This is a genomic window from Pseudomonas sp. NPDC087342 (assembly GCF_044744265.1).
Classification (GTDB): Bacteria; Pseudomonadota; Gammaproteobacteria; order Pseudomonadales; family Pseudomonadaceae; genus Aquipseudomonas; species Aquipseudomonas nunensis.
This window is the reverse complement of record NZ_JBIUXZ010000009.1, coordinates 1-57,671: the sequence shown is the minus strand read 5'-3', so window position 1 is coordinate 57,671 and position 57,671 is coordinate 1. Positions and strand designations below refer to the sequence as shown.

The 57,671-nt window shown below is 59.6% G+C and carries 47 protein-coding genes and 3 pseudogenes; 25 read left to right on the top strand and 25 right to left on the bottom strand.

The annotated features are described in order from the left end of the window. Positions 1-813: 813 nt before the first annotated feature. The 7 genes from ACIOYV_RS19240 to ACIOYV_RS19210 all read right to left on the bottom strand — a co-directional run bounded on the left by ACIOYV_RS19240 (position 814) and on the right by ACIOYV_RS19210 (position 9,367). Positions 814-1,380 carry a GNAT family N-acetyltransferase gene (locus tag ACIOYV_RS19240; protein ID WP_401326045.1) on the bottom strand — a complete coding sequence of 189 codons (567 nt, stop codon included), beginning with the start codon at positions 1,378-1,380 and terminating at the stop codon, positions 814-816. Positions 1,381-1,490: 110 nt separating this feature from the next. After that, positions 1,491-2,261 (bottom strand): electron transfer flavoprotein subunit beta, encoded by a 771-nt coding sequence (locus ACIOYV_RS19235; RefSeq protein WP_054044216.1) that lies wholly within the window; start codon positions 2,259-2,261, stop codon positions 1,491-1,493. A gap of 15 nt (positions 2,262-2,276) precedes the next feature. Continuing rightward, positions 2,277-3,497, bottom strand: coding sequence for an electron transfer flavoprotein subunit alpha/FixB family protein (locus ACIOYV_RS19230; protein ID WP_054616873.1), 1,221 nt, complete (start codon positions 3,495-3,497; stop codon positions 2,277-2,279). After that, the gene (gene dgcB / locus ACIOYV_RS19225) at positions 3,497-5,446 is read right to left on the bottom strand and encodes a dimethylglycine demethylation protein DgcB (RefSeq protein WP_401326041.1); all 1,950 of its coding nucleotides are present in this window, start codon (positions 5,444-5,446) and stop codon (positions 3,497-3,499) included. Before dgcB ends, ACIOYV_RS19230 begins: the two co-directional genes overlap by 1 nt. A 174-nt stretch (positions 5,447-5,620) precedes the next feature. After that, complete coding sequence (dgcA, locus tag ACIOYV_RS19220) at positions 5,621-7,681, bottom strand: dimethylglycine demethylation protein DgcA (RefSeq protein ID WP_265041350.1); 2,061 nt, start codon at positions 7,679-7,681, stop codon at positions 5,621-5,623. A 15-nt stretch (positions 7,682-7,696) separates the two neighbouring features. Then, positions 7,697-8,227, bottom strand: coding sequence for a DUF5943 domain-containing protein (locus ACIOYV_RS19215; RefSeq protein ID WP_093514145.1), 531 nt, complete (start codon positions 8,225-8,227; stop codon positions 7,697-7,699). Positions 8,228-8,389: 162 nt separating this feature from the next. After that, complete coding sequence (locus tag ACIOYV_RS19210) at positions 8,390-9,367, bottom strand: dipeptidase (RefSeq protein ID WP_008033250.1); 978 nt, start codon at positions 9,365-9,367, stop codon at positions 8,390-8,392. Positions 9,368-9,598: 231 nt separating this feature from the next. Here ACIOYV_RS19210 and ACIOYV_RS19205 point away from each other — a divergent pair, with 231 nt between their 5' ends. The 3 genes and pseudogenes from ACIOYV_RS19205 to ACIOYV_RS19195 all read left to right on the top strand — a co-directional run bounded on the left by ACIOYV_RS19205 (position 9,599) and on the right by ACIOYV_RS19195 (position 10,688). Continuing rightward, a complete protein-coding gene (locus tag ACIOYV_RS19205; RefSeq protein ID WP_163911114.1) occupies positions 9,599-10,000 on the top strand; it encodes a lysozyme inhibitor LprI family protein in 402 nt (133 codons plus the stop codon). A 7-nt stretch (positions 10,001-10,007) separates the two neighbouring features. Further along, positions 10,008-10,238 (top strand): annotated as a pseudogene (locus ACIOYV_RS19200) (helix-turn-helix domain-containing protein); the annotation flags it as partial. A 33-nt stretch (positions 10,239-10,271) separates the two neighbouring features. Continuing rightward, positions 10,272-10,688 (top strand): DUF3010 family protein, encoded by a 417-nt coding sequence (locus ACIOYV_RS19195; RefSeq protein WP_401326036.1) that lies wholly within the window; start codon positions 10,272-10,274, stop codon positions 10,686-10,688. A gap of 46 nt (positions 10,689-10,734) precedes the next feature. Here the strand turns inward: ACIOYV_RS19195 and ACIOYV_RS19190 are convergent. After that, a pseudogene (locus ACIOYV_RS19190) lies at positions 10,735-11,741 on the bottom strand (GlxA family transcriptional regulator). A gap of 210 nt (positions 11,742-11,951) precedes the next feature. Here ACIOYV_RS19190 and choX point away from each other — a divergent pair. From choX to ACIOYV_RS19160, 6 genes are all read left to right on the top strand, one after another. Beyond that, a complete protein-coding gene (choX, locus tag ACIOYV_RS19185) occupies positions 11,952-12,896 on the top strand; it encodes a choline ABC transporter substrate-binding protein (protein ID WP_054616876.1) in 945 nt (314 codons plus the stop codon). Positions 12,897-12,971: 75 nt separating this feature from the next. Continuing rightward, positions 12,972-13,859, top strand: a complete 888-nt coding sequence (locus ACIOYV_RS19180; RefSeq protein ID WP_054616877.1) for a 3-keto-5-aminohexanoate cleavage protein — start codon at positions 12,972-12,974, stop codon at positions 13,857-13,859. A 211-nt stretch (positions 13,860-14,070) separates the two neighbouring features. Next, the gene (locus ACIOYV_RS19175; RefSeq protein WP_133835668.1) at positions 14,071-15,036 is read left to right on the top strand and encodes an L-carnitine dehydrogenase; all 966 of its coding nucleotides are present in this window, start codon (positions 14,071-14,073) and stop codon (positions 15,034-15,036) included. 136 nt (positions 15,037-15,172) lie between these two features. After that, complete coding sequence (locus tag ACIOYV_RS19170; protein WP_401326031.1) at positions 15,173-15,649, top strand: thioesterase family protein; 477 nt, start codon at positions 15,173-15,175, stop codon at positions 15,647-15,649. Between the two features lie 13 nt (positions 15,650-15,662). After that, the gene (locus tag ACIOYV_RS19165; protein WP_401326028.1) at positions 15,663-16,826 is read left to right on the top strand and encodes a gamma-butyrobetaine dioxygenase; all 1,164 of its coding nucleotides are present in this window, start codon (positions 15,663-15,665) and stop codon (positions 16,824-16,826) included. Between the two features lie 385 nt (positions 16,827-17,211). Next, positions 17,212-17,475, top strand: a complete 264-nt coding sequence (locus ACIOYV_RS19160) for a hypothetical protein (RefSeq protein ID WP_054044229.1) — start codon at positions 17,212-17,214, stop codon at positions 17,473-17,475. Positions 17,476-17,590: 115 nt separating this feature from the next. Here ACIOYV_RS19160 and ACIOYV_RS19155 read toward each other — a convergent pair whose 3' ends face one another. Then, positions 17,591-18,694, bottom strand: coding sequence for a GlxA family transcriptional regulator (locus ACIOYV_RS19155; protein WP_017341204.1), 1,104 nt, complete (start codon positions 18,692-18,694; stop codon positions 17,591-17,593). A gap of 517 nt (positions 18,695-19,211) precedes the next feature. Next, a complete protein-coding gene (locus ACIOYV_RS19150) occupies positions 19,212-20,588 on the bottom strand; it encodes an L-serine ammonia-lyase (RefSeq protein ID WP_054616881.1) in 1,377 nt (458 codons plus the stop codon). A 435-nt stretch (positions 20,589-21,023) separates the two neighbouring features. Between ACIOYV_RS19150 and ACIOYV_RS19145 the strand changes: the two genes are divergently transcribed. The 3 genes from ACIOYV_RS19145 to choV all read left to right on the top strand — a co-directional run bounded on the left by ACIOYV_RS19145 (position 21,024) and on the right by choV (position 24,058). Continuing rightward, a complete protein-coding gene (locus ACIOYV_RS19145) occupies positions 21,024-21,971 on the top strand; it encodes a choline ABC transporter substrate-binding protein (protein ID WP_163911093.1) in 948 nt (315 codons plus the stop codon). Positions 21,972-22,037: 66 nt separating this feature from the next. Continuing rightward, a complete protein-coding gene (gene choW, locus ACIOYV_RS19140; protein ID WP_054044232.1) occupies positions 22,038-22,883 on the top strand; it encodes a choline ABC transporter permease subunit in 846 nt (281 codons plus the stop codon). Then, positions 22,880-24,058, top strand: a complete 1,179-nt coding sequence (gene choV / locus ACIOYV_RS19135) for a choline ABC transporter ATP-binding protein (protein WP_054044233.1) — start codon at positions 22,880-22,882, stop codon at positions 24,056-24,058. The genes choW and choV overlap by 4 nt, the downstream gene beginning before the upstream one ends. A gap of 195 nt (positions 24,059-24,253) precedes the next feature. Here choV and ACIOYV_RS19130 read toward each other — a convergent pair whose 3' ends face one another. After that, positions 24,254-26,203, bottom strand: a complete 1,950-nt coding sequence (locus ACIOYV_RS19130; RefSeq protein ID WP_401326303.1) for a BCCT family transporter — start codon at positions 26,201-26,203, stop codon at positions 24,254-24,256. 379 nt (positions 26,204-26,582) lie between these two features. Between ACIOYV_RS19130 and betI the strand changes: the two genes are divergently transcribed. From betI to yccS, 9 genes are all read left to right on the top strand, one after another. After that, positions 26,583-27,176, top strand: a complete 594-nt coding sequence (gene betI, locus ACIOYV_RS19125) for a transcriptional regulator BetI (RefSeq protein ID WP_010466984.1) — start codon at positions 26,583-26,585, stop codon at positions 27,174-27,176. Between the two features lie 107 nt (positions 27,177-27,283). Next, positions 27,284-28,756 carry a betaine-aldehyde dehydrogenase gene (gene betB, locus ACIOYV_RS19120; RefSeq protein ID WP_054616884.1) on the top strand — a complete coding sequence of 491 codons (1,473 nt, stop codon included), beginning with the start codon at positions 27,284-27,286 and terminating at the stop codon, positions 28,754-28,756. 216 nt (positions 28,757-28,972) lie between these two features. Further along, the gene (gene betA / locus ACIOYV_RS19115) at positions 28,973-30,676 is read left to right on the top strand and encodes a choline dehydrogenase (RefSeq protein WP_401326021.1); all 1,704 of its coding nucleotides are present in this window, start codon (positions 28,973-28,975) and stop codon (positions 30,674-30,676) included. Between the two features lie 258 nt (positions 30,677-30,934). Further along, the gene (locus ACIOYV_RS19110) at positions 30,935-32,377 is read left to right on the top strand and encodes a TldD/PmbA family protein (protein ID WP_401326018.1); all 1,443 of its coding nucleotides are present in this window, start codon (positions 30,935-30,937) and stop codon (positions 32,375-32,377) included. Then, the gene (locus ACIOYV_RS19105) at positions 32,377-33,714 is read left to right on the top strand and encodes a TldD/PmbA family protein (protein ID WP_401326015.1); all 1,338 of its coding nucleotides are present in this window, start codon (positions 32,377-32,379) and stop codon (positions 33,712-33,714) included. Before ACIOYV_RS19110 ends, ACIOYV_RS19105 begins: the two co-directional genes overlap by 1 nt. A gap of 137 nt (positions 33,715-33,851) precedes the next feature. Continuing rightward, positions 33,852-35,279, top strand: a complete 1,428-nt coding sequence (mdtD, locus tag ACIOYV_RS19100) for a multidrug transporter subunit MdtD (protein WP_401326012.1) — start codon at positions 33,852-33,854, stop codon at positions 35,277-35,279. Positions 35,280-35,511: 232 nt separating this feature from the next. After that, the gene (gene dbpA / locus ACIOYV_RS19095) at positions 35,512-36,897 is read left to right on the top strand and encodes an ATP-dependent RNA helicase DbpA (protein WP_054044240.1); all 1,386 of its coding nucleotides are present in this window, start codon (positions 35,512-35,514) and stop codon (positions 36,895-36,897) included. A 130-nt stretch (positions 36,898-37,027) separates the two neighbouring features. Continuing rightward, the gene (locus ACIOYV_RS19090; RefSeq protein ID WP_401326009.1) at positions 37,028-38,206 is read left to right on the top strand and encodes an NAD(P)/FAD-dependent oxidoreductase; all 1,179 of its coding nucleotides are present in this window, start codon (positions 37,028-37,030) and stop codon (positions 38,204-38,206) included. A 293-nt stretch (positions 38,207-38,499) separates the two neighbouring features. Next, the gene (gene yccS, locus ACIOYV_RS19085) at positions 38,500-40,683 is read left to right on the top strand and encodes a YccS family putative transporter (protein ID WP_054616890.1); all 2,184 of its coding nucleotides are present in this window, start codon (positions 38,500-38,502) and stop codon (positions 40,681-40,683) included. 144 nt (positions 40,684-40,827) lie between these two features. Here yccS and ACIOYV_RS19080 read toward each other — a convergent pair whose 3' ends face one another. Continuing rightward, positions 40,828-41,565, bottom strand: a complete 738-nt coding sequence (locus ACIOYV_RS19080) for a substrate-binding periplasmic protein (RefSeq protein ID WP_401326006.1) — start codon at positions 41,563-41,565, stop codon at positions 40,828-40,830. A 257-nt stretch (positions 41,566-41,822) separates the two neighbouring features. Between ACIOYV_RS19080 and ACIOYV_RS19075 the strand changes: the two genes are divergently transcribed. Then, positions 41,823-42,275 carry a GNAT family N-acetyltransferase gene (locus ACIOYV_RS19075; protein ID WP_401326004.1) on the top strand — a complete coding sequence of 151 codons (453 nt, stop codon included), beginning with the start codon at positions 41,823-41,825 and terminating at the stop codon, positions 42,273-42,275. Between the two features lie 124 nt (positions 42,276-42,399). On the opposite strand, the gene ACIOYV_RS19070 is transcribed toward ACIOYV_RS19075, so the two are convergent. Genes ACIOYV_RS19070 through ACIOYV_RS19060 form a run of 3 tightly spaced genes read right to left on the bottom strand, consistent with a single transcriptional unit; the run spans position 42,400 to position 45,367 of the window. After that, positions 42,400-42,696 carry a helix-turn-helix domain-containing protein gene (locus tag ACIOYV_RS19070; RefSeq protein WP_163911071.1) on the bottom strand — a complete coding sequence of 99 codons (297 nt, stop codon included), beginning with the start codon at positions 42,694-42,696 and terminating at the stop codon, positions 42,400-42,402. Positions 42,697-42,706: 10 nt separating this feature from the next. Then, entirely contained in the window at positions 42,707-43,198 is a 492-nt protein-coding gene (locus ACIOYV_RS19065) for a M48 family metallopeptidase (RefSeq protein ID WP_163914776.1), read from the bottom strand. A gap of 45 nt (positions 43,199-43,243) precedes the next feature. After that, positions 43,244-45,367, bottom strand: a complete 2,124-nt coding sequence (locus tag ACIOYV_RS19060) for a putative bifunctional diguanylate cyclase/phosphodiesterase (protein WP_401326001.1) — start codon at positions 45,365-45,367, stop codon at positions 43,244-43,246. 322 nt (positions 45,368-45,689) lie between these two features. Between ACIOYV_RS19060 and ACIOYV_RS19055 the strand changes: the two genes are divergently transcribed. Then, positions 45,690-46,358 carry a polysaccharide lyase family 7 protein gene (locus ACIOYV_RS19055; protein ID WP_163911064.1) on the top strand — a complete coding sequence of 223 codons (669 nt, stop codon included), beginning with the start codon at positions 45,690-45,692 and terminating at the stop codon, positions 46,356-46,358. Between the two features lie 94 nt (positions 46,359-46,452). On the opposite strand, the gene ACIOYV_RS19050 is transcribed toward ACIOYV_RS19055, so the two are convergent. Next, positions 46,453-46,908, bottom strand: a complete 456-nt coding sequence (locus ACIOYV_RS19050; RefSeq protein WP_401325998.1) for a hypothetical protein — start codon at positions 46,906-46,908, stop codon at positions 46,453-46,455. A 401-nt stretch (positions 46,909-47,309) separates the two neighbouring features. Between ACIOYV_RS19050 and ACIOYV_RS19045 the strand changes: the two genes are divergently transcribed. After that, entirely contained in the window at positions 47,310-47,594 is a 285-nt protein-coding gene (locus ACIOYV_RS19045; RefSeq protein ID WP_401325995.1) for a fructose-bisphosphate aldolase, read from the top strand. 222 nt (positions 47,595-47,816) lie between these two features. Here the strand turns inward: ACIOYV_RS19045 and ACIOYV_RS19040 are convergent, their stop codons facing one another. The 9 genes and pseudogenes from ACIOYV_RS19040 to tkt form a co-directional block, all read right to left on the bottom strand. Further along, positions 47,817-48,320, bottom strand: a complete 504-nt coding sequence (locus ACIOYV_RS19040) for a hypothetical protein (protein WP_401325993.1) — start codon at positions 48,318-48,320, stop codon at positions 47,817-47,819. Positions 48,321-48,508: 188 nt separating this feature from the next. Continuing rightward, a complete protein-coding gene (locus ACIOYV_RS19035) occupies positions 48,509-49,774 on the bottom strand; it encodes a type II toxin-antitoxin system HipA family toxin (RefSeq protein ID WP_401325990.1) in 1,266 nt (421 codons plus the stop codon). Beyond that, positions 49,767-50,018, bottom strand: coding sequence for a helix-turn-helix transcriptional regulator (locus ACIOYV_RS19030; RefSeq protein WP_401325987.1), 252 nt, complete (start codon positions 50,016-50,018; stop codon positions 49,767-49,769). The genes ACIOYV_RS19035 and ACIOYV_RS19030 overlap by 8 nt, the downstream gene beginning before the upstream one ends. A gap of 163 nt (positions 50,019-50,181) precedes the next feature. After that, positions 50,182-51,245 (bottom strand): annotated as a pseudogene (fba, locus tag ACIOYV_RS19025) (class II fructose-bisphosphate aldolase). Between the two features lie 251 nt (positions 51,246-51,496). Further along, positions 51,497-51,829, bottom strand: coding sequence for an MliC family protein (locus tag ACIOYV_RS19020; RefSeq protein ID WP_054616893.1), 333 nt, complete (start codon positions 51,827-51,829; stop codon positions 51,497-51,499). A 56-nt stretch (positions 51,830-51,885) separates the two neighbouring features. Further along, positions 51,886-52,110 (bottom strand): hypothetical protein, encoded by a 225-nt coding sequence (locus ACIOYV_RS19015; protein WP_054044251.1) that lies wholly within the window; start codon positions 52,108-52,110, stop codon positions 51,886-51,888. A gap of 34 nt (positions 52,111-52,144) precedes the next feature. After that, positions 52,145-53,308 (bottom strand): phosphoglycerate kinase, encoded by a 1,164-nt coding sequence (locus ACIOYV_RS19010; RefSeq protein ID WP_401325984.1) that lies wholly within the window; start codon positions 53,306-53,308, stop codon positions 52,145-52,147. Between the two features lie 17 nt (positions 53,309-53,325). Beyond that, a complete protein-coding gene (gene epd / locus ACIOYV_RS19005; protein WP_163911052.1) occupies positions 53,326-54,390 on the bottom strand; it encodes an erythrose-4-phosphate dehydrogenase in 1,065 nt (354 codons plus the stop codon). Positions 54,391-54,575: 185 nt separating this feature from the next. After that, positions 54,576-56,573 (bottom strand): transketolase, encoded by a 1,998-nt coding sequence (gene tkt / locus ACIOYV_RS19000; protein WP_054044254.1) that lies wholly within the window; start codon positions 56,571-56,573, stop codon positions 54,576-54,578. Between the two features lie 273 nt (positions 56,574-56,846). On the opposite strand from tkt, the gene ACIOYV_RS18995 reads away from it, so the two are divergent. Beyond that, on the top strand, positions 56,847-57,671 hold an 825-nt coding region (locus ACIOYV_RS18995), incomplete at its 3' end, for an ArsR/SmtB family transcription factor (protein WP_401325977.1).

Genomic DNA, 57,671 nt, shown 5'->3' with positions numbered 1-57,671 from the left:
AACAAGTTATCCACACCTCCACCCACAGCTAATGGGGACAACTATGGGTTTTTACGAAAAGTTGATGATAAATAATCAAGAAAAACCGTGACTTATCCAGAAGCAGGGTTTGCGAGGGTGATTGGGTGTTTTTTGATCAGATGCTTGTGAGGCACGGTTTGTATGGGCTGTAGAGGATGGCGAACAGTTTATCCACAGAAGCGCCAACAGACTTTGGGGGCAACTTTGGTGTAACTGTGGAAAACCGTGGGAAGGCTTGATAAGTCGGGGTTTTCGAGGGGTTTGTTGGTGTAAAACGGTGAATTGAGTGTTTTTTGATCAGCCGCTTGATAAGCCCGGTTTGTATGGCCTGTAGCGGACAGCGAACATCTTATCCACAGAAGCGCCAACAGAGATTGGGGGCAACTATTAAACTTATCCTCGGGAAAAAGCTCGAAAAAACCGTGGGTTAGGCTGGTTGTTTTTTGTACGAAGGCTTGCAGGGCTTGGTTTGTATGGGGTGTAGCGAGGGGTGAACATGTTATCCACAGAAGTGATAACAGGGATTGTGTATAAATCGTAAAAGCCTCTGTAGGAGCGAAGCTTGCTCGCGAAAGCGGTATATCAGGCAACAATGATGTTGAATGTCTGTCCGTCATCGCGAGCAAGCTCGCTCCCACAGGAGTTCTATGTCGATAACAAATGGTGTGCACACCGCCTGTCCATTGTGGGAGCGAGCTTGCTCGCGATAGCGGTAGGTCGGGCGACATCGATGTTGAACGTGACGGCCTCTTCGCGAGCAAGCTTTGCTCCTACAGGGGGTTTGGTTCGGCTTTACGGGCGATACATCAGATACGCCTCCCCCGTCACCCGAATCATCGGAAGCGGCGTGATCTGGCAGGTATCCACAACCCGGAACCCATGCCGCTCATAGAACCGCCGCGCACCGGTGTTGGCGGCGTAGTCGATCAGGCTCAGGCCATTGAGCCCCAGCTGATTGGCGCGGTCGTAGGCGTAGGCGAGGAATTGCTGGCCCAGGCCCTGATTGCGCCAGCCTTCATGCAGGGCCAGGCTCGAGATATATAGGGTGTCGGGGATTTCCATCGTGGCGTACGGCGCCAGCACCGGATCGGTCACGGGAGCCGCCTCGGGATCATGGCGCATGACGTAGCTGTGCAGCATGCCGACCACGTTGCCCTCGGCCTCAGCGATCAGGCAGTTCTGATAAGAGAAATCCACATCGTCACGGGCGTAGCGACTGGCGCCGACATCCAACAGATCCTGGCCAGGCTGGGCCAGTTGACTCCAGATGTAATCCGCCGCGCCTTCTGATGAAATCTGAAACAAGCGAGCAATCTCCCACGCATCCGAGCGCAGGGCCGAACGAAATTCCACAGCCATTGTTTTCCCCCTGTGGGAGCGAGCCTGCTCGCGAAGGCGGACTGACATTCAACATTGATGTCAGCTGACACACCGCTTTCGCGAGCAAGCCCGCTCCCACATTTTTTTGATTAGCGGACGACGCCTTCTTCAATCAGCAACTTGAGAATCGCCTCAGCCCCCGCCTGCGCCGTCACGCCTTTGAGCACTTGCCCACCGCCGCCACTGGCCTTGGCCGTCGCGGCTTTCATGCGATCGGCGCCGCTTTTGGCCTTGATCACTTTCAGGCGCTTAGGCCGAGGCTTGGCCGGTTGCAGGGTCGCGACCGCCAGCAATTCATCGTCGATGACTTCGACTTCATCCGCCTGCAACACTCCACGCCGAGCCGGGCCATAAGCACTTTGCCGAGGCTTCGGCGCTGCGTTATCCACAGTCGCCAAGAACGGCAACCGGACCTTCAAGCGACGCCGCTGACCACGAGGCAAGGCTTGCAACACCAGGGCCGAATTACCGTCGATGGATTCGACCTGAGCCAACCCCACCACCAGCGGCCAGCCGAGGCTTTCCGCCAACAGGAACGGCAACATGCCCGAGCCTTCGCCGGTTTCCGCCTGGCTACCAGTGAGCACCACTTGAGCCCCGGCGTCGCGCAAATAAGCGGTCAACGCCGGCAATGCGTCGGCGCCTTCCGGTTGTTCCAGCACATGCAGTTGTTCCAGGCCCATGCCCAGATAGGCACGCAGCGCCGGTTCCGCAACGTCGCCGGCATGCAGCACTTGCAGGTTATCCCCAGCCAGTTGCAGGCCCAGTTCCACGGCGCGCGCGTCCTGCTCGGCGCGGCGTGGCCGGCCGGAGGTCGGGTGGGCGCCGATGGACACCAGGCTGATGACGTTCGTACTCATGAGCTTTTCCTTCCCTTAAGCCGCATCGCGCTTGGCGTCGTTGCGATAAGCCGCCATCGCATCGATCAAGGCTTGAAGAATCTCGGCACTCTCGCCGATCACCGACAGGTCGGCCCGTTTGATCATGTCGCAGCCAGGATCGAGGTTGATCGCCACCACCTTGTCGCAGGCACCGATGCCTTGCAGGTGCTGGATCGCCCCGGAAATCCCCACGGCCACGTAGACCCGTGCGGTGACCCAGGTGCCAGACGCGCCGACCTGACGGTCGCGAGCCATGAAACCATCGTCCACCGCCACCCGCGATGCACCTTCGGTCGCGCCCAACGCTTCGGCGGTCCTGTGGAAAAGTCCCCAGTCCTTGACCCCGTTGCCGCCGGAGAAGATGAATTCCGCTTCGGCCATCGGAATCGCCGCCGGGTCCACCGCCACCGCGCCCAAATCCTCGATGCGCGACAGGCTGCGCACCACGGCTGTGGATAACTCCACGGGCAAGGCTTCGTGGCGGGTTTCGCTGACCGGCTCGGCACACTCGACGGCGGCCAGGATCAAACGTGCAACCGGGCGGGCAAGGTCTTGCAAGCCAGCGCCGGCACGGCCGATGCATTCCTGATCCTTGACCTGCCAGACCCGTGTGGCCGGGCGTTCGCCCAGTGCCGCGGCAAAGCGCCGACCGAGTTCACCGCCACCGCTGCGACTGTCCGGCAGCAACCAGTGACGCGGGTTGAACTGGTTATCCACAGCCCGCAGGCCCTGGACCCGTTGTTCCGGTGCATAACCGTTGAATTGATCGCCCTCCAGTACCAGCAAGCGATCGACACCGGCGGTGGCGAAGGCATTTTCCTTGTGTTCGCCGAAGACCACGGCCAACACCGCACCGTCCTTGCCGGCCAGTTGATGCGCCAGGCCGAGCAAGTCGCGGTCATGGCTGCTCAAGCGGCCGCCGACCATGTCCGGCACCACGCTGATGTAAAACGCCGGTGCGGCCACTTGATGCAGCGGCAATTGCACTTCAACAGCGGCCGAGCGTTTGGTTGCCCCGCCCTGCTGCGCGCCACTGCGGTCGATCCGCTTGATGCCATTGGGGCCGATAAATCCGATGCCATGCAGGTTTTTGCGGATGACGCCGTTCGGCCCCATCCAGCTGTGTTGCGCCGGTTGCATCGCCGCGTGCAGCGGGTGCAAGCGGTTACGGGCAATCCATTCGGCGCGGGGGTCGCGGCGGATAATGTCGCTCATCAGTGGGCCTCCGCAGGTTCACGTTTGGCCGGGGTGTTTGGCTTGCTCGGTGCAGCGTCTTCGAGCAAAGCGTCGGCCACCAGTTCGGCGATGTCCTTGATCAGCGGACGGGGTTCGATCACGCCTTCGAGCATCGCGGTGCATTGCGGGCAACCCACGGCCACCAGTTCAGCACCGGTTTCGCGAATGTCGTCCATGCGCATGTCGGGGATCCGCTGCTTGCCCGGAATGTCGGTGATCGGCGCCCCGCCACCACCGCCGCAGCAGCGCGAGCGGAAACCGGAGCGTTGCATTTCCTTCACTTCTATCCCGAGGGCCCGCAGTACCTCGCGCGGTGCCTCGTATTCACCGTTGTAGCGACCGAGGTAGCACGGATCGTGATACGTCACGCTACTGCCTTTGTGCTGGCCAAGATTCAGGGCGCCAGCGCCGATGATTTCCGCCATGTAGGTGCTGTGGTGCTGCACGAGGTAGTTGCCGTCGAAGGACCCATACTCGTTTTTCAGCACATGGAAGCTGTGCGGGTCGCAGGTAACGATGCGGTTGAAGCTGTACTTGGCCAGGGTCTGGATGTTGCGCTTGGCCAACAGCTGGAACGTTGCTTCATCGCCCAGGCGTCGGGCCACGTCACCGCTGTCGCGTTCTTCAAGACCGAGCACCGCAAAGTCGACTTTGGCCGCTTTCAGCACTTTGACGAAGGCGCGCAGGGTGCGCTGGTTGCGCATGTCGAAAGCACCGTCGCCAACCCAGAACAGCACGTCGACGGACTTCTTCTCGCTCATCAACGTGAGGTTCAGGTCCGCCGCCCAGTTCATCCGCCCGCCCGGCGCAAAGCCGCCCGGGTTGTCGGTGGCGATCAGGTTTTCCAGGACTTCGGCGCCCTTGTTCGGGGTCGCGCCTTTTTCCAAGGTCAGGTGACGGCGCATGTCGACGATGGCATCGACGTGCTCGATCATCATCGGGCATTCCTCGACGCAGGCGCGGCAAGTGGTGCAGGACCACAGGGTTTCAGCGTCGACCAGACCGTTGACGATCGGTTGATGCGGATTACCGGCGTGTTCGCCAATTGCCTTTCCTGGGTACGGACTGCCGGCGAACTTGGCGTCGGTGCCGCCAGCGAGGCCGACCACCATGTCTTGAATCAGTTTTTTCGGGTTCAGCGGCTGGCCGGCGGCGAAGGCCGGGCAGGCGGCTTCGCATTTACCGCACTGCACGCAGGCGTCGAAGCCGAGCAGTTGGTTCCAAGTGAAATCCTTGGGTTTTTCCACACCCAATGGCGCGGTTGGATCGTTGAGGTCGAGAGGTTTCAAACCGGTGGAACGACCACCGCCAAAACGTTCGGCGCGACGGTGCCAGGCCAGGTGCAAAGCACCGGCGAAGGCGTGCTTCATCGGCCCGCCCCAGGTCATGCCGAAGAACAATTCGCTAACGCCCCACAGCACACCGACGCCGAGGATCGCAGCCACTACCCAACCGCCGAAGTTTTCCGGAAGGATGCCGGCGACCGGCAGGGTCAACAGGAAGAAGCTCGCCGAGAACGCCAAAAGGCTTTTCGGCAGACGCATCCACGGCCCTTTGGAGAGGCGAGCCGGGGGATTGCGACGACGCAGGAACATGAAAATCGCACCGACGAACATCACCGCCGAAGCAATCAACAGCGCAAAGCCGAGAATTCGACTGTGCAGGCCAAAACCGTGCACCAGTATCGCCAGCACGATAGACGCCACCGCACCGCCAGCCGTGGCGACGTGGGTGTTGGCGATGTATTTGTCCCGCGCCACCACATGGTGCAAATCGACCATGTAGCGCTTGGGCATGGCGAACAGGCCGCCGATCAGGTCGACCTTCGAGGCACGGCCCCGGCGCCACATAGCCACCCGCCGCAACGCGCCGAGGACAGCGAGGCCCAGGGCAGCGAACAACAGGATTGGAAGAAGGGTGTTCAACATGGTGGAGCTCCCAAAGACCTCGGGGTCTTGCAGGCCAAACTACCTGGATGCCTTGCTCGATCCCCTGTAGGAGCGAGGCTTGCCCGCGAAGGCGATGGATCAGCCGACATCAATGTTGAATGTCAGGACGCCTTCGCGGGCAAGCCTCGCTCCTACAGGGTTATCCACAAGCTCTTAGAAATCCTTGCACAACCGCAGCGCGTCATAGATCGCCGCGTGGGTGTTGCGCTGGGCCACGCAGTCGCCGATGCGGAACAGCAAGTAGCCGTCACCCGCCTGGCTCAGCGATGGCTGCGGCTTGATCGCGAACAAGGCTTCGATGTCCATCTGGCCCTTGTTGCGCGACGCTTCCTTCAGCGCGTAATAGATTTCTTCGTCCGGACGCACGCCGTTTTCGACGACGACCTGGTCCACCACCCGCTCCTCTTTGGCGCCGGTGTATTCGTTTTCCAGCACCGCCACCAACTTGTCGCCTTCGCGGTAGACCTTCTCCAGCATCATGTCGCCGGTCATGATCACTTCTTTCGGGTACATGCTGCGGTAGTAGGTCGGGAACGACGTACCACCGATGGCTACGCCCGGCTTGATGTCGTCGGTGACGATCTCGACCTGGCTGCCCTTGTCGGCGAGGAAGTCCGCGGTGGACATCCCGGTGAATTCGCAAATGGTGTCGTAGACCAGCACGTTCTTGCCCGGCGCAACCTTGCCGTCAAGGATGTCCCAGCTGCTGACCACCAGACCTTCAGCCGCGCCCCAGTGCTCGTTCTGCTCCAGGAATGGATGACCGCCAACCGCGAGCACCACCACATCCGGACGCAGGTCGAGAATGGTCGCCGCATCGGCCGCCACGCCTAGGCGCAGGTCGACTTTCAGACGCGCCAGCTCCAGTTGGAACCAGCGGGTGATACCGGCGATCTGGTCCCGTTGCGGGGCTTTCGAGGCGGTAGTGATCTGCCCGCCGATAAATTCTTTCTTCTCGAACAGGGTCACGTCGTGGCCACGCTCGGCAGACACGCGAGCCGCTTCCATCCCCGCAGGACCGGCACCGACCACCACGACTTTGCGTTTCACACCGGTCGACTTCTCGATGATGTGCGGCACACCCATGTATTCACGAGAGGTGGCGGCGTTCTGGATGCACAGCACGTCCAGGCCTTGGTACTGACGGTCGATGCAGTAGTTAGCGCCGACGCATTGTTTGATCTGGTCAACCTGGCCCATTTTGATCTTGGCGATCAGGTGCGGGTCGGCGATATGGGCGCGGGTCATGCCGACCATGTCCACGTAGCCGCCTTCCAGGATGCGGGTCGCCTGGTTCGGGTCCTTGATGTTCTGTGCGTGCAGCACCGGAGCCTTGACCACTTCCTTGATACCGGCGGCCAAGTGCAGGAATGGCTCCGGTGGATAACTCATGTTCGGGATAACGTTGGCCAGGGTGTTGTGGGTGTCGCAACCCGAGCCGACCACGCCGATGAAGTCGATCATGCCGGTGTCGTCGTAGTACTTGGCGATCTGCTTCATGTCTTCGTGGGACAAGCCGTCCGGGTGGAACTCGTCACCGCACAGACGGATGCCAACGCAGAAATCCGGGCCGACTTCCGCCCGCACAGCCTTCAATACTTCCAGGCCGAATCGCATGCGGTTCTCGAAGCTGCCGCCCCATTCGTCGGTACGTTTGTTGACTCGCGGGCTCCAGAACTGATCGATCATGTGCTGGTGCACTGCCGACAGTTCAACGCCATCGAGGCCACCGGCCTTGGCGCGCGCAGCGGCGCTGGCGTAGTTGCCGATCACCCGCCAGATTTCTTCCGGCTCGATGGTTTTGCAGGTCGCGCGGTGCACCGGTTCACGGATGCCCGATGGCGACAGCAGGGTTGGCCAATGCTCGCCGTCCCAACGCGAGCGTCGGCCCATGTGGGTAATCTGGATCATGATCTTGGCGCCATGCTTGTGCATGGCGTCGGCCAGGTTCTGGAAGTGCGGAATGATCCGGTCATCGGCCAGGTTGACCGACTTCCACCAGCCTTGCGGGCTGTCGATGGCCACGCTGGAGGAACCGCCGCAAATCGCCAGGCCGATCCCGCCCTTGGCTTTCTCTTCGTAATACTTGACGTACCGGTCGGTGGTCATGCCGCCGTCGGTGGCATACACCTCGGCGTGCGCGGTGCTGAGCACGCGGTTGCGGATGGTCAGTTTGCCGATCTGGATCGGCTGGAACATTGCTTCGAAAGCCATGGCGGGTTCCTCGACTTACAACGGCTTGACGGTGAACAGGCCGTCGTCGTGGCCTTCTTCGGAGCCACCGTAGACTTGCTCGGCAACGGTGCGAATCTTGCTGCCGCGAGCCTCAAGAATCTGGTCCATGGCGCCGGCAAACCAACCGGTAAACATGTAGTCGACCTTGCGCCCGACCTTGCCGTACACGTAGACGAACGCCGAGTGTTCGAGCTTGACGCTGGCGGTGCCTTTATCTAGGTCGATGTCCTGGATCTTGAACAGGCCCCAGCCGCGCTGCGACAGGCGCTTCATGTAGTGTTCGAACACCGCAATGCCTTCCAGGCCGTGGCATTCAGCTTCTTTTTCACACCAGTGCCAGGCGGATTTGTAGCCGGCCTTGTAGAGGATCTCGGCGTAGGCTTCGGCGCCCAGCACTTCCTCGATGCCCATGTGGTTGTTGACGAAGAAGTGACGCGGTACATACAGCATCGGCAGGGCGTCGGAGGTCCAGACACCGGTTTCGCTGTCGACTTCGATTGGCAATTGCGGGGCGATCTTGGCCATGGAAACTTAACTCCAGAAAATTCGTTATGTTGGTGTGCCGTAGCATCCGTAGCAGCTGCCGAGCCTGCGAGGCTGCGTTGGGCTGCGAAGCGGCCCCCGAGGGCGGTCCTGCGGACCGCAACGCAGCCTCGTGCCTCGGCAGCTGCTACAAGGGATCGTTATTTATTCGCCCCAGACGTCCTTGAGGACATTGACCCAGTTCTCGCCCATGATCTTGCGCACGACTCGCTCGGAGTGGCCGCGCTTGAGCAGGGTTTCGGTCAGGTTCGGGAACTCGCCGACGGTGCGGATGCCCAGCGGGTTGATGATCTTGCCGAAGCTGGTCAGGCGGCGGGCGTAGCCCTTGTCATGGGTCAGGTATTCGAAGAAGTCCTGGCCATGGCCCTGGGTGAAGTCGGTGCCGATGCCGATGGCATCTTCGCCGACGATGTTCATGGTGTATTCGATGGCTTCGGCGTAGTCGTCGATGGTCGAATCGATGCCCTTGGCCAGGAACGGCGCGAACATGGTCACGCCAACGAAACCGCCGTGATCGGCGATGAACTTCAGTTCTTCATCGGATTTGTTGCGCGGGTGAATTTTCAGGCCCGACGGCAGGCAGTGGGAGTAGCACACTGGTTTCTTGGATTCGAGGATGACTTCCTCGGAAGTTTTCGAACCCACGTGGGACAAGTCGCACATGACGCCAACGCGGTTCATCTCGGCGACGATTTCACGACCGAAGCCCGACAGGCCGCCGTCGCGCTCATAGCAACCGGTGCCGACCAGGTTTTGGGTGTTGTAGCACATCTGCACAATACCGACGCCGAGCTGCTTGAACACCTCGACATAGCCGATCTGGTCTTCAAACGCGTGGGCATTCTGGAAGCCGAAGAGGATGCCGGTCTTGCCCTGCTCCTTCGCCTTGCGGATATCGGCGGTGGTCCGCACCGGAATCACCAGGTCGCTGTTCTCGCGGATCAGCTTCTGGCTGGCAGCAATGTTGTTGACGGTGGCCTGGAAACCCTCCCACACCGACACGGTGCAGTTGGCCGCGGTCAGACCGCCCTTGCGCATGTCTTCAAACAGCTCGCGGTTCCACTTGGCGATAATCAGCCCGTCGATAACGATGCTGTCGGCGTGCAATTCGGCTGGGCTCATCAGGCTGTCCCCTATTAGCGATTCATGCGCCGAATCGTGTGCCGGCGCTTTGGGGCCAGCATATGCCTGAGGACCGGGGCAGCCGGGTGCAAAAACGACAGGGGGTTTGCCGAAAGCGTCAATCCGCGACAAAGGGTCGTCGCCGCGACCGATCACGCACCTGTTCAAGGGCCTGCGCATGCGCCAGAATTCGGCGCATCAATGGATGCTTACTGGATTTAGGGCGACTCAATGAAATCGATCTTCCTGGCTTTGGCACTGATAGCGACCGGCGTACAGGCGGCTGAAGAGTCCGACAACAACCCCTGCGATGCCGTCGAAAACGACGTCCAGACCCTGGAATGCTCGGCCTACAGCAGAACCACCGCCGAAGATCTGCTTAAAGAAAACTACCAGGGCCTGAACGAGCGCCTGCAGTCGGTTTACGGCAAAAACAAGGCGCAATTGAGCGACATCACCGAAAAACTCAAGGTTGCCCAGCAGCAGTGGCTGAAGACCCGGGATGCGGATTGCGCGGTGGAGGCCTTCCCGGCGACGAGCGGTAGCAAGGCGTTCACCATTGCGCAGAATGATTGTGTGGCGCGGATGAGTGATGAGCGGTCGGAGTTTTTGGAGTCGATTTCGCAGGAGTGAGGCTGTAATGGAAAACAATATGATCCCCCACGAAGTAGTCATCCGTATCGTCAACGGCGCGCTCCCGGTTCAGGCCTGGCGTGAATACCTGAATCTTACTCAGGATGAAGTTGCCGAACGCATGGGCGTTTCGCAATCGGCCTTTGCCGAGCTAGAAAGCGTTTCGAAGCCCCGCAAGCAAACCCGCGAGAAGATTGCAGCAGTATTTGGCATCAACGCCGATCAGCTTGAGTTGTAAGCTCTCCGCCATCAGCTCGTTAAGGAATATCCAATGAACATCTGCGGCATCGAAATCAAAGGCAACGAAGCGATCATCGCCGTGGCCTCGCTTGACGGTCAGGCGCTTAGCCACGTCGCCCTGGCCACCAAGAAAATCGCCCTGGACGATGACGACGAGGCTGCCAACGTCAAGGTCTTCGCCGCTCAGGTTGCATCGTTTGTGCGTGAGAATTCCATTGACCGGATTGCGATCAAGAAGCGCAGCAAGAAGGGTGAGTTCGCCGGTGGGCCGACGACGTTCAAGATCGAGGGGATTTTTCAGTTGCTGGAGAATTGCGAGGTGACGCTGTTGTCGCCGCAGACGATCAATGCCCAGGCCAAAAAGCACAATTTTGAACTACCGGGGACGCTGAACAAGTATCAGCATGAGGCTTATAAAGCGGCGTGTTCTGCCCTGGTGAAGAAATAACGTCATACCACTTGTAGGAGCGAGGCTTGCCCGCGAAGACGGCGTGTCAGGCGACGGTGATGTTGAATGTGCCGGCCTCTTCGCGGGCAAGCCTCGCTCCTACGGGTGTACCTTTTGGCTTTGTCGGCGGTCTTCTCGCGGACACCGCTCAAACCGCGCCCGATAGCTGCGGGTGAAATACGACGGTGATTCAAACCCGCACGCGATGCTCACTTCCAGCACGCTCATGTCGGTCTGACGCAGCAATTGCCGCGCTTTCTCCAGGCGTAATCGCAGGTAGAAATTGCTCGGTGTATCGTTCAGGTGCAACCGAAACAAACGCTCCAACTGCCGTCGGGTGACTTTGATCGACTCCGCCAGTTCCAGCGTACTCAACGGCGGTTCGCTGTGCTGTTCCATCTCCCCAATCACGTGCACCAGCTTCTTGTTGCTGATGCCATAGCGCGTGGCGACTTCCATGCGTTGGTGGTCTTTGCGCGGGCGGATGCGGCCGAGTACGAATTGTTCGCTGACCTGGATCGCCAGTTCCGGGCCGTGGGCCTGGCCGATCAGGTCGAGCATCAGGTCGATGGAGGCGGTGCCGCCCGCCGAGGTGATGCGGCGGCGGTCGATCTCGAACAGCTCTTGGGTGACGCTGAGCTGTGGATAGGATTCCTTGAACGCGTCGATGGCTTCCCAGTGCAGGGTCAGGCGATGGCCGTCGAGCAGGCCGGCTTCGGCAAGAACGAAGCTGCCGGTGTCGATGGCTCCAAGGGTCACGCCTTCGTTGTCCAGCCGACGCAGCCAGTGTTCCAGCGCCGGGGTGGCGAATTTCAGCGGTTCGAAACCGGCGACCACCAACAGCGTCGCACCTTTCTTTAACGGTTCCAGTGCCGCGTCGGCGTTGACCGACATGCCGTTGCTGGCCAACACCGCGCCGCCATCGGCGCTCAGCACATGCCAGCGATACAGCTCGCCGCGAAAGCGATTGGCGACCCGCAGCGGCTCGATGGCCGAGATAAAACCGATGGCCGAGAAACCCGGCATCAACATGAAGTAGAAATCCTGGGACATGGAGCGCACTCGACTGGCGGGGAACGTGAGGGCGGGTAGCGTGTGGACGTTGATACGCCACTTGTCGATGGCATTCAAGGGGGCAGGTCGCTGCAGTGCAAGAGCTGGTCGCCGCAGTGCGCTTTAACGGGGGCATTGGTGCGTAACTTGGTCATCACCGGCGCACGAAGACACCGGAACCCACAATAACGACCTGCCGAGGACCCCACCATGAAACGACTGATCAGCAGCTGTGTTCTTGCACTCAGCGGTACCGCTTTGTTGAGCGCCAATGTCATGGCCGCCGACCCCGCCGCGTGCCAGAACGTGCGCATGGGTGTAGTGAACTGGACCGATGTGATCGCCACCAGCGCCATGACTCAGGTATTGCTCGACGGCCTCGGCTACAACACCAAACAAACCAGCGCGTCCCAGCAAATCATCTTCGCCGGGATCCGCGACCAGCGCCTGGACATGTTCCTCGGTTACTGGAACCCGCTGATGACCCAGACCATCACCCCGTTCGTCGATGGCAAGCAGGTCAAAGTGCTTGAAGCGCCAAGCCTGAAAGACGCCCGCGCCACCCTCGCCGTGCCGACTTACCTCGCCGACAAGGGCCTGAAAACCTTCGCCGACATCGCCAAGTTCGAGAAAGAACTGGGCGGCAAGATCTACGGCATCGAGCCTGGCTCGGGCGCCAATACCCAAATCAAGGACATGATCGCCAAGAACCAGTTTGGCCTCGGCAAATTCCAGTTGGTCGAGTCCAGTGAAGCCGGGATGCTTTCGGCCGTCACTCGCGCCACCAAGCGCAACGAAGCGATCGTGTTCTTCGGCTGGGCGCCGCACCCGATGAACGTCAACGTGAAAATGACCTACCTCACCGGCAGCGAAGACGCCCTGGGCCCGAATGAAGGCATGGCCACGGTCTGGACCGTCACCGCGCCGAACTACGCACAGCAATGCCCGAACGTCAGCCGCTTGCTCAGCAACCTGACCTACACCGCCGAAGACGAGAGCCGGATGATGCAGCCGCTGCTGGATCACAAGGACGCCTTCGAATCCGCCAAGCAATGGCTCAAGGATCACCCGCAAGACAAGCAACGCTGGCTCGAAGGTGTGACCACATTCGATGGCAAACCAGCGGCTGAAAACCTGCAATTGACCAGTAAATAAACCCGAAATAAACCACCGACTCGCAGCCCTGTATGGGCTGCGGACGGCTAAATCACGCCTGCAAGGAACCGCCAAATGAACCACGACGTCATCATCACCTGCGCACTCACCGGTGCTGGCGACACGACCGCCAGAAGCCCACATGTGCCGGTCACCCCGAAACAAATCGCAGCCGCCGCCGTGGAAGCCGCCAAGGCTGGCGCCACCGTGGTCCACTGCCACGTTCGCGATCCCGAAACCGGTAAGTTCAGCCGTGACGTCGCGCTGTACCGCGAAGTGATGGAGCGTATCCGCGAGGCGGACGTGGACATCATCGTCAACCTCACCGCTGGCATGGGCGGCGACCTGGAAATCGGCGCTGGCGAGAACCCGATGGAGTTCGGCCCGAACACCGACTTGGTCGGCCCGCTGACCCGTCTGGCCCACGTTGAAGAATTGCTGCCGGAAATCTGCACCCTGGATTGCGGCACCCTGAACTTCGGCGATGGCGACACGATTTACGTGTCCACCCCGGCCCAGCTGCGCGCTGGCGCCAAACGCATTCAAGAGCTAGGTGTGAAGGCCGAGCTGGAAATCTTCGACACCGGTCACCTGTGGTTCGCCAAGCAGATGATCAAGGAAGGCTTGCTCGATAACCCGCTTTTCCAACTGTGCCTGGGCATCCCGTGGGGCGCGCCGGCCGATACCACCACCATGAAAGCCATGGTCGACAACCTGCCAGCCGACGCGGTCTGGGCCGGGTTCGGTATCGGCCGCATGCAAATGCCGATGGCCGCGCAAGCGGTGCTGCTCGGCGGCAACGTGCGGGTCGGTCTGGAAGACAACCTGTGGCTGGACAAAGGCGTACTGGCGACCAACGGCCAACTGGTCGAACGCGCCAGCGAAATCCTCAGCCGCCTCGGTGCGCGCGTTCTGACCCCAGCCGAAGGCCGGGCAAAAATGGGCCTGACCAAGCGCGGTTAACCCACACGTAAAACTCTGTAGGAGCGAGGCTTGTGTGGCGAGGGGGCTTGCCCCCGTTCGGCTGCGAAGCAGTCGTAAATCATCGCATGCAGTGTGCCAGGCACACCGAAATTGCAGGATTTGGGGCCGCTGCGCGACCCAACGGGGGCAAGCCCCCTCGCCACAAAGGTTCGGCCCACAAGGGATCACCAAAATTATTCAGGAAGTCGCCATGAGCTTTATCACCGAAATCAAAACCTTCGCCGCGCTGGGCAGCGGTGTCATCGGCAGTGGTTGGGTCTCCCGCGCCCTCGCCCATGGCCTCGACGTGGTGGCCTGGGACCCGGCGCCCGGTGCCGAAGCGGCGCTGCGCAAGCGGGTCGCGAATGCCTGGGGCGCGCTGGAGAAACAAGGCCTGGCGCCCGGCGCTTCGCAAGATCGCCTGCGCTTTGTCGCGACCATCGAAGAATGCGTGCGCGATGCGGATTTCATCCAGGAAAGCGCCCCGGAACGCCTCGAACTGAAACTCGAACTGCACGGCAAAATCAGCGCGGCGGCCAAGCCCAATGCCCTGATCGGCTCCAGCACCTCGGGGCTGTTGCCGAGCGAGTTCTACGAAGGGTCGACCCACCCGGAACGCTGCGTGGTCGGGCACCCGTTCAACCCGGTTTACTTGCTGCCATTGGTGGAAGTGGTCGGCGGCAAGAACACCGCGCCGGAAGCCATTCAAGCGGCGATAAAAGTCTACGAATCCTTGGGCATGCGTCCGTTGCACGTGCGCAAGGAAGTGCCGGGGTTTATCGCCGACCGTTTGCTCGAAGCGCTGTGGCGTGAAGCGCTGCACCTGGTCAACGATGGTGTGGCGACCACCGGTGAAATCGACGATGCGATTCGCTTTGGCGCGGGGCTGCGTTGGTCGTTCATGGGCACTTTCCTGACCTACACCCTGGCCGGTGGCGACGCGGGTATGCGGCACTTCATGGCGCAATTCGGGCCAGCATTGCAGTTGCCTTGGACCTATTTGCCAGCGCCGGAACTGACTGACAAGTTGATCGATGATGTGGTGGATGGCACCAGTGATCAGTTGGGCACGCATAGCATCTCGGCGCTGGAGCGCTATCGTGATGATTGCCTGCTGGCGGTGCTGGAAGCGGTGAAAACCACCAAAGAGAAGCATGGGATGGCGTTTGCCGACTAAGCGCTGCTAACCCCTGTAGGAGCGAGGCTTGCCCGCGAAGAGGCCGGTACATCCGACGGATCTCTACGGCAGGAATACCGCCTTCGCGGGCAAGCCTCGCTCCTACAGGGTCTCAACCATTTTCGGATGTGACGACATGCCCACCATCACCACCTACCAAACCAAAATCATCCCCGACTGGGTCGATTACAACGGCCACCTGCGCGATGCCTTCTACCTGTTGATTTTCAGCTACGCCACTGACGCCCTGATGGATCGCCTCGGCATGGACAGCAACAACCGCGAAGCAAGCGGCAACTCGCTGTTCACCCTCGAACTGCACCTCAACTACCTGCACGAAGTGAAGCTCGACGCCGACGTCGAAGTGCATACGCAGATCATCGCCCACGACAGCAAACGCCTGCACCTCTACCACAGCCTGCACCTGGTGGGCGGTGACAAAGAGTTGGCCGGCAACGAGCAAATGCTGCTGCACGTCGACCTCGCCGGGCCGCGCTCAGCGCCGTTCAGCGAAGACACCTTGAGCAAGCTGCAAGCCATCGTCGCCGAACAAACCGACCTGCCTACCCCCGACTACGTTGGCCGAGTGATCGCACTGCCCCCAAAAAAATAATAAGGAGATCGCCATGAACACCGCCGCCGCTTTTGCCGACTTCCGCACCTATCCGTTGATCAGCGCGTTAACCGCCGTGCAAACCCTGGCGGATCAAGTTCAAGTGACGTGGGCCGATGGTCGCGTCAGCCCCTTTCATCACCAATGGCTGCGGGACAACTGCCCGTGCCCGTTGTGTGTCTACAGCGTCACCCGCGAACAAGTGCTGGAAATCGTCGATGTCGCTGAAGACCTGACACCCAGCGCCGCGCTTCTCGACGCCGACGGCTGCCTGCATATTGACTGGCAGGATGGCCACCTCAGCCGCTTCGATCCGGGCTGGTTGCGAGCGCATGCCTACGACGACGAATCCCGCGCCGAACGGCGTGCGGCCAAACCGAAATCCCTGCTTTGGAACAGTGATCTGAAGTTGCCTGTGTTCGACTATCAAGCCCTGATGAACGACAACCACGCCTTGCTGCAATGGTTGCTCGCGGTGCGGGATATCGGCCTGACCCAGGTTCGCGGCGTGCCCACCGAACCCGGCTCGTTGAAGCTGATCGCCCAGCGGATTTCCTTTATCCGCGAGAGCAATTTTGGCGTGCTGTTCAACGTGCAATCCAAGGCTGACGCCGACAGCAACGCCTACACCGCCTTCAACTTGCCGTTGCACAGCGATTTGCCGACCCGAGAGTTGCAACCGGGGCTGCAATTCCTGCATTGCCTGGTCAATGACGCTGAGGGTGGCGAGAGTATTTTCGTCGACGGGTTTGCCATTGCCGAGGCGCTGCGGGTGGAAAGTCCGGAGTCGTTCCAGGCCTTGTGCGAAATCCCCGTGGAATTCCGCAACAAGGACCGCCACAGCGACTACCGCTGCCTGGCGCCGATCATCGCCCTGGATGTGCTGGGGCAGGTGTCGGAGATCCGCATGGCGAACTTTCTGCGGGGTCCGTTTGATGCGTCGATCGAGGATATGCCCAAGCTCTATCGGGCGTATCGACGGTTTATTGCCATGACCCGCGAAGCGCGGTTTCGGTTGATGACGCGGCTTAATCCGGGGGAGTTGTGGTGCTTCGATAACCGCCGCACCTTGCATGCGCGTAATGCGTTTGATCCGGCCACTGGCGCCCGGCATTTCCAGGGGTGTTATGTAGATCGGGATGAGTTGTTGTCGCGGATTTTGGTGTTGCAACGGTAAACCGCGTCATCGTTCTTCGCGGGCAAGCCTCGCTCCTACAGAGGTATGCGAACCCCTGTAGGAGCGAGCGATGCGGCGACCCGACTTGCCCGCGAAGGCGTCAGCCCAGCCAACACATTCCTCCCTGATCCCCAGACAAAAAAAAGCCCCGATCAAGCCGTGACAGGATCGAGGCACAAGGTACTGTTGAGGAGCCGTTGCGCGAGGGTGACCAAACCATCGTGTAGCCAGCTGAATCCAGTGTGCCCACTCCCCTGCTTGGCAAGTTAGCCGAAAGCGACCTGTTCATAGGTATCGCGGCCATTGCGACAAATCGTCCTTGCCGCCATCCCGTACCCCTACGAGAATCGATCCACGACACCGTTCCCTGAAGAAGGATTGCGTCATGATGTACGCCGATTTGATTGACCAGGAAGACCTGTTGGGCCAGCTGAAATCATTGGGCTTTCCAATACCGACCGGTGCCACGGCCGAGCAGGCTTGCGAGTGTGCCGTGCGGGGTTTGAACGATGAGCGGGCGATAGTGCTGCGCACGATGGTCAAGCAGATGTACACCAGCAGCGCGACCATCCTGCCGGCGGTGCGCCAGGCGATCGACAGGCAATTGTTGCCGGCGCTGGCGGAGTATCAGCAGAGTCGTAGCGCCTAAGCGGACGCCTTCGCGGGCAAGCCTCGCTCCTACAGGGTTGGCGTCGTATCGAAGAATCGCGATCGACACAAAACCCGTAGGAGCGAGGCTTGCCCGCGAATGAAGGCCCCTCGATCTAGAGCCTTACGCTAGCAAACGTCGACTCATTACGCGCCTGACTCAACGCCGACAACGGCCCGGACAACGGCGACAGCACCAACGCTTGCGGCAACGGCATCATCGCTACCTGTTGCGTGGTGTTCGACCCTACGCGCTCGTCACGCGGCGGAATGCCGAAGTATTCGCGGTAGCACTTGGAGAAGTGCGGCGTGGACACGAAACCGCACACCGACGCCACTTCGATGATCGACATCGGCGTTTGCTTGAGCAACTGCCGGGCACGGATCAGGCGCAACTTGAGGTAGTAGCGCGACGGCGAGCAGTGCAGGTATTTCTGGAACAGCCGCTCCAGCTGACGACGCGACACAGCGACGTACACCGCCAGTTCGTCGAGGTCGATCGGCTCTTCGAGATTGGCTTCCATCAGCGCGACGATTTCCTGCAACTTCGGCTGGTTGGTGCCAAGCATGTGCTTGAGCGGCACGCGCTGGTGATCCTGCTCGTTGCGGATGCGTTCGTAGACGAACATTTCCGAGATCGCAGCCGACAGCTCACGACCATGATCGCGGCTGATCAGGTGCAGCATCATGTCCAGCGGCGCGGTGCCACCGGAGCTGGTGAAGCGGTTACGGTCGAGGGTGAACAACCGGGTGCTCATGGCCACGCGCGGAAACGCTTCCTGCATCGCGGCCAGGCATTCCCAGTGCACGCTGCAATCGAAACCGTCCAGCAGGCCGGCGCAGGCCAGGGCCCAGCTACCAGTGCAGACCGCGCCCAGACGCTTGGATTGACGCGCCTGGCTTTGCAGCCATGACACGTGTTCACGGGTCACGGTGCGCTGAATGCCGATACCGCCGCAGACAATGATGGTGTCCATGGACGGCGCTTTGTGCATGGAGGCGTCGGGGGTGATTTGCAGACCGTCACTGGCCCAGACCTGGCCACCGTCAACGGTGAGGGTGGTCCAGCGATACAGCTCGCGGCCGGACAATTGGTTGGCCATGCGCAGGGGTTCCACTGCGGAGGCCAGAGAAATTAGCGTGAAATTGTCCAGCAGCAGAAAGCCGATGGATTGAGGCGCACGGTTCTGGGGTTGAGCCCCGGAGTTGAACGTCGTCATCGCGGTATCTCCTCACACAAAGCGGGTGATGGCCTCAGGCGGAGGCTCTTGTTATTGCCATCGTTCTCGCGTGGGAGACGGGCTTTGTAATGACAGAGCAATTGCCATGCCTAAAGTTGAATGGTCATTCAATAACTCCTGAAAACGACGTCGCGGCGTGTCTATATAAGCCGTGCGCAGAGTGGGGGTTATAAGTGCCATCAGGACGAGCAAATGCTCTGTGTTGCAGGGTGTGAGCAAATCGGTAGCACTTGTGGGAACAGGGGCTGCGAGCTGCTGGAGAAGAGTGTCACCACAAGCACAGGTGACAGGCGGTAATGGCCAGACTGGATCCCGGATCTCGGGAAGTGCGCTTGTCTGATTACGACGCGCTAAAAGGTGGCGTGTTTTTGTGGCGGTGTTCACTTAGCGCGCAGTTTTGACTGGTCTGGCCTCTTCGCGGGCAAGCCTCGCTCCTACAGGTTTTGTATTGTCCTTGTAGGAGCGAGGCTTGCCCGCGAATGAAGGCGACTCGGTCTCAGCACTCCACCGCGCTAACCGCCAACCCACCCCGCGATGTCTCTTTATATTTGTCATGCATATCGGCGCCGGTATCGCGCATGGTGCGGATCACCCGATCCAGCGAGATAAAGTGCTGACCATCGCCACGCAACGCCATCTGCGCCGCGTTGATCGCTTTCACGGCGGCAATCGCGTTGCGCTCGATGCACGGCACTTGCACCAGGCCGCCCACCGGGTCGCAGGTCAGGCCCAGGTTATGTTCCAGGCCAATTTCCGCCGCGTTGCACAGCTGCTCCGGCGTCGCGCCGAGAATCTCAGCCAACCCCGCCGCCGCCATGGCGCAGGCCGAACCGACTTCACCCTGACAGCCGACTTCGGCACCGGATATCGACGCGTTCTTCTTGCACAGAATCCCCACCGCCGCAGCGCTGAGGAAATAGTCGACCACATTGGCGTCGGTCACTGCTTCGCTGAATTTCATGAAGTAATGCAGAACCGCCGGGATGATCCCCGCCGCGCCGTTGGTCGGTGCCGTGACCATGCGCCCGCCAGCGGCGTTTTCTTCGTTGACCGCCAGGGCGAACAAGTTGACCCACTCCATCGCGCTCAAAGTCGAGCCAATCACGTTGGGCTTGCCCAGCTCTTGCAGGCTGCGATGCAACTTGGCCGCACGCCGACGCACGTTGAGTCCGCCGGGCAGGATGCCTTCGTGCTTGAGGCCCTGATCGACGCAATCCTGCATGGCACGCCAGAGCTTCATCAGGCCGGCGCGGATGTCATCTTCGCTGCGCCAGACCTTTTCGTTGGCCATCATCAACTCGGCCACGCGCAGGTTGTGCTTCTGGCACAGCTCAAGCAGTTCCACCGCACTGGAGAAGTCGTAAGGCAACACGGTGCGATCCAGATCCACCACGCCGCTGGACGCTTGCGCCTCATCCACCACAAAACCGCCGCCAATCGAATAGTAGGTGTCGCGGTGCAGCTCACCGTGATCGCCTTCTACAATTAATGTCATGGCGTTCGGGTGGAATGGCAGGTTCTCGTCGATCAGGCGCATGTCGCGAGCCCAGATGAATGGCACCGATAAACGACCGTCGAGCAACAAGGTGTCGGTTTCACGCAGGGTGGCGATATGCAGGCCGATTTGCGACGGATCAATCGCGTCCGGCCACTCGCCCATCAGCCCCATGATCACGGCGTTGTCGCTGCCGTGTCCGATGCCGGTGGCCGATAACGACCCGTAGAGCTGAACTTCGACCCGTCTTACTTGTTCCAAAAGACCCTGCTCACGCAAACCTTGCACGAACAGCGCCGCGGCCCGCATAGGGCCGACCGTGTGCGAACTGGAAGGGCCAATGCCGATTTTGAACAGGTCGAAAACGCTGATAGCCATTACTGCCGAACTCCTGGATGTGCCTACTCCAGACGCAAAAGCGCCCAGTGACGGAGCTGCTACGCTCAAGCTGCAATCCGCCAGATTGGCTGCATCATCAGGCTTTTGTGGTGTCGTTCGACGTCTCACACCGACGCACTCATGTCCACCAACGCCGCGGGTCTTTGACGCTGCGTTTTCGCCGTTTTTTAGCGGATCAGAGGGACAAAAGGGGCTGAAAAAATCTGTAAACGACGTCACCGACACTGGATGCGACCATCCCTGTACTGGTTACGACGCACCCTGTAGGCGTCAGATTTTCACTGGTACATGATCGTATCGACTCGATTGCAAGGCGCCGTGGTAGAGCTGTCTCCAAAACGCCATCCAACCGCAACCTATAAGTGCGGTGGTCCAGTCGGAACACTGCCAAAAAAAACACCAAGGAGTCCATCCATGAAAGGTTCCCCGTCGTTGTTGTTGGCCGCCATGCTGAGTCTGCCGTTACTGGCTCAAGCCGCAGAACCCGCTCAGTGCAGCACCGTAAACTTCTCTGATGTCGGCTGGACCGACATCACCGCGACTACCGCGACCACCAGCGTTGTCCTCGACGCTCTCGGCTACAAAACCAAGACCACCATGATTTCCGTGCCCGTGACCTACAAGTCCCTGGCCGACGGCAAGAACATGGACGTGTTCCTCGGTAACTGGATGCCGACCATGGAAAACGACATCAAGGCCTACCGCGATGCGGGCACCGTTGACGTCGTGCGCACCAACCTCACTGGCGCCAAGTACACCCTCGCCGTGCCGCAAGCGCTGTACGACAAAGGGCTGCATGACTTCGCCGACATCGCCAAATTCAAGAAAGAACTCGACGGCAAGATCTACGGCATCGAGCCAGGCAACGACGGCAACCGCCTGATCCAGAGCATGATCGAGAAGAACGCCTTCGGCCTCAAAGACGCTGGCTTCAAAGTCGTCGAGTCCAGCGAAGCGGGGATGCTGTCCCAGGTCGACCGCGCGCAGAAACGCGATACCGCCGTGGTCTTCCTCGGCTGGGCACCGCACCCGATGAACAAGCGCTTCAAGATTCAATACCTGACCGGTGGTGATGACTTCTTTGGCCCGGACTTCGGTGCGGCCACGGTAGCCACCAACACCCGCAAAGGCTACGTCCAGGAATGCAGCAACGTCGGCACTCTGCTGAAAAACCTGGAATTCACCGTAGACATGGAAAGCGCGCTGATGGGCAACATCCTGGACGACAAGATGAAGCCTGACGCAGCAGCCAAGGCCTGGCTGAAAAAGAATCCACAGGTGCTCGATACCTGGCTCGCTGGCGTGACCACCATTGACGGTAAACCAGGCCTGGAGGCCGTGAAAGCCAAGCTCGCACAGTAATCGCTTACGCCGGACGGCTTCGGCCGTCCGGGCTGTTTATTTCCTTGCATGCGGACGTTCACTACCATGCTGATTGATCAGAAAATCCCCCTAGGCCAGTACATCGCGGGCTTCGTTGAATGGTTGACGCAACACGGCGCCAACACCTTCGACGCAATCGCCGTGACACTGGAAACGATGATCCACGGCGTGACGTTCGCGCTGACCTGGTTCAACCCGCTGGCATTGATCGGCCTCATCGCGCTACTGGCACACTTCATTCAACGAAAGTGGGGGCTGACCGTTTTCGTCATCGCCTCCTTCCTGCTGATCCTCAATCTGGGGTACTGGCAGGAAACCATGGAAACCCTTGCCCAGGTGCTGTTTGCCACCTTCGTCTGCGTGATTATCGGCGTGCCGTTGGGCATCGTCGCCGCGCACAAACCGATGTTCTACACACTGATGCGTCCGGTGCTCGATCTGATGCAGACCGTGCCGACCTTCGTGTACCTCATTCCTACCCTGACCCTCTTCGGGCTGGGTGTGGTCCCGGGCCTGATTTCGACGGTGGTGTTCGCGATTGCCGCGCCGATCCGCCTGACTTACCTGGGCATCCGTGATGTTCCCGCAGAATTGATGGACGCCGGCAAAGCCTTCGGCTGCTCGCGCCGCCAACTGCTCTCGCGTATTGAACTGCCCCACGCCATGCCAAGCATCGCGGCCGGTATCACCCAGTGCATCATGCTGTCGTTGTCGATGGTGGTGATTGCCGCACTGGTGGGCGCCGACGGCCTGGGCAAACCCGTGGTCAACGCACTGAACACCGCCGATATCGCCCTGGGCTTCGAAGCCGGGTTGGCAATCGTACTGCTGGCGATCATGCTCGACCGTATCTGCAAACAACCCGACGCTAAAGTAGGGGGTGACGCATGAGCATTATTCGCTTCGAAGACGTCGACGTGATCTTCTCCAAAGATCCACGTGAGGCGCTCAAACTCCTCGACCAGGGCATGACCCGCGACCAGATCCTGAAAAAAACCGGGCAGATCGTCGGCGTTGAAAAAGCCAGCCTGGACATCGAGAAAGGTGAAATCTGCGTATTGATGGGTCTGTCCGGTTCCGGCAAATCCAGCCTGCTGCGCTGTATCAACGGCCTCAACACCGTCAGCCGTGGCAAGTTGTTCGTCGAGCACGAAGGCAAGCAGATCGATATCGCGTCCTGCACCCCGGCAGAGCTGAAAATGATGCGCACCAAGCGCATTGCGATGGTGTTCCAGAAGTTCGCCCTGATGCCTTGGCTGACGGTGCGCGAGAACATCAGTTTCGGTCTGGAAATGCAGGGTCGCCCCGAGAAAGAACGGCGCAAACTGGTGGACGACAAGCTGGAGCTGGTGGGCCTGACCCAGTGGCGCAACAAGAAGCCTGACGAACTCTCCGGCGGTATGCAGCAACGTGTGGGCCTGGCCCGTGCGCTGGCAATGGACGCTGACATCCTGCTGATGGATGAACCGTTCTCGGCCCTCGACCCGTTGATTCGCCAAGGCCTGCAAGACGAACTGCTGGAACTGCAAAGCAAGCTGAACAAGACCATCGTTTTCGTGAGCCATGACCTTGATGAAGCGCTGAAACTCGGCAGCCGCATCGCGATCATGAAAGACGGGCGCATCGTGCAGTACAGCGTGCCGGAAGAGATCGTGCTGAACCCGGCGGACGATTACGTGCGGACCTTCGTGGCCCACACCAACCCGCTGAACGTGCTGTGCGGCCGCAGCCTGATGCGCACCCTCGACAACTGCAAACGCATCAACGGTTCGGTGTGCCTGGACCCGGGCGGCGATTCGTGGCTGGACCTGGCCGAAGGCAACACCATCAAAGGTGCACGCCAGAACGGCGCGGCCCTCGACCTGCAGAACTGGGTGCCTGGGCAAGCGGTTGAAGGTTTGGGTCGCCGGCCAACGCTGGTGGACTCCAACATCGGCATGCGCGATGCGCTGCAGATTCGTTACCAGACCGGCAACAAACTGGTGCTGCACGACAACAACAAAGTGGTCGGGATTCTCGGCGACAGCGAGCTGTATCACGCGCTGCTCGGCAAGAACCTGGGCTAAGGCAACACACACAAAAACGCCGCGAGAGGATCGCGGCGTTTTTGTTTACGCGGATATCGGGTCATGCAGTGTTGTGGCTGATGGCCCCTTCGCGGGCAAGCCTCGCTCCTACAAGGACAACGCGAAACCTGTAGGAGCGAGGCTTGCCCGCGAAGAATGCAACGCGGTGCATCTGATGCACCGCGTCCTCAACATTTAGCTATAGACACGGCCAAGGAGCTGCCGATGGCTTTCAAACTGATCGAGCACGTCACGGGTGATCTGATCCTGAGTGAAGCCCATCAAGTCATAGTCCTGGCTGCCGTTGTGCAGGTACACCTCGGCGCGGTAGTAGCGCGCACGCGGCTCATCGGCACTCTCAGCCGACACCGTCTCGCTCGCCGCTGCCAGATAACCATCCAGGCTCACTTCGTAGACAAAAGGGTTGCCCTCTTCCATCTCGATCCGTACGCCCATGCAACGCTTGGATTTGCCCAGCAACGTTTGCACGTCCAGGCCCTGAGCGCGCAATTGCACCGCTGCATCTTCCAGCGCCGGGCTGACTTGCTTGTCCATGAAGCGCTGCACGATCGACTGGTTCGGTTGCAGGTCCAGTTGGGTCAGACGCTCGCTGAAACCGCGACGACCGCGCGCTGCCAGCTCCGCTTGCTCCTGTTCGATCTGCACGTCCTGGCGCATCGCCTTGTGCAAGCCGAACATGAAGAACACCAGCACCACCGAGAACGGCAGACCGGCCAGCACCACCATGGTTTGCATGGCTTCGAAGTTACCGGCGAACAGCAGGCCGATGGTCACCAGAGTAATCACCGCCGACCAGAAGATCCGCAGCCAGTGCGGCGCGTCTTCGTCAACGTTGCCGCCCTTGCAGGAAAGGTTGGCCATCATCACCGCGCCGGAATCCGCCGGGGTCAGGAACAGCACGAAACCGACAAAGATCGACACGCCGATCACAATCTTCGACGCCGGGTAATGCTCAAGCAGTTGATAGATCGCCATGGACGGCTGTTCCAGCGCCGTCTTCCCGAGTTCCACTGCCCCATGGTTCATCACCAGGTCCAGGGCCGAGTTACCGAAGATCGACAGCCACGCCAGGGTGAAACCCAGCGGGATCAGCAGCACGCCGGCCACCAGTTCACGCACGGTACGACCACGGGAAATACGCGCGATGAACATGCCCACGAATGGGGCCCAGGAAATCCACCACGCCCAGTAGAACAGGGTCCACAGGCCCAACCAGCGGTCGGAGTTCTCACTGTCGCCTTCGTACACGTACAGGTCGAAAGTCTTCAGCACCACGCCGTTCAGGTAGTCACCGATGTTCTGCACGAAGCCGTTGAGCAGGTGCAGGGTCGGGCCGAACAGCAGCACGAAAATCAGCAGACCGCTGAACAGCACGATGTTCAGGTTGGACAGACGGCGGATACCGTTTTCCACGCCCGACACAGCGGCGATGGTCGCCACGGTGCTCATCACGATGATCACGATCAGCAGGTTGGTGTTGCTGTGCTCCATGCCAAACAGGTTTTCCAGGCCCGACGACACTTGCAGCGAACCAATCCCCAGGTTCGTCACCAGCCCCAGCAGGGTCACGAACATGCCGAAGCCGTCCACCGCATGCCCGGCCGCGCCTTTGACCCAACGCTCGCCCACCAGCGGATACAGCGCCGAACGCAGCGCCAGCGGCTGGTTATGGCGGTAAGCAAAGTACGCCACGGCCAGGCCTACCAGTGCGTAGATCGCCCAGCCATGCAGGCCCCAATGCAGGAACGTCAATTGCACAGCCTGACGCGCGGCCATGTTGCTGGCGGCCACGCCTTCCGGCGGATTGAAGTAGTGGTCCAGTGGCTCGGAAGCGCCGAAATACAGCAGCGAGATGCTGATACCCGACGAGAACAGCATCCCCGCCCAGGCGCCGTAGCTGAAGTCCGGGGTGTCGTCCTTGCTGCCCAGTTTGAGTTTGCCGTACGACGAGAACGCCAGGCCGACGACGAATACCAGATAGGCGGCGATCACCACCATGTAGTACCAGCCGAAGCTGCGGGACAACCAGGCCTGAGCGATGCCGAGCAATCTGCCCGCCTCTTGCGGGGCGATGATCAGAATGGCGGTCAACAACAGGATCAACGCGGTAGAGGTGTAGAACACCCAACCGTTGACCGTCACCTTCTCGGGTGGGGTCTTTATAAGAGAGGCAGAACTCATGGCACAGATGCTCCGGGCAGTGCGGGAGAAGAACACAAGGCAACGCGTTACCCGACCAATCGGTTAGTTGGCAGCCGACCGGCGGGTGATATAAAGACAGCCCGAAAAAAGCCCGAAGCCTTTGAGCGCCAGTGCGCGGGGGTTTCGAGCGGTTTCAGATGTCGTTTTTCCGCCGACTACACGTAGGAAAAACCTGTAGGCAGCGACGAATTGTCGCAGATCTTATTCTTTGTTGATTGAACGTTCAATCAAAACAAAATAGACTGGCCCTCAATCCGATAGACGTTTTTCGTCCGTCGGAAGGCCTAAGGAGATGTGCAAGATGCCCAAGGTCGGTATGCAACCCATCCGCCGCCAGCAATTGATCGAAGCCACATTGCAGGCTGTCGATCAGGTCGGAATGGGGGACGCCAGCATTGCGCTGATCGCCCGTTTGGCCGGTGTCTCGAATGGCATCATCAGTCACTATTTTCAGGACAAGAACGGCCTGATAGCTGCCACGGCGCAGTATCTGATGAGTGTCCTCAGCGAGAACGTCACTGCGCGCCGTCAGGCGCTGGAGGACAGCAGCCCGCGGGCGCACCTCCAAGTGATCATCGAAGGCAACTTCGACGCCAGCCAGGTCAATGGCCCGGCAATGAAAACCTGGCTGGCCTTCTGGGCCACCAGCATGCACCACCCGTCTTTGCACAGGTTGCAGCGGATCAACGATCACCGCCTGTATTCCAACCTGTGCTGCCAGTTCCGCCGTGTATTGCCGCTCGATGATGCGCGCAGTGCAGCTCGAGGCCTGGCAGCCCTCATCGACGGTTTGTGGTTGCGCGGCGCCCTGTCGGGAGATGCTTTCGACACTGAGCAGGCGCACCGCATCGCTTACGAATACATGGATTTCCAATTGGCCAAGCAGGTGAGCTAGAGCACACATAACCGCTCAGCCCCTGAACCGTCACTGATCAGCGTCGCCAATGCGACACGGCACGCCCAGTGACCAACGCCAACCACTTATGCACTTGCGAGGACACTATGGCCCGTTTCGAACTGCAAAAACTCTACATCGATGGCGGCTACTCCGACGCCAGCAGCGACGCCACCTTCGAAGCCATCAACCCGGCTAACGGTGAAGTCCTCGCAAAAGTACAGCGTGCGACGAAAGAAGACGTCGAACGCGCTGTGGTCAGCGCTGAAAAGGGCCAGAAAATCTGGGCCGCCATGACCGCCATGGAGCGTTCGCGCATCCTGCGTCGCGCCGTGGACATCCTGCGCGAGCGCAACGATGAACTGGCCGCCCTGGAAACCCTGGACACCGGCAAGTCGTTCTCCGAAACCAAATACGTCGACATCGTGACCGGTGCTGACGTACTGGAATACTACGCAGGCCTGGTGCCCGCCATCGAAGGCGAGCAAATCCCGCTGCGCACCACTTCCTTCGTCTACACCCGTCGCGAGCCGCTGGGCGTCGTGGCCGGTATCGGCGCGTGGAACTACCCGATCCAGATCGCCCTGTGGAAATCCGCACCAGCCCTTGCGGCCGGTAACGCGATGATCTTCAAGCCAAGCGAAGTCACCTCGCTGACCACCCTGAAATTGGCCGAGATCTACACCGAAGCCGGCGTTCCGGCGGGCGTGTTCAACGTGCTGACCGGCAGCGGCCGTGAAGTCGGCACCTGGCTGACCGAGCACCCACGCATCGAAAAAATCTCCTTCACCGGCGGCACCGACACCGGCAAGAAGGTCATGGCCAGCGCTTCGAGCTCTTCGCTCAAAGAAGTCACCATGGAACTGGGCGGCAAATCCCCGCTGATCATTTTCGACGACGCCGACCTCGATCGCGCCGCCGACACCGCGATGATGGCCAACTTCTACAGCTCCGGTCAGGTCTGCACCAACGGCACTCGCGTGTTCGTACCGACGCACCTGAAAGCCGCTTTCGAAGCCAAGATCGCCGAGCGCGTTGCACGCATCCGCATCGGCAACCCGGAAGACGAGAACACCAACTTCGGCCCGCTGGTCAGCTTCGCCCACATGGAAAGCGTGCTCGGCTACATCGCCAAAGGTAAGGAAGAAGGCGCTCGCGTACTGTGCGGCGGCTCCCGCCTGACCGAAGGCGACCTGGCCAAAGGCGCATTCGTGGCACCGACCGTGTTCACCGACTGCACCGACGAAATGACCATCGTTCGCGAAGAAATCTTCGGCCCGGTCATGGCGATCCTGACCTACGACACCGAAGAAGAAGTGATCCGTCGCGCCAACGACACCGAGTTCGGCCTGGCCGCCGGTATCGTCACCAAGGACCTGAACCGCGCTCACCGCGTGATTCATCAACTGGAAGCCGGTATCTGCTGGATCAACGCCTGGGGCGAGTCCGACGCGAAAATGCCGGTCGGCGGCTACAAGCAGTCGGGCGTGGGCCGTGAGAACGGCATCACTTCGCTGAACAACTTCACACGCATCAAATCGGTACAGGTCGAACTGGGCGATTACGCCTCGGTTTTCTGATCACGCGAAGCCTGGAGTGAACGCCATTGTGGCGAGGGGGCTTGCCCCCGCTGGGCTGCGAAGCGGCCCCATTCCAGACGCCGCAAGTCTTCAGATAGCACGCGGTCGCTGACTTTACGACTGCTGCGCAGCCGAACGGGGGCAAGCCCCCTCGCCACAGGCTGCGCGGCGTCCAGGCGACCCGCGACCTGACCAACTTCAAAGAGGGTGCATTTAATGTCCCAAGAATACGATTACATCATCATCGGTGCCGGCTCGGCCGGTAACACCCTGGCGACCCGTCTGACTGAAGACGAAGGCGTCACCGTCCTGCTGCTCGAAGCCGGCGGCCCGGATTACCGTCTCGACTTCCGCACGCAAATGCCGGCCGCCCTGGCGTTCCCGCTGCAAGGCCGTCGCTACAACTGGGCCTACGAAACCGATCCAGAGCCACACATGGACGGTCGCCGGATGGAATGCGGTCGCGGCAAAGGCCTCGGCGGTTCTTCGCTGATCAACGGCATGTGCTACATCCGCGGCAACGCGATGGACTACGACAACTGGTCGAAACTGCCAGGTCTGGAAAACTGGACCTACCTCGACTGCCTGCCGTATTTCCGCAAGGCTGAAACCCGCGACATCGGCCCGAACGACTACCACGGTGGCGACGGTCCGGTCAGCGTGACCACGCCAAAAGCCGGCAACAACCCGCTGTTCCACGCGATGGTTGAAGCAGGCGTACAAGCCGGTTACCCGCGCACCGAAGACCTGAACGGTTACCAGCAGGAAGGTTTCGGCCCGATGGACCGTACCGTGACGCCGAATGGCCGTCGCGCCAGCACCGCTCGCGGTTACCTGGACATCGCCAAGAAGCGCTCGACCCTGACCATCGTCACCCACGCCCTGACCGACAAGATCCTGTTCGAAGGCAAGCGTGCGGTCGGCGTGCGTTACCTGATCGGCGCCGCTGAAGAGCGCGTTGAAGCCAAGGCACGCAAAGAAGTGCTGCTGTGCTCCGGCGCCATCGCTTCGCCGCAGATCCTGCAACGCTCCGGCGTCGGCCCGGCCGAACTGCTGAAGAAACTCGATATCCCGATGGTCCACGACCTGCCAGGCGTCGGCGAAAACCTGCAGGATCACCTTGAGTTGTACCTGCAATACGCCTGCACCCAACCAGTGTCGCTGTACCCGTCGCTGCTCTGGTACAACCAACCGGCCATCGGCGCCGAGTGGCTGTTCAACGGCACCGGCATCGGCGCCAGCAACCAGTTCGAAGCCGGCGGTTTCATCCGCACCCGCGAAGAATTCGATTGGCCGAACATCCAGTACCACTTCCTGCCGGTCGCGATTAACTACAACGGCAGCAACGGCGTGAAAGAACACGGCTTCCAGGCGCACATGGGTTCCATGCGTTCGCCAAGCCGTGGTCGTATCCAGGCCAAATCGAAGGATCCGCGCGAGTACCCGAGCATCCTGTTCAACTACATGGCCACCGAGCAAGACTGGCAGGAATTCCGTGACGGCATCCGCCTGACCCGTGAAATCATGCAACAGCCTGCACTGGACGCCTTCCGTGGCCGCGAAATCAGCCCGGGCATCGACGTGCAAACCGATGAGCAGCTCGATCAGTTCATCCGCGAACACGCCGAAACTGCGTTCCACCCGTCCTGCTCCTGCAAAATGGGCACCGACGAGATGGCTGTGGTCGACGCTGAAGGTCGCGTGCATGGCATGCAGAGCCTGCGAGTGGTCGATGCCTCGATCATGCCGATCATCACCACCGGCAACCTGAACGCGCCAACGATCATGATCGCCGAGAAAATCGCCGACAAGATCCGTGGTCGTCAGCCATTGCCGCGCAGCAAGGCTGCCTACTTCGTGGCCGGTGATGCACCGGTGCGTGGCAAGCCGATGCGCGATGTGAGCCCTACTGCTCAGTAAGGCGTAATACCGAGGCGCGGCCTTCGCGGGCACGCCTCGCTCCTACAAGGAATCGCATTCCCCCTGTAGGAGCGCGGCTTGCCCGCGAAGAGGCCCTCACAAACACTGCACAACCCTCTGACACACCCCGGTAATCCCTTCCTACACCGCTTCGCCCTTGATCCTACCCCCCGCGCAGGCCTAATCTAGCGCCACGCAAACGTTTCACCCCCCTCGCCGTACCGATACGCCGCTTCTCCATTCCAAGGAGGTTTTCGAATGTTCGATTTCCACCCCCAGCTCAAGCAGCGTTTTGCTGCCTTGCGCACGGGCGCTGAATTCTTTTCGCTGCGATATGTACGCGAGTCCGGCCAATACCTGTCTGTACGCAAGAACGTCGCCGAACCGCCGAGCCTGAGCCGTGACGAGGGCGCGATGCTGACCGTTCGGGTCAACGGCGTCGAAGCCTATGCCGCGACCAATGACCTGTCGCAACAAGGCCTGCAAGCCGCACTGGAAAAAGCCGAGCAACAAGCTCGCCGCCTCAAGCCTCACGCCTTGCTCGACCTGAGCGCGCAGGGTGTTTCCAGCGACCGCGCCGACTACTTGTCACCGAACTTCGACCAGCCCTTCCCGTCCCTGAGCGACTGCTACCAACTGCTCGGCGCCGAATCCGCCGCCGTGCCCAAGGACGAGCGCCTAGTGAACTGGCAAGTAAGCATCGGCATCACCAACGTCGAACAGATCTACCTCAGCAGCGCCGGCGCGGAACTGCGCCAGGCCCAGCGTTTCGTCTACCCGAGCCTGGAAGTCACCGCCTACGACGGCAACGACAGCCAGACCCGCACCCTGGGCCGCGAGAACTTCGGCCAACAGGGCGGCTTCGATGTGATCAGCCGCTGCGGCCTGGTCGGCGCCGGCCCGAAAATCGCCGATCAGGCGCTGCAATTGCTGCTGGCACCGAACACCCCGCAAGGCCCGCGCGACCTGCTGTTGATGCCGGACCAGATGATGCTGCAGATCCACGAATCCATCGGTCACCCGCTGGAACTCGACCGCATCCTCGGTGATGAGCGCAATTACGCCGGCACCAGTTTCGTCAAGGCTGAAGACTTCGGCAGCCTGCAATACGGCTCCAAACTGCTCAACGTGACCTTCGACCCGGACATTCCCGAACAGCTCGCCAGCTACGGGCATGACGACGACGGCACCGCCGCGAGCAAGCAATTCCTGATCAAGGAAGGTGTGCTGCTGCGGCCACTCGGCGGTGCGCTGTCGCAATTTCGTGCCGGCATGGACGGCGTGGCCAACAGCCGCGCCTGCGGCTGGAACCGTCCACCGATCGATCGCATGGCCAACCTGAACATCGAGCCCGGCGATCAGCCGCTGGAACAACTGATCGGTGGAATCGAGAACGGCATCCTGATGAGCACCAACCGTTCCTGGTCCATCGACGATGCGCGCAACAAGTTCCAGTTCGGCTGCGAATGGGGCCAGTTGATTGAAAACGGCGAACTCAAAGGCGTGGTGAAAAACCCCAACTACCGGGCGATTTCCGCACACTTCTGGAAAAGCCTCAGCGCCGTCGGCGATGCCAACACCTTCAAGGTCCTGGGCACGCCAAACTGCGGCAAGGGCGAACCGAACCAGGTGATCCGCGTCGGCCATGCGTCGCCGGCCTGCGTGTTCAGTAACGTTGATGTGTTTGGGGGAGACGCCTGATGACTACGTCGAAAAATCAGGCCGACGCTTTCAAAGCTTTGGTCCAATGGCTGCGGGAAGCGATTCGCGAGCCAGAACAATTCACCCTCAGCTACGCCGCTGAATCCTCGGCCTTCGTGCGCTTCAACCACGCCAAGGTCCGTCAGGCCGGGCAGGTGCAGCAGGCAAGCGTCGGTTTCAAACTGATCGACGAAGGTCGTCACGCCGACCTGAACATCACCCTCTCCGGCGATGCTGAAACCGATACCCAGCGTCTGGCCGAAGGTCTGCAACAACTGCGCGAAACCTTGCCACTGCTGCCAGCGGACCCGTACCTGCTGCTCAATCACAATGGCTGGCAGAGCAAGAACCTGCAGGATCACCCACTGCCCGACACCGAGCAGGTCGTCGCCGAAATCACCCAGGCTGCCGAAGGGCTGGACCTGGTGGGGTTCTACGCCGCCGGGCCGATCAGTCGCGGCTTCGCCAGTTCCTCGGGCGCGTTCGGCTGGCATCAGGCCAACAGCTTCAACTTCGATTTCAGCCTGTTCCATGACAACGGCCAAGCGGTGAAAGCCAGTTACGCCGGGCACGACTGGAACAGCGAAGGTTTTGCCAAGCGCTTTGCCTTGGCGCGCGAACAACTGGCGTTTCTCGGCCGACCGTTGCGCACCTTGGCACCGGGGCAGTACCGCGCTTACCTCGCGCCGGCCGCCATGGAAGAAATCATGGACATGCTGGGCTGGGGCGGTTTTTCGGCGCAGTCGATTGCCAGCAAGAACAGTCCATTGCAGAAGCTCTACGCCGGGGATCAGTCGTTCAGCCCGTTGGTGTCTGTCGATGAAAAAGTCAGCGGCTCCCTGAGCCCGGCGTTTTCCGGCGAAGGGTATCCGCGCAGCGATCTGGGCTTGATTGTCGAAGGCAAGGCCGGCGCGCAAATGGTCAGCTCACGCAGTGCCGCCGAGTATGGCCTGACGGCCAACGGTGCCGGCGGTGGTGAAATGCCGAGCGCACTGAACATGGCGGCCGGCACGTTACCGGAAGCGGAGATTCTCAAGCAACTGGGCACGGGGCTGTACATCAGCAACCTCTGGTACCTGAACTACTCGGACCAACCGGCGGCGCGCCTGACTGGCATGACGCGGTTTGCGACGTTCTGGGTCGAGAATGGCGAGATTCAGGCGCCGGTCAGCACCATGCGCTTTGATGACAGCGCCTACAGTTTGCTCGGTTCGCAACTGGAAGCGTTGACCCAGGAGCGCGAGTTGCTGCTGTCGGCGAGTACCTATAGCCAGCGAGCGACGGCGTCGGCGTTGTTGCCGGGGGCGCTCGTCAGCCGATTGACCTTGACCCTGTAAAAGCTTCGCGGGCAAGCCTCGCTTCTACGGGATCGGGGTTTGCCGCAGGTTTGCGGACAACGCCAGACCTGTAGGAGCGAGGCTTGCCCGCGAAGAATCCACCACGGACTAACTGACTCACACTCACTAGAGGTCCCATGCCCAACCGCCCACCCCTCGACCCTGTCACCGCCCGCTGGTTGCCGTGGGTCGTCGCCATTGCCTTCTTCATGCAATCCCTCGACGGGACCATCCTCAACACCGCCCTACCGGCCATGGCCCTGGACCTGGCGGAAAACCCGCTGCGCATGCAGGGGGTGATCATTGCCTACATGCTCACCGTCGCCTTGCTGATCCCCGCCTCGGGCTGGATCGCCGACCGTTTCGGCACCAAGAAGATCTTCTTCGGCGCGATCCTGTTGTTCAGCATCGGCTCATTGCTCTGCGCGCTGTCGAGCACCCTGACCATGCTGATCGGTGCCCGGATCATTCAAGGCCTGGGCGGTGCCTTGATGTTGCCGGTCGGCAGGCTGGTGGTGCTGCGCGCCTACCCGCGTTCGGAGCTGGTGCGGATCATGGGCTTCATCACCATTCCCGGATTGCTCGGCCCGCTGCTCGGACCAACAACTGGCGGCTGGATGGTGCAATACCTGTCGTGGCACTGGATCTTTTTGATCAACCTGCCGGTCGGCGTGATCGGTTGCTACGCCGTGTGGAAATTCATCCCCGACCTGCGCGGCAGCGAACGCACGCGGTTCGATGGGCTTGGCTTTGTGCTGTTCGGCGCGGCGATGGTGCTGATCACTATCGCCATGGAAGGCCTCGGCGAATTGCACCTGCCACACCTTCGCGTGATGTTGCTGCTGTTCGGCGGCATGGCGTGCCTGGCGGCGTATTGGCTGCGGGCCGGGCACATCGACAATCCGCTGTTCGCGCCGTCGCTGTTCAAGACCCGGACGTTCGCCGTCGGTATCCTCGGCAACCTGTTCGCCCGCCTGGGCAGCGGCGCCCTGCCGTTCCTCGTGCCGTTGCTGCTGCAAGTGGCGCTGGGTTATTCGCCGTCCCAGGCCGGGATGAGCATGTTGCCGCTGGCTGCGGCCGCGATGTTCGCCAAGTCCGTGGCGCGGCCGCTGATCGAACGCCTGGGTTATCGTATCGTGCTGACCGGCAACACCCTGGCGCTGGGCATCATGCTGGCCGCCATGGGCCTGGTCAGCGAGCAAACGCCGTACTGGCTGCTGTTGGTGATGCTGGCGATTGCCGGCGCGATCAACTCCTTGCAGTTCACCGCGATGAACACCGTGACCCTGATCGACCTCGACGACGCCAGCGCCAGCAGCGGCAACAGTTTGCTGTCGGTGGTGGCGCAATTGTCCTTGAGTCTCGGTGTAGCGTGCGCCGGTGCGCTGCTCGGCGGGTTTACGGCAGAAATCGGCAACGATGGTGTGGAAACGGTGCTGGGCGCGTTCCAACTGACCTTTGTGACCGTCGGCATCATGGCGATGCTGGCCGCGACGATCTTCTCGCAGCTTTCACCCAATGATGGTCGACGGGTGGTCAGTCGCGAACACGACATAGAGCACTGATGTAGCAGCTGTCGAGGCACGAGGCTGCGTTGCGCGTCCGCAGGACCGCCCTCGGGGGCCGCTTCGCAGCCCGACGCAGCCTCGTGCCTCGGCAGCTGCTACAAATACGAGGCGGAGTTGCGCTCTTGCGGGGCCACCCTCGGCAGTTGCTACATGCTTCTCGTCCAGAATTTGCAGGTGCAACGCGCAGGACTGATACACTGCGCGACATTTTGTTTTGCAGGCCAGTCCCGTGACCACCATCGCCACCGCTTTTAATACTTTGCCGCTGTCCGCCGCCATGCTGGCTAACCTCGACTCCCTCGGTTATGCCCAGATGACGCCGATCCAGGCGCAAAGCTTGCCGGTGATCCTCAAGGGGATGGACCTGATCGCGCAAGCCAAGACCGGCAGCGGCAAGACGGCTGCCTTCGGCATCGGCCTGCTGAACCCGATCAATCCGCGCTTCTTCGGTTGCCAGGCGCTGGTCATCTGCCCGACGCGTGAGCTCGCGGATCAGGTTGCCAAGGAAATCCGTCGCCTGGCCCGTGCCGAAGACAACATCAAGGTCCTGACCCTGTGTGGCGGTGTGTCCTTCGGCCCGCAGATCGGCTCGCTGGAGCACGGCGCGCACATCATCGTCGGCACCCCGGGTCGCATCCAGCAGCATTTGCGCAAAGGTTCGCTGGTGCTGCATGGCCTGAACACGCTGATCCTCGACGAAGCCGACCGCATGCTCGACATGGGTTTCTACGATTCCATTGAAGAAATCATTGCCCAGACCCCTGAGCGCCGCCAGACCCTGCTGTTCTCCGCCACTTACCCGACGGGCATCAAGCAACTGGCCGCGAAGTTCATGCGCAACCCGCAGATCGTCAAGGCCGAAGCGTTCCACGACGACACGCAGATCGAGCAGCGCTTCTACGAAATTTCCCCGGAAGAACGCATGAGCGCCGTGACCAAGGTCCTCGGCCACTTCCGCCCGGCCTCCACCGTGGCGTTCTGCTTCACCAAGCAGCAAGTCCAGGAAACCGTTGATCACCTGACCTCCAAAGGCATTTCCGCCGTCGGCCTGCACGGCGATCTGGAACAGCGTGACCGCGACCAGGTGCTGGCGATGTTCTCCAACCGCAGTACTTCGGTACTGGTTGCCACCGACGTCGCCGCGCGCGGTCTCGATATCGATGCGCTGGACATGGTGATCAACGTCGAACTGGCCCGTGACTCGGAAATCCACATTCACCGTGTTGGCCGTACCGGTCGCGCCGGTGAGAAAGGCATCGCGATCAGCCTCGTCGCCCCGTCCGAAGCGCACCGCGCCCAGGCCATCGAGAAGCTGCAACAGTCGCCGTTGAGCTGGGATCAAATCGACAACCTCACCTCCCAGGGCGGCGCACCGCTGCTGCCGGTGATGAGCACCCTGTGCATCGGCGCTGGCCGTAAAGACAAGGTTCGCCCGGGCGACATTCTGGGTGCACTGACCGGTGATGCCGGTATTCCGGGCGCCCAGGTCGGCAAGATCGCGATCTTCGACTTCCAGGCGTATGTGGCCGTGGAACGCGGGATTGCCAAGCAGGCGCTGCAGCGTCTGAACGACGGCAAGATCAAAGGCCGTTCGTTGCGCGTGCGTATTCTGTAAGAACACCACCGCCCCCTGTAGGAGCGAGGCTTGCCCGCGAAGGGGTCCGCGAGGCCGCCAAAAGCTTCGCGGGCAAGCCTCGCTCCTACAGGATCCCGGTCAGTTTTGAGATCTGTGTGAGGACACCGTTTTGCGCTCTACCGAAGTCGTGATCATTGGCGCTGGCGCCGCAGGGTTGATGTGTGCGCTGACCGCCGCCGGGCGCGGGCGCAAGGTGATGTTGCTCGACCACGCCAATAAGGCCGGCAAGAAAATCCTGATGTCGGGCGGTGGCCGCTGCAATTTCACCAATATGTACACCGAACCGGGCAATTTCCTCTCGCAGAACGAACACTTCTGCAAATCCGCGTTGGCGCGCTACACCCAGTGGGATTTCATCGGCATGGTCGCCAAACACGGTGTGCCGTACCACGAGAAGAAACTCGGCCAGTTGTTCTGCGATAACAAATCCAGCGACATCCTCGAAATGCTGCTCAACGAGTGCGATCAGGTCGGCGTCAGCCTGCACCTGGACACTTCGATCCAGACCATCGAGAAACTCGAAAGCGGTTACCTGCTGGACACCACACTCGGTCAGTTGACCTGCCAATCGCTGGTGATCGCCACCGGCGGTTTGTCGATCCCGACCCTGGGCGCCACCGGCTTCGGTTACCAAGTGGCCAAGCAATTCGGCCACGATTTGTTGCCAACCCGCGCCGGCCTGGTGCCGTTCACCATCACCGATCAGCTAAAAGAACTCTGCACCGAGCTGTCCGGCACGTCGGTGGATTGCCTGGTGAGCTGCAACGAGCAGAGTTTCCGCGAGAACATCCTGTTCACTCACCGAGGCCTTAGCGGCCCGGCGATTTTGCAGATTTCTTCGTTCTGGGAGTCCGGCGACACGGTGGAAATCAACCTGATGCCGGACCACGACGTGCCGACCTGGCTGCAACAGCAGCAAGCCGAACGTCCGAACAGCGAATTGAAAACCTTGCTGGGGGAAATCTTCACCAAGAAGATGGCCAACCTGCTGGCAGACAACTGGTTCGTGTCCAAACCGATGAAGCAATACACCCACGCGGAAATTGCCGACATCGCCGAAAAACTCGCGAGCTGGAAAGTCGTGCCGGCCGGCACCGAAGGCTACCGCACCGCCGAAGTGACCCTGGGCGGCGTCGACACCCATGAAGTGTCGTCCAAAACCATGGAATCCCTGAAAAGCCCTGGCCTGTATTTCATCGGCGAAGTGCTCGACGTCACCGGGCATCTGGGCGGCTTCAACTTCCAGTGGGCATGGGCCTCGGGTTACGCGGCTGCGCAATACGCCTGACGAAACGCAAAACAACTGTGGGAGCGAGCCTGCTCGCGAATGCTGTCAGACAACATCAATGTTGAATGTACCGGCCTCTTCGCGGGCAAGCCTCGCTCCTACAGGTTTGTGTCATGCGCAATGTCGGGAACGATGCAAATCCGTAGGAGCGAGGCTTGCCCGCGAAAGCGTCCGAACAGACAACACAGAACCATCACGGAACAGATTTTGCTGTCAGATGTGATCGGCGCCATTGCGTCGGCGTCATTACTGGCTCAATTTAGCGTCATCGCCTCGGAAGGCCCTCGCACTTCATGTCATCGACCCCTTTTAGTCAGTCTCTGCGTCGCCTCTGGGCGCTGGATAAATTCAGCTACAGCGTGCGGGTGTTCATCGCCCTGACCGGCAGCATGGCCGTTTGTTGGTATCAGGATGAAATGGGGCTGTTGATCCCGTTGTTCCTGGGCATTATCGCCAGCGCCCTGGCCGAGACCGACGACAGTTGGCAGGGCCGCCTCAACGCGCTGGCCGTGACGCTGGTGTGTTTCAGCGTTGCCGCGTTCTCGGTCGAATTGCTCTTCCCCTACCCCATCATCTTTATCGTCGCCCTGGCGTTGGCCGCCTTCGGCCTGACCATGCTCGGCGCCCTCGGCGAACGCTATGGCGCGATTGCCTCGGCGACGCTGATCCTGTCGGTCTACACCATGATCGGCGTGGACCAGCGCGGCGGCGCAGTGACCGATTTCTGGCACGAACCGGTGCTGCTGGTGGCCGGTGCAGCCTGGTACGGATTGCTCTCGGTGCTGTGGCAAGCGATGTTTTCCAACCAGCCGGTGCAGCAGAGCCTGGCGCGGTTGTTCCGTGAACTGGGTTTGTACCTGAAGCTCAAATCGTCGCTGTTCGAACCGATCCGGCAGATGGACGTGGAAGCGCGACGCCTGGAATTGGCCCAGCAAAACGGCCGGGTGGTGGCGGCGCTGAACGTCGCCAAGGAAATCATTCTGCACCGGGTCGGCAATGGCCGGCCCGGTTCGAAAGTCAGCCGTTACCTCAAGCTGTACTTCCTCGCCCAGGACATCCACGAGCGCGCCAGTTCCTCGCACTACCCTTACAACGCCCTGGCCGACGCGTTCTTCCACAGCGACGTAATGTTCCGCTGCCAGCGCCTGCTGCGCCAGCAAGGCAAAGCCTGTCGGGCCCTGGCCGAATCGATCCAGATGCGCCAACCCTTCGTCTATGACGCCAGCTTCGCCGAAGCCCTGGGCGACCTGCACGCTTCCCTCGAACACCTGCGCATCCAGAGCAACCCGGCCTGGCGCGGACTGCTGCGTTCCTTGCGTGCACTGGCGGCCAACCTTGGCACCCTCGACCGTTTGCTCAGCGACGCGAGCAACCCCGACGCCCTCGCCGACGCCACCGACAGCAGCCTGCTCGACCGTTCGCCACGCAACCTCAAGGATGTGTGGCTGCGCTTGCGCACGCAACTGACGCCGACCTCGCTGCTGTTCCGCCACGCCCTGCGGTTGCCCCTGGCGTTGAGCATCGGCTACGGCATGGTGCATATGATCCACCCGTCCCAGGGTTACTGGATCATCCTCACCACGCTGTTTGTCTGCCAACCTAACTACGGCGCAACCCGGCGCAAACTCGGGCAGCGGATCATCGGCACCGCCATTGGCCTGACCCTGGCCTGGGCGCTGTTCGACCTGTTCCCGAACCCGTTGGTCCAGTCGGGTTTCGCCATTGCCGCCGGGGTGGTGTTCTTTATCAACCGCACCACGCGCTACACCCTGGCGACAGCGGCAATTACCTTGATGGTGTTGTTCTGCTTCAACCAGGTCGGCGACGGTTACGGGCTGTTCCTGCCACGCCTGTTCGATACCTTGCTTGGCAGCCTGATCGCCGGACTGGCGGTATTCCTCTTCCTGCCGGACTGGCAGGGCCGTCGCCTGAACAAAGTGCTGGCCAATACCCTGACCTGCAACAGCATTTACCTGCGCCAGATCATGCAGCAATACGCCGCCGGCAAAAGCGATGATTTGGCTTATCGCCTGGCCCGACGCAACGCGCACAACGCCGATGCGGCGCTGTCGACCACGCTGGCGAACATGCTGATGGAGCCGGGGCATTTCCGGAAAGAAGCGGATGTCGGTTTCCGTTTCCTGGTGTTGTCCCACACGTTGCTGAGCTACTTGTCAGGCCTCGGCGCGCACCGTGAAACGCAGTTGCCGCAGGATGTGCGCGAGCATTTGATCGACGGTGCCGGGGTGAGCCTGGCGGCGAGCATCGATGAGATCGCCCAGGGTTTGGCGAGCAAACTGCCGATTGCGATTCAGAGCGATGCGGAAGAGGCGCTGGCCAATGAGCTGGAGCAAATGCCGGATGAGATCGATGAAGGGCAGCGACTGGTGCAGACGCAATTGGCGTTGATCTGCCGACAGTTGGGGCCGTTGCGGACGTTGGCGGCGCATTTGATCAAGGATACGAGCGAGGATTGAGCCTTGTGGTGACCGGGTTGAAGCCTTCGCGGGCAAGCCTCGCTCCTACAGGGGCGATTTTCGCTACAACACAAAACCTGTAGGAGCGAGGCTTGCCCGCGAAGAGGCCATCCGCCCCACCGCTAAATCCGGATCAGCAAAACCTCACATCCCATGCTGCTTCATCAACCGCTCATAACTCCCATCCGCCTTCATCGCCGCAATCTCCCGATCAAACCCCGCCACAATCTGCTCATGCTGCGGGTTCTTCAGGCTCACCAGAATGTGCAGGCTGTTTTCACTCAGCGGCTTGGGCAGGAATTCGACTGAATTGCGCACCTTGGCCGATTCCCGGGCCAGGTAGTAACGAGCGACGTACTCATCTTCCAGGGTCAGTTGGACCCGATCAGCCGCCAGCATGCGTACGGCCATGGCGAAGTTATGCACCGGGATTTTCTGTAGCGCCGCATCCTCATCGAATTCCGGCGAGTAGGCGTAACCGCGCACCACAGCGATCGGGTAGGTGTGCAGTTGCTGCAAATTGTTGTATTCGATGGGAGCGTCTTTGCGCTTGATGAAGCGCACGCGGTTGAGCAGGTATTCGCTGGAGAATTGCCCGAGCTTGGTGCGCTCGTCGTTGTACCAGGCGTTGACCAGCACGTCGTAGCGGCCCTCGCCAACGCCGAGCAAGGCGCGCGCCCAAGGCACCTGTTCGAAATCGCTGGCATAGCCGGCCCGGGCCAGCGCGGTGCTGACAATGTCGGTGGCCAAGCCACCGTTGACCAGCGTGGCGTCGGTAAAGGGCGGCCAGGCATCGGCCACCAGACGCAGCTTTTCCGCCGCCGCGTTCTGTGTCAGCAACAGCAATCCAATCAAAGCAAACGCTCGATGCAATCGCGGCATGCTAGAAAATCCTTAGCGGGCGGGCTGCCCGGCGTGTTTTTCAGCCAAAACTCCAAGACTCGAGTACCGGCCTGCCGGTACTAAACCTTAGCTCATTGAAGCCACTGCACAGCGCTTGATTGCAGATTACACAAAGAAGACAACGCCGCGCGAAATGAATGATGGCATTTTGGCCTATGTCACAGATTTATCAGCCATCGAGACATCTTTCGCCGGGACGCTTAGTATCGGGAGGACGTTGGTCAAGGAATGTGAAGATGACAATCGATTGGGTCTGCAAGCATCACAGCGATCTGGGCAAAGAGCAGCTGTATGCCATTTTAAAACTGCGCGCCGAGGTGTTTGTCGTCGAGCAGCAATGTGTCTACCAGGATATCGATGGCCAGGATCTGGAAGGTGACACCAGCCATTTGATGGGCTGGGATGGCGAGCGTCTGGTCGCGTACCTGCGTTTGCTCGACCCGGAACTGCAGGGCGGCGACGTGGTGATCGGCCGGGTGGTGACCGCGCCTGAAGGTCGTGGCCAGGGATTGGGGCATGCAATGATGGAACAGGCGTTGAAACAGGCTGAGAAACGCTGGCCTGACATGCCGATTTACCTGTCGGCCCAGGCGCATTTGCAGGGGTATTACGGGCGATACGGGTTTGTGGTGGCGGGTGAAGAGTATGTCGAGGATGGCATTCCGCATATCGGAATGCGGCGTTCTTGAGGGCCTCTTCGCGGGCAAGCCTCGCTCCTACAATTATTCGCGGTGTCCACAAATGATGCGGACAACCCAAATCCTGTAGGAGCGAGGCTTGCCCGCGAAGGCGCCAGTACAGGCGCCACAAACTTCAAGGGTACTCAAGCACCGCTTTTATCTGCCGCAAATTGCGCTCGATCCACCCTCGGTCAATCGCGCCCCAATCCCGAATCCGATAGTGCCCGGCATGGTTACGCGCGCCGTCTTCCTGCTCGAATTCACACACGATATCCAGATCCGCCAACGCCGCGATGGTGTCTTGGGCCGTGCGCCGGGGCATTCCGGTGACGTCGGTCAGGGTCGGGACGCTGCTGGCCAGCCCGCTGTCGATCAGGTACGCCACGTACAACCGGCGGTAGAAGCTGCTTTTGGTCTTGCTGACGTCCATCAAACGCTCCTTATTGCATATCCCGCCAAGTCAGATATACCCGCAGATCAAACTCCACCTGGTGATACCCCGGCAACATGTGTTCGCACAGCTTGTAGAACGCCTTGTTGTGATCCGACTCTTTGAAGTGCGCCAACTCATGCACCACGATCATTTTCAGAAATTCCGACGGCGCTTCCTTGAACAGCGAGGCCACGCGGATTTCTTTCTTGGCCTTGAGCTTGCCGCCCTGCACCCGGGAAATCGTGGTGTGCAGGCCGAGGGCGCGATGGGTCAGGTCCAGGCGGTTGTCGAACAACACTTTGTCGATGGACGGGGCGTTGCGCAGGTATTCCTGCTTCAGGTCCAAGGCGTAGGTGTACAACGCCTTGTCGCTTTGCACGTCGTGTTTTTGCGGGTAACGCTGGCTCAGGTAATCGCCCAGCCGACCGTCGGCGATCAGCTGGCGCACCTGGTCCTGCAATGCAGCGGGATAGGCCTGGAGGTATTTCAACGCGGTCATTGGGCGGGCAACATGCAGCATGAAAAGGTCGCCAGTGTAGCGAATTCAGCGGGGTAGCGCGCTCCAGTCGAAGGGCTGCACAAAGGCGCCGGCATCCTCAGCCATCATCGGCCGAGCGACCAGGAAGCCCTGCACATACTCGCAGCCGTTGGCCTGCAGCCACTCATACTGCGCCGGCGTTTCCACCCCTTCGGCAATCACCAGCAAACCGTATTGCTTGCACAGATCGATCACCGTGCGCACCAACGCCGCGTCCCGCGACGACTCGGGCAGCCGCGCGATCAGATGCCGATCGAGTTTCAGGGTATCCAGCTCCAGATCCCGCAGATGCGCCAGCGAACACGAGCCGGAGCCGAAGTCATCCAGCGCCACCCTCACTCCCAGGTTGTGCAGCAAGCGCAGCTGCTTGCGGGTTTCCTCGGGGTTAATCATCAGCGCTTCTTCGGTGACCTCGACTTCGATCTGGCTCGGCTTCAATTCATGGCGCTCCAGCACCTGGCGTAACTCGGTGACCAGATTGGGCATGCCGAACTGGGTGCTGCTCAGACTCACTCCCAGCACCAGATCCTCTGCAAACAGGGTTTCCCAGGCTTTACGCTGCTTGGCGCTGCGATGGTAAATCCAGCTGCCCAGGCGACTGATCAACCGAGCCTCCTCCAGCAACGGTAAAAACAGCCCCGGCGGCACATCGCCGACACTCGGGTGCTGCCAGCGCAGCAACGCTTCGAAACCGCGAATCTGTCCTCCATCGATTGCGACTTGTGGTTGATAGACCAGATTGAAATCGCGGTTCTCGATGGCCGTGCGCACGCTCTCTTCGAGCATCAGCCGCGAGCGCGCCCGACCGTTCATTTCGTGATCGTAAAAGCGATATTGCTGACGCCCGGCGCGCTTGGCTTCGTACATCGCGATGTCGGACGCGCGCAGTAAACCGTCAAGGTTGGAGCCGCAATCCGGGTAAGTGGCAATGCCGATGCTGGCGCCGAGGGCAATGTCCAGGCCTTCGATCTGCTGACAGATCGACACCCGCTCAATCAGTTTCTCGGCAATCTTCGCCGCCTGCTCGGGGAATTCCAGGTCCAGCAGCGCCGTGAATTCGTCGCCGCCCATCCGCGCCAGAATGTCGAAGGGCCGCAAGCAAGCCTTCAACTGCTCGGAGACCCAGCGCAGCACCCGGTCGCCGGCATCGTGACCAAGGGAATCATTGACCCGTTTGAAGCCATCCAGATCGAGATACATCAGCACCCAGGAGCTGTCGGTACGTTCGCCGCGCAGCAGCAGGTTTTCCACGGTCTGGTGAAAACCGCGCCGGTTGAGCAGCCCGGTCAGCGGATCTGTGACTGCCTGGAACTCCAGTTGCTGATGCAGATGGCGCACCACCGACATGTCCAGCACCGTCACCACCATCGCGTGCTGCTCGGACGGCAATGGCGCACAGGACAACGCCACCGGCACTTGCTGGCCCGGCGCTGTGCGCAACAGCGCATCGTGCAGACGCGAGGTCTCGCCGCGCTTGTAGCCGTTATACAGATCGGAATCGGCCCAGACCGGAATGTGTGGTTTTTGCAGGAAATCCAGAAACTCCTTGCCCTGCAAATCCTTGACTGTGGCATTGAGCAGCCGCGACATCGCCGGGTTGGCGAAACGGATCAGGCCGTCCTCCCCCACCACCAGGATGCCTTCGGCAGCGTTGTCGAGTACCGAGGCATTGAAAGCCCTGGCAACCTCCAGATCGTGGCTCAGGCGCTGCAAGGCCCGACGATTGCGTTGATGCTCAAGCAACGCCTGGACTTTGGGCTTGAGAATCTGCGGATCGAAGGGTTTGAACAGGTAATCCACCGCGCCACTGGCGTAGCCCTTGATCACGGCGTCCTGGGACTGTTCGTTGGCGGTGAGGAATATGATTGGGGTCAGGCGGGTGCGTTGACTGCCGCGCATCAACCGCGCGACTTCGAAGCCGTCCATGCCGGGCATCTGCACATCCAGCAGCACCAGGTCGATTTCGTGTTCCAGGAGCAAACTGAGGGCCTCGAAGCCCGAGGCGGCGGTCATGACCTGCCAGTCCTGGCGCTGTAACAAGGCGCGCATGCTGATCAGGTTTTCAGGGTAATCATCAACGACTAAAAGGACAGAGTTGCCTTCACCTGGCGTGGGTTGCGCGCATTCCATGCTGCTTCTCTTGTTCGGGGCGACAGGCCGGTTTCTCGTGAAAACCGGACAAATTCTACGCCTTCACTCTAGACCCGGATCCGCAAAAGCAGTAGGTGTCATCACGCCATCATTTAACCAAAGCGTCCATAAGCCGACTAACGGTCGGCTCTACAGCCCCCGAAAACCGGGGAAGATGGCTTTTTGACAGGATGTTGACGTCAATCATCTGCCAGGCGGGCATTAACAAAGACGCCCGCTACGCTTATAAAGACTGCCCTCCAAGGCCCGTGTTAGAGCTTCTGGCACGGGCGTGCAGCATGAATTAGTGGAAGCTTTGTCTATGATCGATCTCGCAACATGGAACCTAAGCGTTCCTGTCGGCAATCCGCCGTACACCGTTGATACAGCCAAACTGGTGAACGGTTTCAAGGACCAATACTTCCACTCTGACACCGGCACCCTGTTCTTCTGGTCCCCGGTCACTGGCTCCAAAACCGCAAACGCCAAATACCCCCGCACCGAACTTCGCGAAACCTACAGCAACGGTACCCTGCGCAACTGGCTCTACCCGGACGCCGACAATTCCCTGCGCGCGACCCTGGCGGTCAATCAGGTGCCGAGCTCGGGCAAGATCGTCATCGGCCAGATCCACGCCTATGAAAGCCAGAAACCCCTGATCAAGCTTGAGTACCAATTCAAGACCGGCACCCAGACGGGCAACATCGTCGCCAAAGTGCGCATGCACCCCGATGACGGCGAAGGCCGGGTGATTACCATCGCGACAGGCGTGAAGCTGGATCAGGAGTTTTCCTACCTCCTTCACCTGAGCCCCGGCGGTGCATTAGGCATCAGTGCCGCGGGTTATCAGTGGGACTCGAACATCAGCGCGACGTGGCGCGACAAACCGCTGTATTTCAAGGCAGGTGTGTATGTGCAGGACCACACCGGGTACACCAGCGAAGGCGGGAAAGTGACGTTCAGCAAGCTGGATATTGATCACGATAAATAAATCGTTTGTTTGATCGTTCCCACGCTCCGCGTGGGAATGCTGATCGATTAAATCCACTCAATGACCAAATAAATCAATCCTGCTTTTTACGATTTCAGGAATCCCCGAAGATAAATATAAAGCGTCCATCTTTAACTGAATCACCTTTTTGATTGTGTTCTTGAAAAACTTCAAAACGACCGCGATAGTCTGAAGGAGTGATACTTTCAAGAAAAACAAAACCAGACTTTGCTAGCCATAAACCGCCCGTACGAAGCGCTACTACTATTCCTATTTTTGTCGTATCCGATATTTCATGCCTACCGATTGAAAGAAATTCTTTAAAATCAAAATCTATTGCCTCAACGTCGCTTTTCTCCCTGTTTTCGGAGGATACATAGAGCCGAAAAGGCTCCCCCGGCTTATGATCGTAAAGCCCGCTAATGTGCGTAGAGCTATAATGCGGTTTGCCTGCAGGGCCTTCTTTATGCAACTCCCCCGTCACACTACCGTCCAATAACTTCTGCTCGAAAATACCCGCCGTAGTCAAAATCATCTTATGGGATTTCATCATCAATTCCTGAACAATTAAAAGAGGATAATTTTATTAAACCCGCTCAGCGACTTCATGCATCAGGCTATAAACATATGTAATATTTTTCAAAAAAACACCTGTAATAATTGACAGTTCTTAATACATTCTCGCGATAAAAATTCGTTGATATATATCGCAAAGCCGGCAGCGACCACAGACGCGTAAGCGTTGCCAAAGGCTGCGATCTTTTGATCTTCCGCTCCGAAAACCACTTAGGCGAGGTATGCCTATGCTCGGCTTTTATATGGCGGCTGTGCGTGGGAGACCTTCGAGTCTGCCGGGTCTTAACTCCTCGGTCTGCGAACCCGCGCACAGCTGTCTCCCAATTTGTTTCGCAGCAAACGGTGGTGAATTTTTTCTTGAGTTAAGGATTTCCCATGACAGATCAGCAACCGCCGCGCCGCTTCACCCCCATGTCCCAATTCGCCACCGACTACCCCGTCCTGCTCATCGACAGCGACGCCCCGATCCGCGAATTGCACAACTGCGTCAGCGAACGCCTCAACGCCGTCCTCAAATACCTCAACCTCATGGCCTGCACCAGCCTGCCGGACTACGCCGAAAATGACATCAACACCGTCACCAACATCGCCTTGATCCTGCTCCGGGATGTCAGTGACGTATTCAGGGTGATTGAGAAGCGTGGATTTGATACGCCTTAACCATCGCACTAATCTTTATCCAATAAAAACCCGCACGACGGCGGGTTTTTATTATCGCGCTTTTTTAATCCCGACTGTTTTGAAAGCGTGAATTTCGAATAACAGAAATAGCACGGGACGGCCAACGAAATAGACCATTACGATAGTTGTGAAGAGGGGACCTATTAAATAAATCTGTTCACTTTTCCTTTGTGACGTCAGACCAGCATCAACTACTCAGACCTACCCTAACGATATAAATGTTCCCTCTACTGAAAAGACCCCTTCCTCAAAAAGTTTGAATTCCCCCTCGGGATAATTCCCACCCTTTGACAAACGAAACGTACCACTGGCATATTTATCACCTTCAATATTATCAATCTCCAAATGCGCTGCAACGGGCTCATCATTTCGGTCTAGCGTGTAGGTCTTTCCAACCTCAAGGTCGGTTCTAAACTTAATTCCCATATAATAACGGTGCCCGTCTATCTCCCTATACTTTGGAGTAATATGAAAGAAGCCGTCCCCACTAGAAAAGAGGCCCTGCCCCGCAAACTTCAACGCGTGATCACCATAGTCTGGATGTTTGAATATGACGTCCAGCTCACCAGAAACATTGCCACTAACGCTATTTTTAGTTTCCATTCTTTTCGTCCAGCAAGTGAGTGAATTCAAAGAATAGGCTTCTGCCAGCGCCAGCACACCTGTAATATCTGACAGGTATTTATATCTTTTTGCAATTAACAATCGGTATCTAGCAACAAAAAACAAATCAAACGAAGCAATTATTCAATTACCCAGAAATAAGTAATTTTCTTATTTTCCATACTAAAGGCGATCACCACCGGACCTGTAGTATCGGTTTCTTTGATATCGCCGTACTGGTTGATGATCGCAAGCCATCCAGCCGTGATGCAGGCTTAACCCGTAATCACTTATTTTTTCAAAACAGGTTTTCGCTTAAGACCAGATTTAACCGAGTCATGCAGCGCCACCACTCTTCCAGCATCCCATTCCACCTGCATTGCCGATAACAACTCGCCATCAACACGCCCCTGATTAACAGCCAGTGCCTCAGTCATTGCCTCGGCAATTCGCTCAATAATCAGCGACGGCTTATCTACCGCGCAGTGCTTGCGACCAAACTCGATTAACTGCTGGCGATCAGGGTAGGTTTTGACTTTGTTCATTTTGATGGCCAGCGTTCGATCAACCAGTGAACGCCCGGATTTCGGATTGTAGTTGTCATACACCGTCGTAGTTGTGACATCGAAAACGGGCGCCAACTGCACAGTTTCGCGCGCATCTGGATGCGTGTAGATCACGCCGAAATTCTTCAGGTGAGCATCACCATTGCGAACCATGACCGAAAGACAGACCGATGAAAAAAATCGTTCAAGCTCTCGCAACGGGTCGCCATGCACACAAACCTGGCCAATCACAGCCGCCAGCGTCTCGTAACTCTGAGAGTACTTATAGTTGTCATGGGGATCCTTGTTGAGCCCCAGAAGCACGGCCATGTCTTCAAAGCCGAGTCGACCGGACTCACTCAGGTCAAACCGCTCCATGACAAACAGATCGCCGCTTTCAGAAAGCCAGAAGGGTGGCGTTTCCAATCCTGCAAGGCGAGCCGCTTCAAGGCACAGAAACTCGTTCTGAGCCAAGTGGGCATATTCGTCAGCGCCTGACTTCACAATCAGATCGGAACTGAGCATGGTTTTTCGGCTGCCGGTCAGCTTGTCCAGGTCGGGCACCAGCACCTTGGGTTGTACGCCGGAGATACCTGACTCAAAGTAAGTATCCACCAGGAAATCGAAGACTCCTTGCGAAGTATCGGCCGACAGGATTTCTTGCAAACCGACTTGAGCACGCACGGAAACGGAAGCCTCGACCGGATTCTGATACGTAAGCCGTCCAATCTGATTGCCACCAATCACCGACAACAGGCGCATTTCATCCACCTGCATGTGCTTGGCCATCCGACGCTTGATCTGATCAGCCAGAAAACCCTCCGGCACATTCATATCGAATATCGGGTGCAGGACGTTGCTGACCGCAGGTGTCGGGTCATAGGGCATGACCAGCGAAACTTCCTTTGGCGCATCCGCAGCGTCATACGCAAACGAAAACTGCGAACCTTTGGAGAGCTCTCCGGAAAGACCTTGTGGTGTGATGACGTTGAGCTGTCTCACTCTACTCATCGTGTTCTACCAGTTCGGCGAGGGACTTGAGGTCGATGCGGTTATCGACAATTTCAAGCGCCATGCCCAGCGCGGAAAGAACCCTGAATACCGTGTACAGCGATACGTTCTCACCAGCCTCCAGATCGATGACGGTTTTGCGGCTGCATTTTGCCCTGTGCGCCAGTTGCAGTTGGCTATAGCCTTTGGCACGCCGCAGTTCGCGGACACGCTCGGCGAACACTGATGGATTGTGCAGCAGCATAAATGTCACCTATATGGTACTTATAAAGCTTCAAACCTGATTATGTTCACTATAGGTGACATTTCAAGCACCTTATGTCGCCCCGGCCTGATGATGCAAATGACGCCCACAAAAAAACCCGCCTCTCGGCGGGTTTTTCATCAGTGCTGTGTAACGCTCAGGCTTAGTTAACCTTGGCGTTCAACTCACCTTTCAGGTAACGCTGATACATCGCTTCCAACGAGATCGGTTTGATCTTCGACGCATTGCCAGCAGTACCGAATGCTTCGTAGCGAGCGATACACACGTCACGCATGGCGGTCACGGTGGCGCCGAAGAATTTACGCGGGTCGAATTCGCTCGGGTTGGTGGCCATCAGGCGACGCATCGCGCCGGTGGATGCCAGGCGCAGGTCGGTGTCGATGTTGACCTTGCGCACGCCGTGCTTGATGCCTTCGACGATTTCTTCAACCGGTACGCCGTAGGTTTCTTTGATGTCGCCGCCGTACTGGTTGATGATCGCCAGCCAGTCTTGTGGCACCGAAGACGAACCGTGCATCACCAGGTGGGTGTTCGGGATGCGTTTGTGGATTTCTTTGATGCGGTCGATTGCAAGCACGTCGCCGGTAGGTGGCTTGGTGAACTTGTACGCGCCGTGGCTGGTGCCGATGGCGATGGCCAGGGCATCAACTTGGGTGCGTTTGACGAAGTCAGCGGCTTCTTCCGGGTCGGTCAGCATTTGGCTGTGATCCAGAACGCCTTCGGCGCCGATGCCGTCTTCTTCACCGGCCATGCCGGTTTCCAGCGAACCCAGGCAGCCCAGCTCGCCTTCTACCGAAACGCCGCAGGCGTGAGCCATGGCCACGGTTTGTTGGGTAACGCGGATGTTGTAGTCGTAGTCGGTCGGGGTCTTGCCGTCTTCGCCCAGGGAGCCGTCCATCATTACCGAGCTGAAACCCAGTTGGATGGAGCGCTGGCAGACGTCAGGGCTGGTGCCGTGGTCCTGGTGCATGCACACCGGGATGTGCGGGAATTCTTCGATTGCCGCGAGGATCAGGTGACGCAGGAACGGGGCGCCTGCGTATTTGCGAGCACCGGCCGAAGCCTGGACGATCACCGGGGAGTCAGTCTTGTCAGCGGCTTCCATGATGGCGCGCATCTGCTCAAGGTTGTTGACGTTGAAGGCTGAACGCCGTAGCCGAATTCGGCTGCGTGGTCCAACATCTGGCGCATGCTGATAAGTGCCATTGTGTGTGTCTCTCCCGGTTTGGGTCGTTAATCGTGCCAGCCTGCCGTAGCGGCGGCGGCTATTCAAGTTATTGCAGATCGGGGGTTGGTCCGGTCCGCTCATTCGGTATTACAAAAATCTTGAGAACTCTCGATTCCCTGTAGGAGCGAAGCTTGCTCGCGAAAGCGGTTTAACCGCCAACACATGTGTTGCATGTGCTGGCCTCTTCGCGAGCAAGCTTCGCTCCTACGGGTTAGGCGCAAGCCTTCGATTACTGCGCTTTACAACCGCGGCCAATCAAATCATTGGTGGCGACCCAGTACACCAGGCCTTCCTCACCTTTTACGTGAAACGCCAGCATGTCGTTGCTGTACAGCGAACCTTCGGCGCCCGGTTCAAGCTTCAAGCGGTAGACCTGATCGGCCCCGCCGAGGCGCACGTCGACTTCCTTGCGGCTGTCGTCGGTGTAGCGCCAGAGCACTTTCGCCTGGCTGTCGCAGGTCCAGGTGGTCCAGTTGTCCGCCGGTGCCGACGAGTCGAACAGGTTGAAATTCGAACAACCTGCCAGCAGTGCCAGCGCCATGACGGCGATAAAACCTTTCATCCGTGTTCCTCGACCGACGGCGCACGCTGCCGGCCTTGAGTAAAGAGTCAGACCCGTCAAGGGCAGCCATGTTCCTTGGCCGGGGTCTGTGTCTCGTATTTGTCCAGGCCATCCGGCCCGGAACGCTTGTTGAGCACCGGGTTGGTTTCGGCCTGCCAGTCGGCCTGGTAACAGCCTTTATCCGCCGGCGCAGACGGCGCGGGTTCCGGTTTGGCTTTCGGGTTACTCCCGCAAGCCGCCAGCGAAGCCGCGACGATCAACAGCGCTATCGTCCTGACCATGTGAACACTCCTTTGCCTGGTCAAATGGGTCGCCTCAGGCCTTGGCCCGGCTTTCCAGGACCTCAACGGCCGGCAGCACCTTGCCTTCGACGAACTCAAGGAATGCGCCACCACCGGTGGAAATGTAGGAGATCTGGTCTGCAACGCCATATTTATCGATGGCCGCCAGGGTGTCGCCACCGCCAGCAATCGAGAACGCCGAGCTTTCAGCGATAGCCTGGGCCAGCACTTTGGTGCCGTTGCCGAACTGGTCGAATTCGAACACGCCCACCGGGCCGTTCCACAGAATGGTCTTGGACGACTTCAGCAGCTCGGCGAAATTCGCCGCAGTCTGTGGGCCGATGTCCAGGATCATGTCATCGTCGGCCACGTCGGCGATCAGTTTGACGGTAGCGGTAGCGCTTTCAGCGAATTCCTTGGCAACCACTACGTCGACTGGCAGCGGCACGCTGACTTTGGCAGCGATGGCGCGGGCGGTGTCCAGCAGGTCCGGTTCGTACAGCGACTTGCCGACCGGGTGACCGGCAGCGGCCAGGAACGTGTTGGCGATACCGCCACCAACGATCAACTGGTTGCAGATCTGGCTCAGGCTGTTGAGCACGTCGAGTTTGGTCGACACCTTGGAGCCGGCAACGATCGCAGCCATTGGCTGGGCCGGAGCGCCGAGGGCTTTGCCCAGTGCGTCCAGTTCAGCGGCCAGCAACGGACCAGCGGCAGCGACTTTGGCGAACTTGGCCACGCCGTGGGTCGAACCCTCGGCACGGTGAGCGGTGCCGAAGGCGTCCATCACGAATACGTCGCACAGGGCAGCGTATTGCTGGGCCAGTTCGTCAGCGTTCTTTTTCTCGCCTTTGTTGAAGCGTACGTTTTCGAACAGCACGATGTCGCCGGCCTTGACGTCGACGCCGCTCAGGTAATCGGCTACCAGCGGCACTTCACGGCCCAGGGCCTTGCTCAGGTAGTCAGCGACTGGCTTGAGGCTGTTCTCGGCCGAGAACTCGCCTTCGGTCGGACGGCCAAGGTGCGAGCAGACCATCACGGCCGCGCCTTTTTCCAGGGCCAGCTTGATGGTCGGCAGCGAAGCCAGGATACGCGCATCGCTGGTGACAACACCGTCCTTGACTGGGACGTTGAGGTCTTCGCGGATCAGTACGCGCTTACCTTGCAGATCGAGGTCGGTCATCTTCAACACGGTCATGGGTCGCAATTCCTGAGTTACTGTTTTTTAGAGACAGAAAGTGGAGCGGCTATTTGCAGGTAGTGCTCTGCAACGTCCAGCATTCGGTTGGCAAACCCCCATTCGTTGTCGAACCAGGCCAGGATGTTCACCAGCCGTGGGCCGGAAACGCGGGTCTGACTGGCATCGACGATGGCCGAATGTGGGTCGTGGTTGAAATCACAACTGGCGTGAGGCAATTCAGTGTAGGCCAGCAGGCCTTTGAGCGGACCGCTGGTGGCGGCCTCGCGCAGGATCCGGTTGACCTCGGTGGCGTCGGTGTCGCTGACGGTTTGCATCGTAATGTCGAGGCACGACACGTTCACCGTTGGCACCCGTACGGCTTTGGCCTGAATTCGCCCGGCAAGTTCCGGCAGCAGGCGTTCGATGCCGCGCGCCAGACCAGTGGACACCGGGATCACCGACTGGAACGCCGAACGGGTGCGGCGCAGGTCTTCGTGGTGATAGGCGTCGATCACCGGCTGATCGTTCATCGCCGAGTGGATGGTGGTGATCGACACGTATTCCAGACCAATGGCCTGATCCAGCAGGCGCAACAGCGGCACGCCGCAGTTGGTGGTGCAGGATGCGTTGGACACCAGCAGCTCGTCGCCGGTCAGGCAATCCTGGTTCACGCCGTAGACGATGGTGGCGTCGACATCCGCCTCGCTGGCCATCGGCTGGGAAAACAGCACACGCGGCGCGCCAGCATCGAGAAAGCGCTGGCCATCTGCACGAGTGTGATAAGCGCCGGAGCATTCAAGCACCAGATCGACGCCCAGGGACGCCCAATCGATGCCTTCAGGGGTGGCACTGCGCAGGACCTTCACGCAGTCGCCATTAATATGCAGACAATCGTCCTCAACCCGCACTTCGCCGGGAAAACGCCCGTGAGTGGAGTCGAAGCGTGTCAGGTATTCGATGCTGGCCATGTCCGCCAGATCGTTGATCGCGACAATTTCAAACCCGGCCTTCTCGCCTCGTTCAAACAACGCACGCAAGACGCAACGACCAATCCGGCCGTAGCCGTTGAGTGCAACTTTGTAGGGACGCGGTTGAGGCATGGGGTTCTCGATGCAGCTTGGGAATGTAGTCGCCAGGTCTGCCGCCTTCGCGGGCAAGCCTCGCTCCTACAGGTCTTCGGTTGTTTGGGGAATCGGGGTAATCCCAATCCTCCAAAACAACGCAATCCCTTGTAGGAGCGAGGCTTGCCCGCGAAGACGTCAGCCCCGATAACGCAACTTCTGGATCAGTCTTCCAGCAGCTCTTCAGCCTGACCCAGGATGTTTTCCAGGGTGAAGCCGAACTCTTCGAACAAGGCTGGCGCAGGCGCCGACTCGCCGTAGGTGGTCATGCCGATCACGCGGCCTTCCAGGCCCACGTATTTGTACCAGTAGTCCGCGTGAGCAGCTTCGATCGCGATACGCGCGCCGACTTGCAGTGGCAGGACGTCTTGCTTGTAGCCTGCGTCTTGCGCGTCGAACACGCTGGTGCACGGCATCGAAACGACGCGAACCTTGCGACCTTGCTCGGTCAGCTTGTCGTAAGCCTGAACCGCCAGGCCAACTTCCGAACCGGTGGAGATCAGGATCAGCTCAGGCTCGCCAGCGCAATCCTTCAACACATAACCGCCACGGGCGATGTCGGCGATCTGGCCGGCATCACGTTCCTGATGTTGCAGGTTCTGACGCGAGAAGATCAGCGCCGAAGGGCCGTCCTTACGCTCGATCGCCAGTTTCCAGCACACCGCCGATTCAACCGCATCGGCTGGACGCCAGGTGTTGAGGTTCGGCGTACTGCGCAGGCTGGTCAGTTGCTCGACCGGCTGGTGCGTCGGGCCGTCTTCGCCCAGACCGATAGAGTCGTGGGTGTAGACGAACACCACGCGTTTCTTCATCAGCGACGCCATGCGTACTGCGTTGCGCGCGTATTCCATGAACATCAGGAAAGTCGCGCCGTAAGGCACCAGGCCGCCGTGCAGGGACACGCCGTTCATGATCGCGCTCATGCCGAACTCGCGAACGCCGTAGTACATGTAGTTGCCGCTGGCGTCTTCAGCCGAGACACCTTTGCAACCTTTCCACAGGGTCAGGTTGGAACCGGCCAGGTCAGCGGAGCCGCCCAGCAGTTCAGGCAACAGCGGGCCGTAGGCATTCAATGCGTTCTGGCTGGCTTTACGGCTGGCGATGGTTTCGCCCTTGGCCGCAACTTCAGCAATATAAGCCGAGGCTTTTTCCGCGAAGTCGGCTGGCAATTCACCGCTCAGGCGACGCACCAGTTCGTTGGCTTCGGTCGGGAACGCCGCGGAGTAAGCAGCGAAACGCTGATCCCACTCGGCTTCAGCAGCGCGTCCTTTTTCCTTGGCATCCCACTCGGCATAGATGTCGGCCGGGATTTCAAACGGGCCGTGATTCCAGTTCAGCGCCTTGCGGGTCAGGGCGATTTCCGCGTCACCCAACGGGGCGCCGTGGCAATCTTCCTTGCCTTGCTTGTTCGGCGAACCGAAACCGATGGTGGTCTTGCAGCAGATCAGCGTCGGCAGCTCGCTTTTGCGTGCAGTCTCGATCGCGGTCTTGATTTCTTCCGGGTCGTGACCGTCGACGTTGCGGATCACTTGCCAGTTGTAGGCTTCGAAACGCTTCGGCGTGTCGTCAGTGAACCAGCCTTCAACTTCGCCATCGATGGAGATGCCGTTGTCATCGTAGAAGGCGATCAGTTTGCCCAGGCCCAAGGTGCCGGCCAGGGAGCCGACTTCGTGGGAAATGCCTTCCATCATGCAGCCATCACCCAGGAACACGTAGGTGTGGTGGTCAACGATGTTGTGGCCAGGACGGTTGAACTGCGCCGCCAGGACTTTTTCTGCCAGGGCAAAACCGACGGCGTTGGCCAGGCCTTGGCCCAGTGGACCGGTGGTGGTTTCAACGCCCGGGGTGTAGCCGAATTCCGGGTGACCCGGGGTGCGGCTGTGCAGCTGGCGGAAGTTTTTCAGGTCTTCGATCGACAGGTCGTAGCCGGTCAGGTGCAGCAGCGAGTAGATCAGCATCGAGCCGTGGCCGTTGGACAGCACGAAGCGGTCACGGTCGGCGAACGATGGATTGCTCGGGTTGTGCTTCAGGTAGTCACGCCACAGTACTTCGGCGATATCCGCCATACCCATGGGGGCACCGGGATGGCCGCTGTTGGCCTTTTGCACGGCATCCATGCTGAGGGCACGAATGGCGTTGGCACGCTCACGACGGCTTGGCATCGCTGTTCTCCTACGGGTTCTGTATCGAGAGTGAATAAAACGAATCGGAAAAAAGGCGAGCATTTTCCCTCACCGACCCGCCTCGGGGCAATGACAGATAAGCATCTGGAGACGTTTTTCCAATGGATAACGGAGGTTTCGACTGATGAAACCTTTCCGCAGTTCGTTTGTTGACTGAACCTAACGTCGAGAAGTGCCATCTATCGAGCAATATCAAAACTTTTTGATATTGCTCTTGCGGGGTTTTCTGACCATCACTAGACTGCTGGCCTTATGAATTTACGCGTGCCTTCCATTCAACATGACGATTGCGATGAGCTGGCGGCCCTGTGCAAGGCCGGCGGTGATCCTCTGCGGCTGAATGTATTGCGCGCGCTGGCCAACGATTCGTTCGGCGTGCTGGAACTGGCGCAGATCTTCGGCATCGGCCAGTCGGGCATGAGTCATCACCTCAAGGTCCTGGCCCAGGCCGACCTGGTGGCGACCCGCCGTGAAGGCAACGCGATTTTCTACCGTCGCGCCCTGCCCCACACCGACCTGCTGGGCGGCAAGCTGCACGCGGCCTTGCTCGAAGAAGTGGATAACCTGACCCTGCCTGCGGATGTGCAGTCGCGGATCGGTCAGGTCCATGGGCAACGGGCAGCGGCCAGCCAGGACTTTTTCTCACGGGTAGCGGAGAAATTTCGCGCCCAGCAAGACTTGATCGCCGGCCTGCCGCAGTACCGCGAAAGCGTGGTGGCGCTGCTCGACAAGCTGAGTTTCAGTGTGGGCGCCACGGCGATTGAAGTCGGCCCCGGCGACGGTGGTTTTCTGCCGGAACTGGCGCGCCGCTTCACCCAGGTCACGGCGCTGGACAACAGCCCGGCGATGCTCGAACTGGCGCGCCAGGTCTGCGAACGTGAAACGTTGACTAATGTCAGCCTGCAATTGGCCGATGCACTGAACGGTGTGAGCCTAACCGCCGATTGCGTTGTGCTGAACATGGTGCTGCACCATTTTGCCGCGCCGGCTTCCAGCGCGCGCACTTGCTGCCAGTCGAGGGCCTGGGGCTGCGACTCTTCAGGGCATTCATCAGTCAAGCGGCTCAAGTCGTCCGGT

Bases quoted from the DNA above. Each gene is read 5' to 3' on its own strand.
- ACIOYV_RS19240 (WP_401326045.1), bottom strand. From the start codon at position 1,380: ATGGCTGTGGAATTTCGTTCGGCCCTGCGCTCGGATGCGTGGGAGATT.
- ACIOYV_RS19235 (WP_054044216.1), bottom strand. From the start codon at position 2,261: ATGAGTACGAACGTCATCAGCCTGGTGTCCATCGGCGCCCACCCGACC.
- ACIOYV_RS19230 (WP_054616873.1), bottom strand. From the start codon at position 3,497: ATGAGCGACATTATCCGCCGCGACCCCCGCGCCGAATGGATTGCCCGT.
- dgcB (WP_401326041.1), bottom strand. From the start codon at position 5,446: ATGTTGAACACCCTTCTTCCAATCCTGTTGTTCGCTGCCCTGGGCCTC.
- dgcA (WP_265041350.1), bottom strand. From the start codon at position 7,681: ATGGCTTTCGAAGCAATGTTCCAGCCGATCCAGATCGGCAAACTGACC.
- ACIOYV_RS19215 (WP_093514145.1), bottom strand. From the start codon at position 8,227: ATGGCCAAGATCGCCCCGCAATTGCCAATCGAAGTCGACAGCGAAACC.
- ACIOYV_RS19210 (WP_008033250.1), bottom strand. From the start codon at position 9,367: ATGAGCCCAGCCGAATTGCACGCCGACAGCATCGTTATCGACGGGCTG.
- ACIOYV_RS19205 (WP_163911114.1), top strand. From the start codon at position 9,599: ATGAAATCGATCTTCCTGGCTTTGGCACTGATAGCGACCGGCGTACAG.
- ACIOYV_RS19195 (WP_401326036.1), top strand. From the start codon at position 10,272: ATGAACATCTGCGGCATCGAAATCAAAGGCAACGAAGCGATCATCGCC.
- choX (WP_054616876.1), top strand. From the start codon at position 11,952: ATGAAACGACTGATCAGCAGCTGTGTTCTTGCACTCAGCGGTACCGCT.
- ACIOYV_RS19180 (WP_054616877.1), top strand. From the start codon at position 12,972: ATGAACCACGACGTCATCATCACCTGCGCACTCACCGGTGCTGGCGAC.
- ACIOYV_RS19175 (WP_133835668.1), top strand. From the start codon at position 14,071: ATGAGCTTTATCACCGAAATCAAAACCTTCGCCGCGCTGGGCAGCGGT.
- ACIOYV_RS19170 (WP_401326031.1), top strand. From the start codon at position 15,173: ATGCCCACCATCACCACCTACCAAACCAAAATCATCCCCGACTGGGTC.
- ACIOYV_RS19165 (WP_401326028.1), top strand. From the start codon at position 15,663: ATGAACACCGCCGCCGCTTTTGCCGACTTCCGCACCTATCCGTTGATC.
- ACIOYV_RS19160 (WP_054044229.1), top strand. From the start codon at position 17,212: ATGATGTACGCCGATTTGATTGACCAGGAAGACCTGTTGGGCCAGCTG.
- ACIOYV_RS19155 (WP_017341204.1), bottom strand. From the start codon at position 18,694: ATGACGACGTTCAACTCCGGGGCTCAACCCCAGAACCGTGCGCCTCAA.
- ACIOYV_RS19150 (WP_054616881.1), bottom strand. From the start codon at position 20,588: ATGGCTATCAGCGTTTTCGACCTGTTCAAAATCGGCATTGGCCCTTCC.
- ACIOYV_RS19145 (WP_163911093.1), top strand. From the start codon at position 21,024: ATGAAAGGTTCCCCGTCGTTGTTGTTGGCCGCCATGCTGAGTCTGCCG.
- choW (WP_054044232.1), top strand. From the start codon at position 22,038: ATGCTGATTGATCAGAAAATCCCCCTAGGCCAGTACATCGCGGGCTTC.
- choV (WP_054044233.1), top strand. From the start codon at position 22,880: ATGAGCATTATTCGCTTCGAAGACGTCGACGTGATCTTCTCCAAAGAT.
- betI (WP_010466984.1), top strand. From the start codon at position 26,583: ATGCCCAAGGTCGGTATGCAACCCATCCGCCGCCAGCAATTGATCGAA.
- betB (WP_054616884.1), top strand. From the start codon at position 27,284: ATGGCCCGTTTCGAACTGCAAAAACTCTACATCGATGGCGGCTACTCC.
- betA (WP_401326021.1), top strand. From the start codon at position 28,973: ATGTCCCAAGAATACGATTACATCATCATCGGTGCCGGCTCGGCCGGT.
- ACIOYV_RS19110 (WP_401326018.1), top strand. From the start codon at position 30,935: ATGTTCGATTTCCACCCCCAGCTCAAGCAGCGTTTTGCTGCCTTGCGC.
- ACIOYV_RS19105 (WP_401326015.1), top strand. From the start codon at position 32,377: ATGACTACGTCGAAAAATCAGGCCGACGCTTTCAAAGCTTTGGTCCAA.
- mdtD (WP_401326012.1), top strand. From the start codon at position 33,852: ATGCCCAACCGCCCACCCCTCGACCCTGTCACCGCCCGCTGGTTGCCG.
- yccS (WP_054616890.1), top strand. From the start codon at position 38,500: ATGTCATCGACCCCTTTTAGTCAGTCTCTGCGTCGCCTCTGGGCGCTG.
- ACIOYV_RS19080 (WP_401326006.1), bottom strand. From the start codon at position 41,565: ATGCCGCGATTGCATCGAGCGTTTGCTTTGATTGGATTGCTGTTGCTG.
- ACIOYV_RS19075 (WP_401326004.1), top strand. From the start codon at position 41,823: ATGACAATCGATTGGGTCTGCAAGCATCACAGCGATCTGGGCAAAGAG.
- ACIOYV_RS19070 (WP_163911071.1), bottom strand. From the start codon at position 42,696: ATGGACGTCAGCAAGACCAAAAGCAGCTTCTACCGCCGGTTGTACGTG.
- ACIOYV_RS19065 (WP_163914776.1), bottom strand. From the start codon at position 43,198: ATGACCGCGTTGAAATACCTCCAGGCCTATCCCGCTGCATTGCAGGAC.
- ACIOYV_RS19060 (WP_401326001.1), bottom strand. From the start codon at position 45,367: ATGGAATGCGCGCAACCCACGCCAGGTGAAGGCAACTCTGTCCTTTTA.
- ACIOYV_RS19055 (WP_163911064.1), top strand. From the start codon at position 45,690: ATGATCGATCTCGCAACATGGAACCTAAGCGTTCCTGTCGGCAATCCG.
- ACIOYV_RS19050 (WP_401325998.1), bottom strand. From the start codon at position 46,908: ATGAAATCCCATAAGATGATTTTGACTACGGCGGGTATTTTCGAGCAG.
- ACIOYV_RS19045 (WP_401325995.1), top strand. From the start codon at position 47,310: ATGACAGATCAGCAACCGCCGCGCCGCTTCACCCCCATGTCCCAATTC.
- ACIOYV_RS19035 (WP_401325990.1), bottom strand. From the start codon at position 49,774: ATGAGTAGAGTGAGACAGCTCAACGTCATCACACCACAAGGTCTTTCC.
- ACIOYV_RS19030 (WP_401325987.1), bottom strand. From the start codon at position 50,018: ATGCTGCTGCACAATCCATCAGTGTTCGCCGAGCGTGTCCGCGAACTG.
- ACIOYV_RS19020 (WP_054616893.1), bottom strand. From the start codon at position 51,829: ATGAAAGGTTTTATCGCCGTCATGGCGCTGGCACTGCTGGCAGGTTGT.
- ACIOYV_RS19015 (WP_054044251.1), bottom strand. From the start codon at position 52,110: ATGGTCAGGACGATAGCGCTGTTGATCGTCGCGGCTTCGCTGGCGGCT.
- ACIOYV_RS19010 (WP_401325984.1), bottom strand. From the start codon at position 53,308: ATGACCGTGTTGAAGATGACCGACCTCGATCTGCAAGGTAAGCGCGTA.
- epd (WP_163911052.1), bottom strand. From the start codon at position 54,390: ATGCCTCAACCGCGTCCCTACAAAGTTGCACTCAACGGCTACGGCCGG.
- tkt (WP_054044254.1), bottom strand. From the start codon at position 56,573: ATGCCAAGCCGTCGTGAGCGTGCCAACGCCATTCGTGCCCTCAGCATG.